Annotated in this window: 50 protein-coding genes, 21 tRNA genes and 1 riboswitch (1 of these 72 only partly in view); of the genes, 60 read left to right on the top strand and 11 right to left on the bottom strand. The window is 28.2% G+C overall.

Annotation, left to right across the window (positions count from 1 at the left end; translation table 11 throughout):
• The 4 genes from ACH36K_RS00370 to ACH36K_RS00355 form a co-directional block, all read left to right on the top strand.
• Window positions 1-2444 carry the 3' portion of a PAS domain S-box protein gene (locus ACH36K_RS00370; protein ID WP_411169095.1) on the top strand. The gene continues 1339 nt to the left of window position 1, outside the view, so 2444 of the gene's 3783 nt are visible here — the last part of the coding sequence; its start codon lies beyond the left edge, outside the window; its stop codon occupies window positions 2442-2444.
• 250 nt (window positions 2445-2694) lie between these two features.
• A riboswitch (Lysine riboswitch) is annotated at window positions 2695-2878 on the top strand.
• A 145-nt stretch (window positions 2879-3023) separates the two neighbouring features.
• Window positions 3024-3854, top strand: a complete 831-nt coding sequence (locus ACH36K_RS00365) for a transporter substrate-binding domain-containing protein (protein WP_411169094.1) — start codon at window positions 3024-3026, stop codon at window positions 3852-3854.
• Window positions 3855-3921: 67 nt separating this feature from the next.
• Complete coding sequence (locus ACH36K_RS00360; RefSeq protein ID WP_411169093.1) at window positions 3922-4689, top strand: amino acid ABC transporter permease; 768 nt, start codon at window positions 3922-3924, stop codon at window positions 4687-4689.
• A gap of 26 nt (window positions 4690-4715) precedes the next feature.
• The gene (locus ACH36K_RS00355; RefSeq protein ID WP_411169092.1) at window positions 4716-5456 is read left to right on the top strand and encodes an amino acid ABC transporter ATP-binding protein; all 741 of its coding nucleotides are present in this window, start codon (window positions 4716-4718) and stop codon (window positions 5454-5456) included.
• 154 nt (window positions 5457-5610) lie between these two features.
• Here ACH36K_RS00355 and ACH36K_RS00350 read toward each other — a convergent pair whose 3' ends face one another.
• Window positions 5611-6960: a PLP-dependent aminotransferase family protein gene (locus ACH36K_RS00350; protein WP_411169091.1), complete on the bottom strand. Its 1350-nt coding sequence runs from the start codon at window positions 6958-6960 to the stop codon at window positions 5611-5613.
• Between the two features lie 147 nt (window positions 6961-7107).
• Here ACH36K_RS00350 and ACH36K_RS00345 point away from each other — a divergent pair, with 147 nt between their 5' ends.
• From ACH36K_RS00345 to ACH36K_RS00330, 4 genes are all read left to right on the top strand, one after another.
• Window positions 7108-8043, top strand: coding sequence for a DMT family transporter (locus ACH36K_RS00345; protein WP_411169090.1), 936 nt, complete (start codon window positions 7108-7110; stop codon window positions 8041-8043).
• Window positions 8044-8470: 427 nt separating this feature from the next.
• On the top strand, window positions 8471-9124 hold the full coding sequence (locus ACH36K_RS00340) for a lysoplasmalogenase (protein WP_411169089.1): 654 nt from the start codon (window positions 8471-8473) through the stop codon (window positions 9122-9124).
• Between the two features lie 293 nt (window positions 9125-9417).
• A complete protein-coding gene (locus tag ACH36K_RS00335; RefSeq protein ID WP_411169088.1) occupies window positions 9418-10101 on the top strand; it encodes a hypothetical protein in 684 nt (227 codons plus the stop codon).
• A gap of 121 nt (window positions 10102-10222) precedes the next feature.
• Entirely contained in the window at window positions 10223-11269 is a 1047-nt protein-coding gene (locus tag ACH36K_RS00330) for a hypothetical protein (protein ID WP_411169087.1), read from the top strand.
• Window positions 11270-11397: 128 nt separating this feature from the next.
• Here the strand turns inward: ACH36K_RS00330 and ACH36K_RS00325 are convergent, their stop codons facing one another.
• Window positions 11398-12822: a spore germination protein gene (locus ACH36K_RS00325; RefSeq protein ID WP_411169086.1), complete on the bottom strand. Its 1425-nt coding sequence runs from the start codon at window positions 12820-12822 to the stop codon at window positions 11398-11400.
• A 460-nt stretch (window positions 12823-13282) separates the two neighbouring features.
• Here ACH36K_RS00325 and dhaS point away from each other — a divergent pair, with 460 nt between their 5' ends.
• The 8 genes from dhaS to ACH36K_RS00285 all read left to right on the top strand — a co-directional run bounded on the left by dhaS (window position 13283) and on the right by ACH36K_RS00285 (window position 23401).
• A complete protein-coding gene (gene dhaS, locus ACH36K_RS00320) occupies window positions 13283-13843 on the top strand; it encodes a dihydroxyacetone kinase transcriptional activator DhaS (protein ID WP_411169085.1) in 561 nt (186 codons plus the stop codon).
• 614 nt (window positions 13844-14457) lie between these two features.
• Window positions 14458-16470: a methyl-accepting chemotaxis protein gene (locus ACH36K_RS00315; protein ID WP_411169084.1), complete on the top strand. Its 2013-nt coding sequence runs from the start codon at window positions 14458-14460 to the stop codon at window positions 16468-16470.
• 220 nt (window positions 16471-16690) lie between these two features.
• On the top strand, window positions 16691-17059 hold the full coding sequence (locus ACH36K_RS00310; protein WP_411169083.1) for a hypothetical protein: 369 nt from the start codon (window positions 16691-16693) through the stop codon (window positions 17057-17059).
• A 507-nt stretch (window positions 17060-17566) separates the two neighbouring features.
• The gene (locus ACH36K_RS00305; protein WP_411169082.1) at window positions 17567-18355 is read left to right on the top strand and encodes an electron transfer flavoprotein subunit beta/FixA family protein; all 789 of its coding nucleotides are present in this window, start codon (window positions 17567-17569) and stop codon (window positions 18353-18355) included.
• 11 nt (window positions 18356-18366) lie between these two features.
• Window positions 18367-19569, top strand: a complete 1203-nt coding sequence (locus ACH36K_RS00300) for an FAD-binding protein (protein WP_411169081.1) — start codon at window positions 18367-18369, stop codon at window positions 19567-19569.
• Window positions 19559-20959, top strand: a complete 1401-nt coding sequence (locus ACH36K_RS00295) for an FAD-binding oxidoreductase (protein ID WP_411169080.1) — start codon at window positions 19559-19561, stop codon at window positions 20957-20959. Before ACH36K_RS00300 ends, ACH36K_RS00295 begins: the two co-directional genes overlap by 11 nt.
• Before the next feature lie 125 nt (window positions 20960-21084).
• Window positions 21085-22527 (top strand): FAD-dependent oxidoreductase, encoded by a 1443-nt coding sequence (locus ACH36K_RS00290; RefSeq protein ID WP_411169079.1) that lies wholly within the window; start codon window positions 21085-21087, stop codon window positions 22525-22527.
• Window positions 22517-23401, top strand: a complete 885-nt coding sequence (locus tag ACH36K_RS00285; RefSeq protein ID WP_411169078.1) for a tocopherol cyclase family protein — start codon at window positions 22517-22519, stop codon at window positions 23399-23401. Before ACH36K_RS00290 ends, ACH36K_RS00285 begins: the two co-directional genes overlap by 11 nt.
• Before the next feature lie 31 nt (window positions 23402-23432).
• On the opposite strand, the gene pflB is transcribed toward ACH36K_RS00285, so the two are convergent.
• Window positions 23433-25661 (bottom strand): formate C-acetyltransferase, encoded by a 2229-nt coding sequence (gene pflB / locus ACH36K_RS00280; protein ID WP_411169077.1) that lies wholly within the window; start codon window positions 25659-25661, stop codon window positions 23433-23435.
• A 265-nt stretch (window positions 25662-25926) separates the two neighbouring features.
• Between pflB and ACH36K_RS00275 the strand changes: the two genes are divergently transcribed.
• From ACH36K_RS00275 to ACH36K_RS00245, 7 genes are all read left to right on the top strand, one after another.
• The gene (locus ACH36K_RS00275) at window positions 25927-26247 is read left to right on the top strand and encodes a (2Fe-2S)-binding protein (protein WP_411169076.1); all 321 of its coding nucleotides are present in this window, start codon (window positions 25927-25929) and stop codon (window positions 26245-26247) included.
• A gap of 229 nt (window positions 26248-26476) precedes the next feature.
• Window positions 26477-27229, top strand: coding sequence for a DeoR/GlpR family DNA-binding transcription regulator (locus tag ACH36K_RS00270; RefSeq protein WP_411169075.1), 753 nt, complete (start codon window positions 26477-26479; stop codon window positions 27227-27229).
• A complete protein-coding gene (gene pfkB, locus ACH36K_RS00265; protein WP_411169074.1) occupies window positions 27226-28131 on the top strand; it encodes a 1-phosphofructokinase in 906 nt (301 codons plus the stop codon). The genes ACH36K_RS00270 and pfkB overlap by 4 nt, the downstream gene beginning before the upstream one ends.
• Window positions 28132-28328: 197 nt before the next feature.
• Window positions 28329-28916, top strand: a complete 588-nt coding sequence (gene rbr, locus ACH36K_RS00260) for a rubrerythrin (RefSeq protein WP_322412721.1) — start codon at window positions 28329-28331, stop codon at window positions 28914-28916.
• A 199-nt stretch (window positions 28917-29115) separates the two neighbouring features.
• On the top strand, window positions 29116-30948 hold the full coding sequence (locus ACH36K_RS00255) for an ATP-binding protein (protein WP_411169073.1): 1833 nt from the start codon (window positions 29116-29118) through the stop codon (window positions 30946-30948).
• Between the two features lie 19 nt (window positions 30949-30967).
• The gene (locus tag ACH36K_RS00250) at window positions 30968-31549 is read left to right on the top strand and encodes a response regulator (protein WP_411169072.1); all 582 of its coding nucleotides are present in this window, start codon (window positions 30968-30970) and stop codon (window positions 31547-31549) included.
• Window positions 31550-31609: 60 nt separating this feature from the next.
• Window positions 31610-31900: a DUF3892 domain-containing protein gene (locus ACH36K_RS00245; protein WP_322413656.1), complete on the top strand. Its 291-nt coding sequence runs from the start codon at window positions 31610-31612 to the stop codon at window positions 31898-31900.
• A 93-nt stretch (window positions 31901-31993) separates the two neighbouring features.
• Here the strand turns inward: ACH36K_RS00245 and ACH36K_RS00240 are convergent, their stop codons facing one another.
• Complete coding sequence (locus ACH36K_RS00240; RefSeq protein WP_411169071.1) at window positions 31994-32977, bottom strand: DUF4097 family beta strand repeat-containing protein; 984 nt, start codon at window positions 32975-32977, stop codon at window positions 31994-31996.
• Entirely contained in the window at window positions 32977-33678 is a 702-nt protein-coding gene (locus ACH36K_RS00235) for a DUF1700 domain-containing protein (RefSeq protein WP_411169070.1), read from the bottom strand. The genes ACH36K_RS00240 and ACH36K_RS00235 overlap by 1 nt, the downstream gene beginning before the upstream one ends.
• 566 nt (window positions 33679-34244) lie before the next feature.
• On the opposite strand from ACH36K_RS00235, the gene sfsA reads away from it, so the two are divergent.
• Window positions 34245-34943 carry a DNA/RNA nuclease SfsA gene (sfsA, locus tag ACH36K_RS00230; RefSeq protein WP_411169069.1) on the top strand — a complete coding sequence of 233 codons (699 nt, stop codon included), beginning with the start codon at window positions 34245-34247 and terminating at the stop codon, window positions 34941-34943.
• Window positions 34944-35001: 58 nt separating this feature from the next.
• Window positions 35002-35505, top strand: coding sequence for an NAD(+) diphosphatase (locus tag ACH36K_RS00225; protein WP_411169068.1), 504 nt, complete (start codon window positions 35002-35004; stop codon window positions 35503-35505).
• Between the two features lie 18 nt (window positions 35506-35523).
• On the opposite strand, the gene ACH36K_RS00220 is transcribed toward ACH36K_RS00225, so the two are convergent.
• A complete protein-coding gene (locus tag ACH36K_RS00220; RefSeq protein ID WP_411169067.1) occupies window positions 35524-35868 on the bottom strand; it encodes a hypothetical protein in 345 nt (114 codons plus the stop codon).
• A gap of 3 nt (window positions 35869-35871) precedes the next feature.
• Window positions 35872-37068, bottom strand: a complete 1197-nt coding sequence (locus tag ACH36K_RS00215; protein WP_411169066.1) for a DUF1576 domain-containing protein — start codon at window positions 37066-37068, stop codon at window positions 35872-35874.
• 246 nt (window positions 37069-37314) lie between these two features.
• Between ACH36K_RS00215 and ACH36K_RS00210 the strand changes: the two genes are divergently transcribed.
• The 7 genes from ACH36K_RS00210 to ACH36K_RS00180 all read left to right on the top strand — a co-directional run bounded on the left by ACH36K_RS00210 (window position 37315) and on the right by ACH36K_RS00180 (window position 44930).
• Window positions 37315-37992 carry a hydrolase gene (locus ACH36K_RS00210; protein ID WP_411169065.1) on the top strand — a complete coding sequence of 226 codons (678 nt, stop codon included), beginning with the start codon at window positions 37315-37317 and terminating at the stop codon, window positions 37990-37992.
• 175 nt (window positions 37993-38167) lie between these two features.
• The gene (locus ACH36K_RS00205; protein WP_411169064.1) at window positions 38168-38392 is read left to right on the top strand and encodes a DUF3006 domain-containing protein; all 225 of its coding nucleotides are present in this window, start codon (window positions 38168-38170) and stop codon (window positions 38390-38392) included.
• On the top strand, window positions 38389-38943 hold the full coding sequence (gene lepB, locus ACH36K_RS00200; RefSeq protein ID WP_411170635.1) for a signal peptidase I: 555 nt from the start codon (window positions 38389-38391) through the stop codon (window positions 38941-38943). Before ACH36K_RS00205 ends, lepB begins: the two co-directional genes overlap by 4 nt.
• A 25-nt stretch (window positions 38944-38968) precedes the next feature.
• The gene (gene ftsH / locus ACH36K_RS00195) at window positions 38969-40861 is read left to right on the top strand and encodes an ATP-dependent zinc metalloprotease FtsH (RefSeq protein WP_411169063.1); all 1893 of its coding nucleotides are present in this window, start codon (window positions 38969-38971) and stop codon (window positions 40859-40861) included.
• 98 nt (window positions 40862-40959) lie between these two features.
• Entirely contained in the window at window positions 40960-43059 is a 2100-nt protein-coding gene (locus ACH36K_RS00190) for a HelD family protein (protein WP_411169062.1), read from the top strand.
• Between the two features lie 260 nt (window positions 43060-43319).
• Entirely contained in the window at window positions 43320-43796 is a 477-nt protein-coding gene (locus ACH36K_RS00185) for a hypothetical protein (RefSeq protein ID WP_411169061.1), read from the top strand.
• A 24-nt stretch (window positions 43797-43820) separates the two neighbouring features.
• Window positions 43821-44930 carry an ABC transporter ATP-binding protein gene (locus ACH36K_RS00180; RefSeq protein WP_411169060.1) on the top strand — a complete coding sequence of 370 codons (1110 nt, stop codon included), beginning with the start codon at window positions 43821-43823 and terminating at the stop codon, window positions 44928-44930.
• A 145-nt stretch (window positions 44931-45075) separates the two neighbouring features.
• Here the strand turns inward: ACH36K_RS00180 and ACH36K_RS00175 are convergent, their stop codons facing one another.
• On the bottom strand, window positions 45076-45783 hold the full coding sequence (locus tag ACH36K_RS00175; protein WP_411169059.1) for a superoxide dismutase: 708 nt from the start codon (window positions 45781-45783) through the stop codon (window positions 45076-45078).
• Between the two features lie 109 nt (window positions 45784-45892).
• On the opposite strand from ACH36K_RS00175, the gene ACH36K_RS00170 reads away from it, so the two are divergent.
• The 3 genes from ACH36K_RS00170 to ACH36K_RS00160 all read left to right on the top strand — a co-directional run bounded on the left by ACH36K_RS00170 (window position 45893) and on the right by ACH36K_RS00160 (window position 48739).
• A complete protein-coding gene (locus tag ACH36K_RS00170) occupies window positions 45893-46192 on the top strand; it encodes a thioredoxin family protein (protein WP_411169058.1) in 300 nt (99 codons plus the stop codon).
• 275 nt (window positions 46193-46467) lie between these two features.
• Entirely contained in the window at window positions 46468-47166 is a 699-nt protein-coding gene (locus ACH36K_RS00165; RefSeq protein WP_411169057.1) for a response regulator transcription factor, read from the top strand.
• 28 nt (window positions 47167-47194) lie between these two features.
• Entirely contained in the window at window positions 47195-48739 is a 1545-nt protein-coding gene (locus ACH36K_RS00160) for a sensor histidine kinase (RefSeq protein WP_411169056.1), read from the top strand.
• 159 nt (window positions 48740-48898) lie between these two features.
• Here ACH36K_RS00160 and ACH36K_RS00155 read toward each other — a convergent pair whose 3' ends face one another.
• Complete coding sequence (locus ACH36K_RS00155; RefSeq protein ID WP_322379388.1) at window positions 48899-49159, bottom strand: hypothetical protein; 261 nt, start codon at window positions 49157-49159, stop codon at window positions 48899-48901.
• A 161-nt stretch (window positions 49160-49320) separates the two neighbouring features.
• Between ACH36K_RS00155 and ACH36K_RS00150 the strand changes: the two genes are divergently transcribed.
• On the top strand, window positions 49321-50823 hold the full coding sequence (locus ACH36K_RS00150; protein ID WP_411169055.1) for an ABC transporter substrate-binding protein: 1503 nt from the start codon (window positions 49321-49323) through the stop codon (window positions 50821-50823).
• 62 nt (window positions 50824-50885) lie between these two features.
• Here the strand turns inward: ACH36K_RS00150 and ACH36K_RS00145 are convergent, their stop codons facing one another.
• Window positions 50886-52403 carry a hypothetical protein gene (locus ACH36K_RS00145; protein WP_411169054.1) on the bottom strand — a complete coding sequence of 506 codons (1518 nt, stop codon included), beginning with the start codon at window positions 52401-52403 and terminating at the stop codon, window positions 50886-50888.
• Between the two features lie 123 nt (window positions 52404-52526).
• Between ACH36K_RS00145 and rph the strand changes: the two genes are divergently transcribed.
• From rph to ACH36K_RS00025, 24 genes are all read left to right on the top strand, one after another.
• Complete coding sequence (gene rph, locus ACH36K_RS00140) at window positions 52527-53273, top strand: ribonuclease PH (RefSeq protein ID WP_411169053.1); 747 nt, start codon at window positions 52527-52529, stop codon at window positions 53271-53273.
• Between the two features lie 5 nt (window positions 53274-53278).
• Window positions 53279-53890 (top strand): XTP/dITP diphosphatase, encoded by a 612-nt coding sequence (locus ACH36K_RS00135; protein ID WP_411169052.1) that lies wholly within the window; start codon window positions 53279-53281, stop codon window positions 53888-53890.
• 10 nt (window positions 53891-53900) lie between these two features.
• Complete coding sequence (locus ACH36K_RS00130; RefSeq protein WP_411169051.1) at window positions 53901-54380, top strand: YfcE family phosphodiesterase; 480 nt, start codon at window positions 53901-53903, stop codon at window positions 54378-54380.
• A gap of 156 nt (window positions 54381-54536) precedes the next feature.
• A tRNA-Pro gene (locus tag ACH36K_RS00125) sits at window positions 54537-54612 on the top strand.
• Window positions 54613-54627: 15 nt separating this feature from the next.
• Window positions 54628-54701, top strand: a tRNA-Gly gene (locus ACH36K_RS00120).
• A gap of 81 nt (window positions 54702-54782) precedes the next feature.
• Window positions 54783-54859, top strand: a tRNA-Arg gene (locus tag ACH36K_RS00115).
• A gap of 4 nt (window positions 54860-54863) precedes the next feature.
• A tRNA-Pro gene (locus ACH36K_RS00110) sits at window positions 54864-54939 on the top strand.
• A gap of 15 nt (window positions 54940-54954) precedes the next feature.
• A tRNA-Gly gene (locus ACH36K_RS00105) sits at window positions 54955-55028 on the top strand.
• 27 nt (window positions 55029-55055) lie between these two features.
• Window positions 55056-55132: transfer RNA gene (locus ACH36K_RS00100), tRNA-Arg, on the top strand.
• Window positions 55133-55137: 5 nt separating this feature from the next.
• Window positions 55138-55213: transfer RNA gene (locus ACH36K_RS00095), tRNA-Lys, on the top strand.
• 5 nt (window positions 55214-55218) lie between these two features.
• Window positions 55219-55294: transfer RNA gene (locus tag ACH36K_RS00090), tRNA-His, on the top strand.
• 5 nt (window positions 55295-55299) lie between these two features.
• A tRNA-Gln gene (locus ACH36K_RS00085) sits at window positions 55300-55374 on the top strand.
• 4 nt (window positions 55375-55378) lie between these two features.
• Window positions 55379-55454: transfer RNA gene (locus ACH36K_RS00080), tRNA-Lys, on the top strand.
• Window positions 55455-55462: 8 nt separating this feature from the next.
• Window positions 55463-55546: transfer RNA gene (locus tag ACH36K_RS00075), tRNA-Leu, on the top strand.
• Window positions 55547-55572: 26 nt separating this feature from the next.
• Window positions 55573-55647, top strand: a tRNA-Gly gene (locus ACH36K_RS00070).
• Window positions 55648-55651: 4 nt separating this feature from the next.
• Window positions 55652-55725, top strand: a tRNA-Gly gene (locus ACH36K_RS00065).
• Between the two features lie 4 nt (window positions 55726-55729).
• Window positions 55730-55806, top strand: a tRNA-Arg gene (locus tag ACH36K_RS00060).
• Between the two features lie 5 nt (window positions 55807-55811).
• Window positions 55812-55887, top strand: a tRNA-His gene (locus ACH36K_RS00055).
• A 5-nt stretch (window positions 55888-55892) separates the two neighbouring features.
• Window positions 55893-55967 (top strand) — tRNA-Gln (locus ACH36K_RS00050).
• 4 nt (window positions 55968-55971) lie between these two features.
• Window positions 55972-56047, top strand: a tRNA-Lys gene (locus ACH36K_RS00045).
• A gap of 8 nt (window positions 56048-56055) precedes the next feature.
• A tRNA-Leu gene (locus ACH36K_RS00040) sits at window positions 56056-56139 on the top strand.
• 27 nt (window positions 56140-56166) lie between these two features.
• Window positions 56167-56241, top strand: a tRNA-Gly gene (locus tag ACH36K_RS00035).
• Between the two features lie 4 nt (window positions 56242-56245).
• Window positions 56246-56319 (top strand) — tRNA-Gly (locus ACH36K_RS00030).
• Window positions 56320-56465: 146 nt separating this feature from the next.
• The gene (locus tag ACH36K_RS00025) at window positions 56466-57074 is read left to right on the top strand and encodes a copper homeostasis protein CutC (RefSeq protein ID WP_322382032.1); all 609 of its coding nucleotides are present in this window, start codon (window positions 56466-56468) and stop codon (window positions 57072-57074) included.
• Between the two features lie 207 nt (window positions 57075-57281).
• Here the strand turns inward: ACH36K_RS00025 and ACH36K_RS00020 are convergent.
• A tRNA-Arg gene (locus ACH36K_RS00020) sits at window positions 57282-57358 on the bottom strand.
• Between the last annotated feature and the right edge of the window lie 313 nt (window positions 57359-57671).

Raw genomic sequence — 57671 nt, 5'->3', positions numbered from 1 at the left:
CTGAAAAAATAAAAGATAAGATAGTTACACGGTTTACTTCGTTAAAGGAATTTGCAGGTGATTTTATTTCTAAACCTCTACTTGATCTATTAGTAAATACATTTGATATTGGAGAAATTATTGTAATTAAAATTCTAAAAAATAATACTATTCTCGGAGATTTTACCTTTATTATGCCTAACGAGAAAAGCTTTAATAATGAAATTATAGCAGAAATGTACACTAGACAATTAGGTATGGTTATTACACAAAAGAGAACAGAGAATTTATTAAGGATAGAAAGAGAAAGATTAGAAAATATTCTAAAAGGTACTAATGTAGGTACTTGGGAATGGGATATTGAAAAAGGAGAAATAGTATTTAATGAGCGATGGGCAGAGATAATTGGTTATAAGTTTAATGAACTATCAATAATTAATTCTAAAGATTTAAAAAGATTTTTTCATGCTGAAGATTTAAGAAAATGTAGAATTCAATTAAAGAAAATATTTTCAAAAGAAATAGATTATTATGATATGGAACTTCGTATGAAGCACAAAGATGGTAGTTGGATCTGGGTACAAGATAGGGGGAAAATAACTTCATGGAATTCTAATGGTAAGCCTTTATTAATGAGTGGGACTCGTAGTAATATCAATCATCGAAAGCAAGTTGAAAATGAACTGATGAAAAGTGAAGAAAAATATCGTTTGATTTTTGAATATTCTCCACTTGGTGTTTACCATTTTGACAGTAGGGGAGTTATTACTGATTGTAATGACAATTTTGTAAAAATAATTGGATCATCTCGTGAGGCACTGATAGGGTTGAATACTCTTAAGCTATCAGATGAAAAGTTAGTAGAAGAAATAAAAAGAGCGCTTCATGGATATGAGACAACTTATGAGGGCAATTACAAGTCATTTACAGGAAACAAGATAACATCAGTAAGAGTGATGTTTGCCACAATACTTTCAGATGATAAGAGCATTGAAGGGGGAATAGGTATTGTGGAGGATATTACAGAACGTAAGAGAATGGAAGAAATAATATTTGATGAAAAAGAACGTTTAAAAACAACCCTTCTTTCTATTGGTGATGGCGTTATTTCTACTGATAGTCATGGGAATATATTGCTATTAAACAGAATAGCTGAGAAGTTAACGGGATGGACACAAGAAGAGGCTGTTGGTAAACCATTAGAAGAAGTATTTAATCTTATTGATGAATTTACAAGAGAAAAGTGTAATAATCCTGTATATAATGTTCTAAGAACAGGTAATATAGTTGAACTTTGTAATAATTCCATTTTAATATCTAAAGATGGAGAAGAAAGATTTATTGAAGATAATGCAGCTCCAATTAAAGGTGAAAATGATGTTATTAATGGAGTAGCGTTAGCATTTAGAGATGTTAGTGAGAAGAAAGAAAGGCAAGAAAAAATTGAATATTTAAGCTTTTATGACCAACTAACTGGATTATATAATAGAAGATTTTTTGAAGAAGAATTAAAGAGGTTAGATACTAAAAGTAATCTTCCAATAACTCTTGTTATAATTGATGTCAATGGATTAAAACTAACTAATGATGCTTTTGGTCATTTAGAGGGAGATAAACTTTTACAAAAAGTTGCTAAGGTGATAAAAAAAGAATGTAGAAATGAGGATATTATTTCTAGAATAGGTGGAGATGAATTTACAATTATATTGCCTAAAACTAGTTCTGAGGAAACAGAAAAGATTTTAAATCGAATAAATAGTGCTATTGATAAGGAAAAATTTAATTCGATTAATGTATCAATTTCTTATGGGTGGAAAACTAAAATAGAAGAGAATGAGGAAATGCTAGCAGTATTTAAGAAAGCTGAAGACTATATGTATAGGCGGAAGTTATCTGAAAGTACCAGTATGAGGTATAAGACTATAGAGGTAATAATAAAAACTTTATACGAAAAAAATGAAAGAGAAGAGAAGCATTCCATACGAGTCGGAGAACTATGTGCTTTAATAGCATCTACTTTAAATTTAAGTGATGCAAATATAAGAGAGCTTAGAACGGCAGGACTGATGCATGATATAGGAAAAATAGCCATTGATGGAAAAATTCTGAATAAACCTAGTTCGCTTAGTGATTCTGAGTGGCTAGAAATCAAGAGGCATCCTGAAATTGGATATAGGATATTAAGCTCTTTAAATGAATATGCACCAATTGCAGAGTATGCTTTAGCACATCATGAAAGGTGGGATGGAAAGGGATATCCTAAAGGACTAAAAGGAGAAGAGATACCTTGGCAAGCTAGGGTTATAGCAGTGGCTGATGCTTATGATGCTATGACTAGAGATAGACCTTATAGGAAAAACTTAAGCAAATCTGATGCAATTGAAATAATAAGAAAAAATGCTGGAACTCAGTTTGACCCAGAAATAGTTAAATTATTCATTGAAAAGGCGCTAAATGAGGAATAAAAAAGAAGCTTAATAATTTCATTCAAAGATTTAAAATATAAAATTTAATAATAAATTTTATATAAATTAGAATGTATAACATATAGTTTAGGAATCCTAAGGAAATTTAGGGTTCTTAAATTTTTTAATTATAATATATTGTTCTAAATTTTCAAATTAATAAAATATTGAAAAAATTCTTTTTTAGGTATTGACAATAATGAAATAAGATTGTACACTATATATAATTTAATAAATACCTCACTTTTATATGTGAGGTAGAGGCGCAAAATTTAACAGTTTTTAGTGGAGCTTGAGAAGGCGATGATGCTAATGAGAAGGGAATTTTGCCGAAGTTTGTAATATTTCTCAGTATTACTTGCTGGGTCTGTAGTTAAGAGCTACAGGACTGTCTTAATAAATGTCCCGGTTTATTAAGTTGTGCTATCTCAAATGGGAAAGATGAGGATTAGGTTAATTATATAAGTAGACCTGAGCTTTGCTCAGTTATTTTTTTATAGTTAATTATCCGAATATTTAAGATAGCACCAACCTAAGTAAAGGTTGGTTTTTTTATTATAAAAAAGGAGAGGATTTACTATGAAGAAAAAACTATCATTATTAATTTCATTATCATTGACAGCAATGTTAACACTAACAGGGTGTGGCTCAGGAAAATCATCAGGAAATAAAGGTGAAGATGTCTTTAGGGTGGGACTTGAAGCAGGATATGCACCATTTAACTGGACACAAATGAATGATTCAAATGGTGCAGTAAAAATTGATGGAAGTGCAGAATACGCAGGAGGCTATGATGTAGAAATTGCAAAAAAAATAGCTGATGGCTTAGGAAAAAAATTAGTTATTGTTAAAACAGAGTGGGATGGATTAGTTCCAGCATTAACATCAGGTAAGATAGATGCAATAATAGCTGGAATGTCTCCAACAGAAAAGCGTAAAGAAACAATTGATTTTTCAGATAACTATTATACATCAGATTTGGTTATGCTTGTTAAAAATGGAGGAGCTTATGAAAATGCTAATTCATTAAAAGATTTTTCAGGAGCTAAAATAACAGCTCAATTAAATACATTCCATTATTCAGTAATAGATCAAATTCCAGGTGTAAATATACAACCAGCTATGGATAATTTTCCAGCTATGAGGGTTGCTCTTGAGTCAGGAGTAATTGATGGATATGTAACAGAAAGACCAGAAGCTATAAGTGCTCAAATGGCTAATTCAAACTTTAAAATGATTGAATTCAAAGATGGATTTGTAACATCACCAGAAGATACAGCAATAGCAGTAGGGCTTGCAAAAAATAGCGAGTTAACTAAAAAAATAAATGAAATTTTAGCTGGTGTATCACAAGAAGAACAAAAAACAATAATGGACAATGCTATTAAAAATCAACCAGCAGCACAATAATATTAGAGTTAGAATTGGTTAAATTCAACCAATTCCCTCTTATTATATTTAATAAGGAGAATAAAAGATGAGTATAGAATGGATAATAAGAATTGTTGAAAATAACTGGCCAATGTTTTTACGTGGGGCAGGAATGACATTATTAATTTCTATAGTTGGTACTTTAGTAGGTTCATTAATTGGTTTATTAGTAGGTGTTGTACGTACTATTCCAGTACCAGATAGAGGAATTAAAAGAGGAATTTTAAAATTTATTAATGCTATTCTTTCAATTTATATAGAGTTTTTCCGTGGAACACCTATGATTGTGCAAGCTATGGTAATTTATTATGGATCAGCACAATTCTTAGGGATAGATATAAATAAAATAGTAGCAGCTTTATTTATAGTATCTATTAATACAGGTGCATATATGTCAGAAATAGTTAGAGGCGGTATTGTTTCAGTAGATAAGGGGCAATTCGAAGCGGCTCAAGCCATTGGAATGACGCATTCTCAAACAATGATTAATGTAGTATTACCACAAGTGATTCGTAATATTTTACCAGCAACAGGCAATGAATTTGTAATAAATATAAAAGATACATCTGTACTAAATGTAATTTCGGTATCAGAGTTATTTTTCCAAACTAAATCAATTGCAGGAAATAATTTTAGATATTTTGAGTCATTCTTTGTATCATGCATAATTTACTTTGTAATGACATTTACAATTACAAGAATTTTAAGAGCTATAGAAAGAAAAATAGATGGTCCAGACAATTACATTATGGCAGGTAATCAAATGCAAGTAGAAACACCTGAAAATATACTACGTAAAAAGAAAGTACTGTAGTAGTATAGTTTAATGGAGGAGAGAATATGGAAAAAGTAATAGATATAAAGCATTTAAATAAATCCTTTGGAACACATGAAGTATTAAAAGATATTAACTTTTCAGTAAATAAAGGAGAAGTTGTTTGTATAATAGGTTCATCTGGGTCAGGAAAATCAACTCTTCTACGTTGTATAAATCTTTTAGAAAAACCAAGTGGTGGAGAGATAATTTACAATGAAGAAAATATTTTGGATGATAACCATAATATATATAAATATCGTACTAAACTAGGTATGGTATTTCAACAATTTAATTTATTTAATAACCATAATGTATTAAAGAATTGTGTTGTAGGACAAATGAAGGTATTAAAGCGTTCAAGAGAAGAATCTGAAAAAGTGGCAATGAAATATTTAGAAGTTGTTGGCATGGGTAACTATATTAATGCTAAACCGAAACAGTTATCTGGAGGACAAAAGCAACGTGTAGCTATTGCAAGGGCATTATCAATGGAACCAGATGTTATTCTTTTTGATGAGCCAACATCAGCTCTTGATCCAGAAATGGTAGGAGAAGTTTTAAAGGTTATGAAAGAACTTGCTGAGAGCGGTCTTACAATGCTAGTAGTAACACATGAAATGGGATTTGCAAAAGAAGTATCTGATCGTGTAGTATTTATGAATAATGGAGTTATTGAGGAAGAAGGCACTCCAGAAAAAATATTCAATAATCCAACTAAAGAGCGTACTCGTGAATTTTTAAAACGTACATTAAATAATATATAAAAATCGCTACTGTCAAAATAATTTTGATAGTAGCGATTTTTTATAAGAAAAACATTTCATTAAACTATAATAAATTTAATTTATTATAGTTTTTAATATGTCTATATATTAACTTGTTTTAATTATAGAATAATGTATATTTATTTATGATAACTTAAATTTTCATATTTTTTATTTCTTGAATTATATCTATAACAGCATTTTCAATAAGATCTTCTCTTACGTTTGTCACATTTAATTTCAAAATCTTTTCTTTCTGAAAAGTATCTAAATAATGACCTTGCTCAGTAGCAACTATGATAGATTTCTTTTTTAGATTACTTAAAAGGTGCTCCCTATTTACTTTATCGTTAAAAGTTATATAGGTATGAATACATTGATTTTCATTAGAATGATACTTAAAAATATCACTGTAATATTTATATTGATGCTCTAGCGTTGAATTTAAGCAAGTACTTCTTAAAGAATAAGAGGTTTTAATTTTTTGTTTATGACGCTCAAACATACCACTTTTTATATAGATTTCTAATGCAGCTTGAGAGAGCATAGGACTATCTACATCTATAAGCTTTTTATATTTACCAAAATCATTTTTAATAGCATCAGGAATGATAGCAACTCCTATTCTTAATCCAGGAAATATAATTTTTGAATAGCTTTTTAAGTAAATAACATGAGAAAAATTATCATAAGCATATAATGGATCAGCTTTTGAATTTTTTTCTAAGTCAGCTAAATAGTCATCTTCTACAATAAATACATCATATTTTTTTGCTAATTTTACTATTGTCTTTTTTTCTTCTTGAGAATATGAGGTTCCTAATGGATTATGAAATCGTGGCATGGTATAAAAAAATTTAATGCTTTTTGTTCTAAATAATTTTTCAAGTTGATTTAAATCAATTCCTGAACTAGTTCTTCTAATGCCTAATACTGGTATATTATGAGTTTCTAAATAATCTATAAATAAATGATATCCAGGTTGCTCTATTAAAATAGTTTCTTTTTTATTTGGAAAAGGTAATTTAGCTAGTATGGCTAATGCTTGTTGAACTCCAGAAGTAATAAATATATTTTCTTTATTTGCAAAAACCTGATAGTTAGCTAAATGCTTTTGAATAACGTTAATTAATGATGGCAGTCCTTTAGAAGTTCCATATATAAATAACTCATTTTTATATATGTTAATTGCTTCGTTAATACAATGCTGAAAATCTAAATATGGAAAAATTTGAGGGTCTGGAGATGCAGATGAAAAATCCAATATAGAGCTTTTAGAATTATCAAAATTAACTTTTCTTTTTACAAGATAATACCCACTTTTGGGTATAGAATAAACTATATGTTTTCTTTCTAATTCATTGAAAGCCCTTATTATAGTACTTTTATTGCAACAATACATATCAGAAAAAGCACGAATAGAAGGTAACTTATTTCCTTCTTTAAATTCTCCTTTCTGAATTAAATTCTCAATCTTATTTAATATTTCTAAATATTTATACATGGTTTTTACCTCTGAATTAAATTCTGTATCGGTACAGATAGCTTTTATTAATATTGTATCATATATATTAATTTACTAATATATAAACATACCTTATTAAGTTTAAATTTAAAGCCTATAAATATATAATTTTAGGAGGAATACATAATGAAATTTTCACATAAAAAAAAGGCGTATATAGCTGCCATATTATATTCCCTTATAACAGGGTTATCATTTTTATTTTCAAAATTAACATTAACTTTAGCTAATCCTCTAGATACATTAGCCCATAGGTTTACCGTATCATTTATTTTTGCTTCCATACCTGTTTTGTTAGGGTGGATAAAGTTAGATGTAAATAAGAAAGATATAATTCGTATTTTACCTCTTTCATTATTTTATCCAATTATGTTTTTTGGATTTCAAATTTTTGGACTAGTATACATTTCTTCTTCAGAAGCAGGAATTATTCAAGCTACTATCCCTATTTTTACAATGATATTGTCAATAATATTTTTAAAAGAGAACCCTAGTACATTACAAAAGATATCGATGTTGATATCTGTATTAGGAGTAGCTTATATATTTTTTATGAAGGGTATAAATTTAAAAAGTAATATTTTTATAGGCATATTGCTTATTCTTTTATCAGCTATTTCATCTGCAGGAAATAACGTACTATCAAAAAGAATGTCAGTAAGATATAGTCCGATTTCTTTAACTTATATAGTAAATTCTATGGGATTTATATTTTTTAATAGCATATCTATTATTAACCATATTTTCAAAGGAACAATTAATATTTATTTTAAACCATTTTCAAATCCGGTGTTTGTAGGATCAATAGTGTACTTAGGAATACTATCTTCTCTAATGACATCATTACTAGTAAACTATGCTCTATCTAAGATAGAAGCATCTAAGATGAGCGTATTTAGCAACTTTTCAACATTAATAACTATGATTGTAGGAGTAATTTTCTTAGGAGAAGAATTAAAATACTTTCATATAATTGGAGCAATTATGATTATACTAGGAATAATTGGAACTAACTTTTTGGATAATACATCTAGAGATTTAACAGAGGAGTGTAAAAGTTAAGCATAAGCGAATAATATTAAAAATTAATAAATAAAGTTTGAGAAGAGTAATTATTATAGGTGTTATTTCATTATAATAATTTATTTATAGTCTTGAATTGAGAAATTTAATATTCTTTAATTCAAGCTTTTTAACATATTAAATAAAAAAGCTTTTCTAAATTCACTGAGACTTATACCATAAACTAGTTCAAAGCATCTGTAAATATACTATTTAACATAAATGACATTAGGCTTTTCTTATAGCATTTATTTTATAATTATAAGATTTATTGATGTTATAACAAAGAGATTAAAGGTAGTTAATAATTAAAGTAACATATACTTTTTATATTCTAATAACAGATTTAATTATTTTAGATGTACATACATATATATAATAATATGGTAAAATATACATAAATTACTATAGGGTTTAAGGAGGGTTTATGGTGACGAAATTGATAATTGGGGGATTATTTTTTGTAATATTTGTCATGCATATGATTTTTACTAAAAATGAATATATTAAGGGGCGGTACTACACTAAGCCATTTTTAATGATATTACTAGCAATTTATTATATATTAAGTGTACCTGAAATTAATAAATTCATTGTATTAGCATTAGGATTTGCTTTTATTGGTGATGTATTTTTAATGTGGTCTGAAAGAAAAAGTTATTTTATTATAGGATTAGTAGCTTTTTTAATGGGTCATATTTGTTATGTTTTACTTTTTTTACAGGACATTTCTTTCACAAAAGATATACCAATATGGTTTTATCTTTCTATTATAATATATGTTATTGTAGCTATAGCTGTAATGAAAAAATTAAAGAATTATTTAGGTAACATGAAAATACCTACCTATGTATATGTGACAATTATTTCATCAATGAGTTTTGCTAGCTTAGCACGTATTTCAGTTATGGGGATTAGTACATCATCTTTACTTCCTTTTATTGGATCATTGTTATTTTTATGTTCAGATTCTATATTAGGATTTTATACTTTTAAAGGTAAATTTAAAAATGGAAATGTATATATTATGCTAACTTATGTTTTAGCTCAAGTTTTAATTGTTGGCGGATATTTATTTTAATATATAAAAATCGCTACTGTCAAAAGGGTTTTTGATAGTAGCGATTTTTTAGGGAAATTTTGAGTAATGGTCAAATTATTCAAAGAGAAATTCATATATTACAGGTAGTAATTTCTATGAAGTTTCAAGGGTTTTTGCAGATAATATTGTTTGAAAGATTCTCAAGGTTATAAATATACAGAATATTATGAAAATAATCTATATAATTTGTAAAAAAGCCTAAATATTATCAAGAATATTACGAAAATATATATAAGAAACAAATTTAGAAATTTATAGGAGGATAACTTGCTATGGAAGTAATTTTTGAATACGAAGAAAATATTTATCTACCAATTGAAACTATATCTGTAATTGGAAAGTTTAATAATTATGATCCTATCAAGGGAAAGATGGTTAAAGACAATAATAAATGGATATTTAAATGTAATTTAAAATCAGGAGAGCACCCATATAAATTTCTTATTAATGGGGAACTAAAGCTTAATGATTCAGCTGCTAACATATATTTACCAGATGATAATGAGGAACTTTGGTCTATAGTCATGATTAATGAAAATGACCAAAGAATGTATAACAATACTCAATATACAACCCATATAGAAAAGTATAATATAAGTTCTGCAATAAGCGAAAGAGAGAATATTGCAAATAAAAAGAATTTTAACTTGTTGTTAGATAAGAAAATAGTAACAAGATTTCAATTTACAAATGTAACTGGACTACATACTGTAACGGCTGCATGGTATACACCTAAAGGTGAGTTATTCCAAATAAATGAGAATAATCTATTTGCCCCACCAGATGAGAAAAAGCCAATAATGTTATGGTTTTGGATGGACTTAACAGATAATACTCGTGAATATTCTATTGGAAGTTGGAAGATGAAGCTTTTTATAGATGGTGAATTTATATTAGAAGATGAATTTCATTTGCTAAAAAATGCAACATATTCAGCACAAGGAAAGTACTTTTAATACTTTATATTAAAAATAGTTTATATTATGTATCAAATCAAAAGATTAACTTATTTAACTATAGATATAAGCACCTAAAGGTGAGTATATAAATTATAAAAAGTAAAGGATGTGAAAAGTTATGAAAATAACTAGTGATGTTAGTTTAAATGTGAATGTCTTATCTAAAAAAGATGACAGTAAATTTAATAATAATACAAAAAGTATTAATTGTAATACAGATAAGCAAGCATCTAGCATAAAATCAGCTGCAGCTAACTATAAGGATTCAATTGTTAGTATATCAGAAAATTCTCCAAAAGTTGTAGCTGAAAAAAAAGATACAACTAAAAGTTCTATAGGGAAATTTTTCAAGTCAGTATCTGATAAATTTTCATTTGTAGCTAGTGAATCAAAAAAATTCATTAAAACAGCAGTTTCTGTAGGTGAAAGTGTTATTAATACAGTAAGTTCAGTATCAAAAACTATTTTTAATACTGGAAAATCTATATCAAAAACCACAAGAGATGCTTTACAATCAGTAGGTAATAAAATATCAGATAGTGCATCAAGAATATCTAATACCGTTAAACAAGTAACAACAGCCTCTGTGGAGCTAAAAAAAGCGGCAGAGGATATTAAAAATTCATCTATATCTTTAATTGAAACAGGAGCAAAGACAACTGTTTCAGTAGGAGCAGATGTTATGGAAGTAGTAGGAAAAGTTGGAGCATCAGTAGTTCAGATTAAAGAAACTTGGAATAGTCCAAACAGTGGTGTTATAGGTAAAATAGTTCAAACTGGTGGAATTGCCAAGGATGGAATAAACTCTATAAAGGATCCTATAAAAAGAATACCTAATACACTTTCAACAGGATATAATGAAATTAAAAAGGATTATAATAATATAAAAAATTCTATTAAAAGTTCAATGTCTCATATACAAGAGGTTAAAAAGATGATTATATCAGTTAGTAGAGATGTAATTGATACAGCAAAATCAGTTGTAAATGAAGTTAAAGAAACAAGTAAAATTGTGGCTAATAGTATAAATGATGCTGTAACTAATATAAAAGATACAGTTTCCAAGGGATATAAAGACATAAGCAATGCTATTGAAAATGGATATGAAAAGAAGAATGACAGTAGTTTAGAAGGTAACATAGGTATATTGCCTAATTTAGCTTAATTGAAAATGGTGTTGTATTAAAATAACTTTTGATAATGGCACATGGAAAGAGAGGGTTCGTAAATTGAATCCTCTTTTTCTTGTGTATCAATCATGGGCAAAAACTTGAAAGTGCAAGTTAGTTATAGTTAAGATTTTTTATTATTTCTAATTTCGGGTATAGGTCTTCTCAAAAACATATTGAAAAATGCTTTTTTATCAAAAGGTATTAGTGGCCATAGGTATGACTGGTTTCCAAAAGCCTTTGTTGTGCCTATTATTACTAAAACAATTATTAGGCCTATAGAGAAGCCTATTGTTTTGAATAAACCAGTTAATATTATTAAAAACAATCTAAAAATACGAATTGCCATACCAAATTCAATACTTGGTGATGCAAATGTACCTATTGCAGCAATAGCCATATATAATATAGTTTCCGGAACGAACCAACCAACATTTACGGCCAATTCACTTAATATTAAACCTCCTATAATACCAAGGGATGTTGAGAGTGCATCAGGAGTATGAATAGATGCTGTTCTTAAAAAATCCAGACCAAATTCTAAAATAATAAGTTGAATAAAAAGAGGAATATATCCTGTTTCTTTAGGTCCTATAAAGGCAAGATAAGAAGGTAAAAATTCCTGATTATATACCAATAATAGCCATAATGGTGAAATAATAAATGCTAAGAACATAGCAAAAAATCTTATCCATCTTAAATATGTACCAACTAAAGGATTTTGATAGTAGTCTTCAGCATGTTGCGTAAAATGAAATATTGTTACAGGTAGAAGAATTACACTTGGAGAAGTATCAACTATTATTGCAATATGTCCTTCAAGAAGATGGGCAGCCACAACGTCTGGTCTTTCTGTAAATCTAACTTGAGGAAGTGGATTGTACCATTTCTTTTTAATTAAAAGCTCCTCAAGGGTCTTTTCTGCCATTACAAGTGCGTTCACATCTATTTCATCTAGTTTATTCTTAAGTTCACCTAATAGTTTATGATCTACTACATTATCAATATAACCAATAGCTACATCTGTTCTTGATTGACTTCCTACATTTTTCAATTCAAATATTAAATTAGGATCTCTAAGCCTCCTTCTTATTAGTGTTGTATTAAAGATAATAGTTTCTACAAGACCATCTCTTGACCCTCTTGTAACTTTTTCTAAATCAGGTTCTTGAGGACTTCTTACAGGATATTCTCTTACATCTAGTATAATTCCTTCATTTTCACCATCTATTAATAAAGCGGCCCCTCCAGAGAGGACTGATGTTTTCATTGGCTCTAAGGTATTAAAGGTATCTACTTCTATATATGCAATTTCACTTTGGATAAGTTTAGCTATAAAGTCAGCAGAGATTTCTTCTTTTTTTAGATTTTGAAGTCTTTCAATAACGTAAAGTAATATTTGGTCTTTTGCAAAGCCGTCAATAAAAATTAAGTAAGAATTTATATTTCCTATATTAATATTTCTGCCAATTATATCAAAACTTTTACTTATTGCTAGTTGTTCCTTTATTAATTTTATATTTTCATTTAAATTTGAAGATAAAGCCATGTAGGCACCTCCTTTACAATATATGTCTAATCATCTTTATATAAAAGTAGTATGTGAATCCTAGAAGAGAATATACTAAACTTTTTTATATTAAAAGTATTATGGAGAACTAAAAAAGTATAATGCACATATATATAATTATTTAACCTTAGATTTAAATATAAAATATTAATTAAATTTAATAATTATAAAAGTTCATACAAAAGTTATTATGTCTGAACCATATGAAGAACAATCTTCTAGATTACAAGAAATGGCTGGAGAAGCAGAAACCTTAAAGAGCTATTCAGATATATTAAATAATCTAATTAAAAAGTTTAAGATATAGTGAAAATAAAGAGTCTTCATTGAAAGTTGAACTAGGACATAAGTGATGATATAATTTTAAAGTATAATACATTAAAAGCTTCGATTAATCTTCGAAGCTTTTTTGATATATAATAAGTTAGGGGTGATTTATATGTCCAGTTCTTTATTAACTAAAAAATCATTAGCTAGATCTTTAAAAAGTTTAATGAAGACAACACCATTACATAAAATATCTGTAAAGGATGTAGTTCAAGATTGTAGTTTAAACAGACAAACATTTTATTATCATTTTCATGACATATATGCTTTGGTAGAGTGGATATATAAAACCGAAGCCCTTGAAAGTATATCAGAATATAAGAGTTATAATACGTGGGTTGATGGATTCTATAAGATATTTTTATATATAGAAAGCAATAAAGCTTTTTGTTATAATACTTTAAACTCATTAAGTAGAACTCATCTAGATATGTATCTTTTTTCTGTAATAAATGATTTGCTTATGGGAGTTATTAATGAAATATCTAGTAACATGAACGTTAAAGCAGAAGATAAAAAGTTTATTGCTAATTTTTATACACATGCTTTTGCAGGATTAGTAATTCAATGGATGAAAGATGGAATGAGAGAGGATCCAAAGATTTTAATAGAAAAGCTTAGAGAGTTAATAGAAGGAAATTTTATAAGAGCATTAAGAAGATATGAAGTTTAAACATATCTTTATCAATATATAGTTTAACTGTTTCGATGTTTTTATCTGTAACTGATGAAATACTAAATATGATGAATTAGTAAATACAGGATCACCATTTGAAAGTAAAACATTAATAATTTTAGGTATAATGATGCTATTCTTAGGTGTATTTGGATATAGAAGAGAGATAATAAAATAAATTTTATTGAAATTCAGATAATCTATAAATAAAAAATATATTTTTTTAATTTTCATAAAAATAATCAGTTATAAAACAACCTACTCTTTAAAGAGTAGGTTGTTTTATTTATATAATTTTATACAAGAGAAAATGTACTAGAACATTAAGTAAAATATTAAATAAATTATACCTTATTCAGAGGAGCAATTTACAACAATGAGAGAAGTAATTAATATATATTATGAATTTCTAAGAGAAAAATGGTTTTATTTAGCAAATACAAACATTTACATAAAAATATGAGAAAAAATAAACGGATATTGTTGAATTTTAGGTTTTTTTAACTAAATTAACTTTAAAAAAATTCGAAATTAGAAATATAGATTAAAATATATGAAAGTAAAAAAAATTGTATAAACAAGAATAAAATATATTATAAAGGGAGATGAAAATGAAAATGAAAAAGATAAGAGAAAAAACAATAAAACAAGAAATATTTCAACTTTTAATTATGACCTCAATAATACCTATATTAGTGATGGGAGTGGTTAATTTTTACTCACTTAGTAAGAATATTAATAAGTCTGTTGATATTACAATTAAGGGTAGTGTTGATATTATAAAAGAGGCATTAGTAAATAGTAATGCAAATAGTTATAGAGATATAGATTATTTATCAATGGATCCAAATGCTAAAGGGATAAAGGAAAATAAAAATAATGAGGCATTATGGTTCGGAAAAACTTTACAAAGTTATTTCGAAAAAAAAACTGATATAATGAATTTGTCTATTGCCAGTGAAGATGGGAAGTATATATTAGTTCCACATGAAGATGTGGGAAGCGATTTTAATCCCAAAAATAGACCTTGGTATAAGGAAGCAATTAATAACCCATCAGAAATTATTATGTCTGAACCATATGAAGATGCAGTAAATAAAAAAATAGTGGTTACCTATTCTAAAGCAGTTAAAAGTGATAATGGTGAAATACAAGGTGTAGTATCATTAGATAAGAATCTAGATAGACTTTCAGATATAGTAAGAAATATAAATTTTGGGAATAATTCATTTGCAACTGTTTTAAGTGAAAATGGAACTATTGTTGCACATGGAGATAATAGCTTAATAGGAAAAAATGCAAAAGAGGTTCCTTGGATAGAAGAAGTACAAAATATTGAAAATAATACGAGCAAGAATATAGATATAGATGGAGTAGAGTACTTAAGTTATAAAACAATAGAAAATGGAACTGGTTTATCTGTAGTTGTATTTGTTCCAACGCAAGAATTATTTATGGCAGCGCTAAAAGAAATGTTATTACCTTTAGGAGTTTTTATAGCAATTATAATACTAATTGTAATAGTTTCAAAAATATTTACAGGTAAATTAACAAATCCTATAAGAGAAGTAGTAGAAAGTTTAAATAAAATCAAAGATGGAGATTTTACTAAGAAAGTAGAAAATAAATTCTATTATAATAAGGAAATTAATTCAATGATTAATGGGTTAAATATATTAATTGATGATATGATAATCTTATTAGGTGGTGTAAAGGAAGCTTCAGATAAAGTAAATGAAGGATCGGAGATATTATTTGGAATTATAAAAGAATCTAGCAATGTAGGTGAAGAAGTTGCAAAATCAGTGCAACAAATAGCAGAAGGAACTACAGATCAAGCAGCTGAATTAGATGCTGGGGTTCGTATAGTAGGGTTATTAGAAGAAGAAGTTAATAAGTCTATAGAAAGCTCCAATATGATGCTAGAAACTTCGAAGGATGTTAAAACATCTTCAACAGAAGGAACAGTCGCTTTAAGAAACCTAAGTACAACATACGAAAAAAACAAAGAAGCTAGCGATAATATAGCTGTAAAAGTAGATATACTAGCAGCTAAGTCAGAAGAGATTGGAATTATCGTTGATGCAATTAAGTCAATTACAGGACAAACTAATCTTTTAGCTCTAAATGCAAGTATAGAAGCTGCAAGAGCTGGAGAAGTAGGTAGAGGATTTGCTGTTGTTGCAGAAGAGGTAAGAAAACTAGCAGAAGAATCAGCTAAGTCAGCAACAGAAATTAATAATGTTATAGAGGAAGTAAAAGGAAGCATAAAAGAACTTTATGAGGATACCTTAACTACTAAAAAGTTAAATGATGAAACAGAAAAAAGTTTAGTAGTAACAAAAGATAAATTTAATATAATAGACAATATGATTAGCGAGCTAGAAGAAAATATAAATGATGTTACAGCTTCTTTAGATAAAATAAGAGAAAGTAAGGACACTGTTGTTGAAAAGATATCAGAGGTTGCAGCTGTATCTCAAGAAACTGCAGCTATAACCGAAGAAGTAAGTGCTGCATCAGAAGAACAATCATCAGGTTTACAAGAAATGGCTCAACAATCAGAAACTTTAAAAGATTATTCAGATATTTTAAATAGACTAATTAAAAAATTTAAAATATAAATATAAATAAATGGCTCAATAGGAAATCTATTGAGTCATAATTTTTCAAAGAAATAACCTCATTTTATTTGAAGAAAATTTATTATAGAAGTTAAATTTAAAATGTACTTTAAATAAAGAATTAATCAAATAAGACATATAAATATGCCCCTAAGAAAAGTAAACAATGAATATAGTTTTGCATATGATAGAAAATATTATTGTATTTCTAGGGGAAATAATGTTTGTAAAGTTCGAGAATATAAATGATAGAAAGATTATAGATGTTAGAACTAAATCGGAATTTTTGATAATGAATATGACAGAATATAATATACCAGTAATAGATGAACTTCAGCATCAAAAGATAAAAAGTTTTTATCCCTTGGCTATTTTTATAATAAGCATAGGAATAATAAAAAATAGAAAGAAAATAAAAAAATTATTATTGGAAATGTCGAACAATAGAAATGATGAGGTTATAATAGCTTGTTCTAGAGGGAGGCTAAGAAGTCCAATTACTTATTTATATGCTAGAATTATAGGTGTAAAATGTAAAATACTATGGGGTGGATTAAAGAAAAAATATTATGTAAAAATGAAACAGTAGATAGATTTGTTTTAGAACAAATCAACTACTGTTTTTTCTATAGGATAAATTAAAATATCAAGTACAAAGCTAATTAAATGCAAAAAATAACCACATTGGCACTAGAAGAAATATTCAGATTCAGTTCGTATTCCTGTATATACAAAATAGTTAAAAGTACAATAAGAAGTTCTCCATAATTCAATCCAGTACATGTAATGAGGTAGGTTAAGTATTACAAATAAGTTAAAAGTATAAATAACTTTTCCTTTTTAATGAAATGAAATTTCAGAAAAAAGACAAAAATGTGTTATAAAAATAACTATTATAGACAACCTTTTATAAAAGGTTTACAATTGGTTTTAGATAACGTTTAAATAGGAATAATTTACAACCATTTTGGGGGTGGGGTGTAAAAAGTAATTAGAGTTTAATATACAAAATTGTGTATATTAAAGTAAATTTTATGAATGTTTTCTTAAATTTATATAGAAGACTTAAAAATAATAAATCAGGGGAGATGAATTCATGAATACTATAGTGTGTATCAAGCAGGTACCAGGAACATCAAAGGTTGAGGTAGATGAAAAAACAGGAGTTCTAAAAAGAGATGGAATAGATACAAAGATGAATCCATATGATCTTTATGCATTAGAAACTGCTTTTAATATTAAAGAACAAAAAGGTGGAGAGGTAAATGTAATAAGCATGGGACCACCTCAAGCCATGGAGGTAATAAGAGAAGCTTTTTCCATGGGTGCTGATAATGGAATATTAATATCAGATAGAAAATTTGCAGGTGCAGATGTTCTAGCAACTGCATATACAATATCACAAGGAATAAGAAAATCTGGGGAGTTTGATTTAATTATTTGTGGTAAACAAACAACTGATGGGGATACAGCACAAGTTGGTCCAGAAATAGCAGAATATTTGGACATTCCTCATGTGGCCAATGTTAGAAAGATCTTAGAAGTAGCAGATGATTACATAGCAGTAGAAATGGATATGGCAGATACAGTTGAAATTGTAGAAATTAAATATCCTTGTTTATTAACTGTAGAAAAAGACATATTTGAACCTAGATTACCTTCATATAGAAAAAAGATAGAATCAAAAGGTAGGGAAATTAAAGTTATATCATTAAATGACTTTGAGGATAAAGATGAAAATAAATATGGTTTAAATGGATCACCAACGCAAGTAGAGAGAATATTTCCTCCTGAATCTAATGCACACCATGAAATATGGAGTGGAGATTCAGATGAAATAAGTGAAAATATAGTTAATAAATTAAAAGAATTAAAGTTTGTTTAGGGGGATATGATATGGCTAAATTAGTAATTAATCAAGATAAAGTAATAAATATAGATGAGATTATTAAAATTTGTCCTTTTGGAGCATTAGAAAATGATAATGGAAAATTAGATATAAATTCTAATTGTAAAATGTGTAAGTTATGTGTAAAAAAAGGACCTAAGGGAGCTGTAGAGTATTTAGAAGAAGAAAGAATATTGATAGATAAAAGTAAATGGAAAGGGATAGCAGTATATGTAGATCATGTTGATGGAGATATACACCCTGTTACCTTTGAACTTATAGGAAAGGCAAGAGAATTAGCTAATAAAGTGAAGCAAGATGTATATTGTATTTTTATAGGACACAATATAACTGAAAAAGCAAAGGAATTGTTACATTATGGAGTAGATAAAGTATATATATATGATTATGAGAAGTTAAATAACTTTATTATAGAACCATATACAGCAATGTTTGAAAGTTTTATAGATGAAGTTAAACCATCTGTTATTTTAGTTGGAGCAACTAATGTAGGAAGATCATTAGCACCAAGAGTAGCAGCAAGATATAGAACAGGTTTAACGGCTGATTGTACCGTTTTAGATATAAAAGAAAATACAGATTTAATACAGATAAGGCCAGCCTTTGGCGGAAATATAATGGCTCAGATAATTACTCCGAATTCAAGACCTCAGTTAGCTACAGTTAGGTACAAGGTTATGTCTGCCCCAGAAAGAAGTAGGGAAGCACATGGAGAGTTGGTAATTTGTAATATAAATAAAGACAAGCTGAATTCTAATATTACTGTTAGAAGTGTAGTAAATAAAGAGAAAGAGCATAGCATATCAGAAGCTGATGTTTTAGTTGTTGCTGGAAGAGGAGTAAAAAGCGAGAAAGATATGAATATGATTAGAGAATTAGCCAATCTTTTAGGAGGAGAAGTTGCAGTTACTAGACCTTTAATTGAATCAGGATGGGAAGATGCTAGCAAACAGGTTGGTTTAAGCGGAAGAACAACTAGGGCTAAGCTTATAATAACATGTGGAGTATCTGGTGCAGTTCAATTTACAGCTGGTATGAATAACTCAGATTATATATTCGCTATAAATAAGGATGATAAAGCACCAATATTTAAGGTTGCTCATTATGGAATCGTAGGAGATATATATGAAATAATTCCTAAATTGATTCAAAAGATTAAGGAAAATGGAGGGGAATCATATGCAATATAACAAAGTACTAAATCAAAATATAGAGGATATAAAAGCATTAATTAATGATGAAGATAGAATTTTTTATGGAGAAAATATAAATGAGGACTATAGTCATGATGAATTAGGTTTTGTTAGAAAACTACCAGATGTAGTTGTTAAAGTAGTTACAACTGAAGAAGTATCTAAAATTATGAAGTATGCTTACGAAAATAATATACCAGTAACAGCAAGAGGTTCTGGAACAGGATTAGTTGGAGCGTGTGTACCATTAGAAGGTGGAATAGTTATAGATTTAAGCGGAATGAATAATATATTGGAATTAGATGAAGAAAATCTAACCCTAACAGTAGAACCAGGAGTTTTACTTATGGAAATAGGAAAGTTTGTTCAAGAGCACGACCTTTTTTATCCACCAGATCCAGGTGAAAAGACAGCTACAATAGGTGGAAATATAAGTACTAATGCAGGTGGAATGAGAGCTGTAAAGTATGGTGTAACAAGAGATTATGTAAGGGGCTTAGAAGTTGTAACTCCAAAAGGGGATATTATAAATATAGGAGGAAAGGTTGTAAAAAATAGTTCAGGATATAGTATTAAGGATTTAATAATAGGTTCAGAAGGAACTTTAGGAATAATAACTAAAGCAATATTGAAGTTACTTCCATTACCTAAAAAAGCAATAAGTTTATTAGTACCTTTTAAAGAATTAGAAACAGCTATTGAAACTGTACCAAAAATAATTAAATCAAAAGCAGTTCCAACAGCTATTGAATTTATGCAAGGTGAAGTAATACTTGCAGCAGAAGAGTATTTAGGTAAAAAGTTCCCAGATCATAGTTCAGATGCTTATTTATTATTAACCTTTGATGGAAATTCAAAAGAGGAGATAGAAAATAATTATCAAAGAGTTGCTGATATATGTTTAAATGAAGGTGCTATAGATGTATTTATATCAGACACAGAAGAAAGACAAGAAGCTATATGGTCTGCAAGAGGAGCTTTCTTAGAAGCTATAAAATCTTCTACAACTGAAATGGATGAGGTAGACGTAGTAGTTCCAAGAAATAAGGTTGCTAGCTTTGTAAAGTTTACTCATAAGCTTCAAGAAGAGCATAAAATAAGAATAAAAAGTTTTGGACATGCTGGAGATGGAAATTTACACATTTATATTTTAAAAGATGATTTAAATGAAGATGAATGGCAAACAAAACTTAATGATGTAATGAAATGTATGTATGATAAAGCTAAAGAACTTAGAGGACAAGTTTCGGGAGAACATGGAATAGGATATGCTAAAAAGGGATATCTAAGCGAATCATTAAGTGATGAAAATATAGAGTTAATGAGGGGAATAAAATCAGTTTTTGATCCTAAGAATATATTAAATCCAGGAAAAGTATGTTATTAGAATGAACTATAAAAAGCCTAGTGAATAGAGATGTCACTAGGTTTTTTATTAAATAATTATTTAAATAACCATATTGGTTTAATTAATCAAATTAATGGAATAATAACCAATGAGGTGATATTTTTATGAAGTCAGTTTGGAGTGAAAGTTATACTGTTAAAGAAAGAAAATCATTAAATGGTGATATTGAAGTAGAAGCAGTAGTGGTAGGTGCTGGAATTGCAGGGCTATTAACAGCTTATATGCTTAAAAAAAGGGGAGTAGATGTTGTTGTTATTGAAAGAGATAGAATATTAAATGGAAACACTTTAAATACTACAGCTAAGATAACTATGCAGCATGATATAATTTATAGTAAATTAATTAAAGAATTTGGGCAAAAAAATGCAAGGGATTATGCAGTTGCAAATCAATTAGCAATAAAAACCTATAAAGATATAATAAATGAAAATAAAATAGACTGTAATTTTGAAGAAAAGGATGCGTATATATACACTTTAAATAATCCTAAAGGAATAATTGATGAATATGAAGCTGCTAAAAAATTAGGAATAGATGCAGAACTAGTTGATGAAATTGAATTGCCATTTAAGATAGAGAAGGCTTTGAAATTTAAAAAGCAAGCTCAGTTTAATCCAATTAAGTTTTTAAATTACATAGCAGAAGATTTAAATATTTATGAAAACACAAAGGTTACAGATATAAAGGAAAAAATAGTAATAACTGAAAAAGGGAATGTTAAAGCTAAAAATATAGTAGTTGCAACACATTTTCCGATTATAAATTTTCCAGGCTATTATTTCTTAAGAATGCATCAAGAAAGAGCTTATGTAATAGCATTGGAGAATGCTCAAAAGTTAAATGGGATGTATGTTGATGAAAACAAAACTGGATATTCCTTCAGAAGCTATGAAGACTTAGTAATATTAACTGGAGCAGATAGAAGAACTGGTAGTAATGAAGAGGGCGGAAGATATGATGAGCTAAGAAAACTTGCAAAAGAATTATATCCAGATGCAATTGAAAAATATAATTGGTCAGCACAAGATTGTATGACTTCTGATGGAATTCCATATATAGGATTGTACTCTAAAGAAATGCCAAATGTTTATGTTGCAACTGGATTTAATAAATGGGGAATGACATCCTCAATGGTTTCAGCAATAATTTTATCAGATAAGATAGCTGGTGTAATGAATGACTTTTACGATATATTTTCACCAAGCAGATTTGATATGACTGCATCGATAAAAAATATGCTTATAGATGGAGCACAAACAACTTATAATTTTATAGCTCAAAAAATTCATATTCCAATGGACACTATAGAATATATAGAAAATGGAACTGGTGGAATAGTTATTTATAATGGTGAGAAGGTTGGTGTGTATAAAGACGATGAAGGAAAAGTGTACGCAGTTTCAACAAAATGCCCACATTTAGGTTGTGAATTAGGTTGGAATAGTGATGATTTATCCTGGGAGTGCCCATGTCATGGATCAAGGTTTGATTACAAGGGTAATTTACTAGATTCACCATCTATTAAGAATTTAAAATATGAAGAATAATAGCACATATAATAAGAAAAAAAGTTTTTTTGAAGGATGGTATTTTAAAAACCAATATAATGGTGGTAGCATTGCATTTATTCCAGGAATAAATATAGATAAATGCGGTCTTAAATATGCTTTTATTCAAATTATAACAAACACAAACTCATATAATATAAAGTATAAATTTGAAGATTTTTCAGTTAGCTATGATAAACTAACAGTTAAAATAAAAGATAATATATTTTCTAGAAAAGGTATAATATTAAATATAAAAAGTAACGAAATTAAAGTAAATGGAAAGCTAAGTTATGATAGCATTACACCTATTAAATACGATATAATGGGACCTTTTTCATTAGTTCCATTTATGGAGTGCAATCATGGAGTAATAAGTTTACATCATAAAATTAATGGGAAATTAAATATAGATAACAAAGAAATTGTAATAGAAAATGGAGTTGGCTATATTGAAAAAGATTTGGGGACATCATTTCCTAAATCATATTTATGGATTCAAAGTAATAATTTTAAAGAAGAAAAAACGAGCATTATGGTTTCCATAGCAGATATACCTTTTTTAGGATTTGAATTTAAGGGCTGCATAGCAGTAGTTTTATATAAAGGTAAGGAATATAGATTAGCAACTTATAATGGAGTTAAAATAATTAAATATGATGAAAAAGGATTAATTATAAGAAGAGGAAAATATAAATTAGAAGTACTAATAAATGAAAATTATCCACAAAAATTGTTAGCTCCTGATGGTGGTGAGATGGTTAGAACTATTTATGAAAACATAGAGTGTACAGCAAAATTTAAATTTTACATAAATCAAGAAAAGATATTTGAATTAGAAAGTAAGAATACTAGTTTTGAGTATGTAAAGTAAAAGGACTTAGAAAACCTAAGTCCTTTATATATTACATTGATTTATGGAATGTTCTGTTTATAACATCTAATTGTTGTTCTCTTGTTAACTTAATAAAGTTTACAGCATAACCAGAAACTCTAATAGTTAATTGAGGATATAATTCTGGATGTTCCATAGCATCTAATAAAGTTTCTCTATCAAATACATTAACATTTAAGTGATGAGCATTTTGACCAAAATATCCATCCATTAATGAACCTAAGTTCTTAATTCTGTCTTCAGAAGTTTTTCCTAAAGCATCTGGAATTATTGAGAAAGTATTTGATATACCATCTTGAGAATGTTCATATGGTAACTTAGCAACTGAATTTAATGATGCTAATGAACCACTGTTATCTCTTCCGTGCATTGGGTTTGCTCCTGGAGCAAATGGTTCTCCAGCTTTTCTTCCATCTGGAGTAGTACCAGTTTTCTTACCATAAACAACATTTGAAGTTATAGTTAATACTGATTGAGTGTGGTAAGCATTTCTGTAAGTCTTGTTTTGTCTGATTTTGTTCATCATGTTTTCAACTAGATATACAGCTATATCATCAACTCTATCATCATCGTTTCCGTATTTAGGGAAATCTCCTTCAATTTCAAAATCGATAGCTACGCCTTCTTCATTTCTTATTGGTTTTACTTTAGCATATTTAATAGCTGAAAGTGAGTCAGCACAAACTGAAAGACCAGCTATACCACAAGCCATTGTTCTAAACACATCTCTATCATGTAAAGCCATTTGTAATTTTTCATAAGAGTATTTATCGTGCATGTAGTGAATAACATTTAAAGTATTAACGTAAAGGTTAGCTAACCAATCTGTCATTAGCTCAAACTTTTCCATTACTTCATCATAATTTAAGTATTCACTAGTTATTGGAGCTAATTTTGGTCCAACTTGCATTCCATATTTTTCATCTTTACCACCATTTATAGCGTAAAGTAAAGTCTTAGCTAAGTTAACTCTAGCACCAAAGAATTGCATTTGCTTACCAACCTTCATAGCAGATACGCAACAAGCTATAGCATAATCATCGCCCCAGTAAGGAGCCATTAAATCATCATTTTCATATTGAACAGAGCTTGTATCAATAGAAACCTTAGAACAGAAATCCTTAAAGCCTTGAGGTAATCTTGTTGACCATAAAACAGTAAGGTTTGGTTCTGGTGATGGTCCTAAAGTGTATAAAGTGTTAAGAATTCTGAAAGAGTTCTTAGTAACTAAAGTTCTTCCATCTAATCCCATACCACCGATTGACTCAGTAACCCAAGTTGGATCTCCTGAGAATAAATCATTGTATTCTGGAGTTCTTAAGAATTTAACAAGTCTTAGTTTCATAACAAAATGGTCAACTAATTCTTGAGCTTCTTCTTCAGTAATTAATCCAGCTTTTAAATCTCTTTCAATATATATATCTAAGAAAGTTGAAGTTCTTCCAAGAGACATAGCAGCACCATTTTGGTCCTTTATAGCTCCTAAGAATCCAAAGTATAACCATTGAATAGCTTCTTTAGCATTAGTAGCAGGTCCTGAAATATTTAAACCATAAGTTTCAGCTAAACCTTTTAATTCTTTTAATGCAACGATTTGATCTGAAATTTCTTCTCTTAATCTAATAACATCTTCATCTATACATCTAACTTCTAAGCTCTTCTTTTGATCAATTTTATCTTGTATTAATCTATCAACTCCATAAAGAGCAACTCTTCTGTAGTCACCTATGATTCTTCCTCTACCATAAGCATCAGGAAGACCAGTTATAACACCTGATTTTCTTGCTAATCTCATGTCATCAGTATAAGCATCAAATACTCCTTGGTTGTGGCTCTTTCTATATTTAGTAAATATTTCAGAAATTTTAGGGTTTATTTCATATCCATAAGACTTAGCTGCATTTTCAGCCATTCTTACTCCACCAAAAGGCATAACTGCTCTTTTTAATGGGGCATCAGTTTGAACACCAACTATTTTTTCAAAAGCTTTGTCTATATAACCAGCGTTATATTCATTGATTCCAGAAATAGTTTCGGTATCAACATCTAAAACACCATTTTCTCTTTCTTTTTTAAATAATTCACTTACTTCTTCCCATAACTTAGTTGTTGCTTCTGTAGCACCGACTAAAAAGTTATCATTTCCTTCGTATGCAGTATAATTTAGTTGTATAAAGTTTCTTACATCAATAGATCTAGTCCATTGACCTTCTTTAAAATTGATCCATTCTTGCTTCATATAGTGCACCCCTTTTTCTAACATTTAATAAACATTAACTTTATTGGAAATAATTATCAATGAATAATGTTTATCAAGTAAATTTTAACATTAAAGCTGATTTATTGCAATGAGTTAGTGAATAAATTGAGCAATAAAAATGAAATAAGTAAATCGATATACTAAAAATATGGATAAAATAAATTAATTAATAAAAAATATTGAATAATATATTTTATCGATATATAATTATAAAGAAATAACAGATATGTTTTAGGAGGAAGTTATGGCTGGAGATAGAAAAATTTGTAGATGCAGAAATGTAAGCTACGTCGATATAAGAAAAGAAATGATAAATGGAGCAAGAACGTTAGAAGAAATAATGGAAAAGACAGGAGCAGCTACTTGTTGTGGAGGATGTACTAGTGAAGTTAAATCAATTTTAGAATCTGTATGTAGTTGTAAAGGTGTATCATTAGAAGCAGTAGTAAATGCAGTTAATAATGGTGCTGATACAGTAGAAAAGGTTGGAGAAGTTACAAAAGCTGGTACTGGATGTGGTAGATGTAAATCTCTGATAGAAAATGTTATAGAATTAAAGAGATAGAGTATATTTTGCTATTAATTACACGAAAATAAACCTTAAGGATAAAATACCTTAAGGTTTATTTTTCTAGAATCAACTTATTAATTAAAGTGAATAAAAATGACTGGAACTTTAAAAATATTTAATTATACATATGAATAAACATTAATGAGTGAAAATGAATTAAAATGAATGAAATTGGTTGAAATTGATTTTTAAAAGTTGTATTATTTAGTTGGGAGTGATTTTAATGTTAACTGAAGAAAGACATAAGCGTATCCTGGAAGAACTTAAAAATAATTCTGTAATACACGTAAATGAACTTGTGAAAATATTAGACACATCAGAGTCAACAATAAGAAGAGACTTAAATTTCTTAAATAAGGAAGGAAAATTAAAAAAGGTTCATGGAGGTGCTACTCTATTAGAAAAAGAGTTTCATACTAAAGATGATTTGGTATCAATAAGAGCAACATTAAATATAAATGAAAAATCAATGATTGCAAAGTATGCGGCAAGCCTTATAAAAAAAGATGATTTTGTATATATAGACTCTGGAACAACAACTAATTTGATGATTGATTTTATAAAAGAAAGAAATGCTGTATATGTTACTAATGGAATAAATCAAGCTAAGAAGTTAATAAGCAATGGATTTAAAACTTATATACTTGGAGGAGAAATAAAGGCATCTACAGAAGCTGTAGTTGGTGTTGAGGCCATAAATAGTTTTAAAAAATATAACTTTACAAAGGGGTTTTTTGGAACAAATGGTATATCAGATTGTAGAGGATATACTACGCCAGATATTAAAGAAGCACTAGTAAAAGAAGAAGCATTAAAAAGAACAAGAAGTCCGTATATCTTAGCAGATCAAACTAAATTTGATGAAATAAGTTGTGTAACTTTCGGAGAAATAGATGGAGCAGTAATAATAACAACAATATTAAATAAGAGTAATTACAATAATAGAGCAAAAATAGTGGAGGTTTTAAAACTATGATTTACACTATAACTTTTAATCCAGCACTAGATTATATAGTAAGGGTTGAAGATTTTAAATTAGGACAAGTAAATAGGACATCTTATGAAGAAGTTTATGCTGGGGGTAAGGGTATAAATGTTTCTATAGTATTAAATAATTTAAATGTGGAAAATGTAGCACTTGGATATATAGCTGGATTTACTGGCGATGAGATAGAGAGAAGGGTTAAATCTTTTGGCTGTAGTACAGATTTTATAAAGCTTAAAGATGGTGTGTCTAGAATAAATGTTAAATTAAAGGCTAATGAGGAATCGGAAATAAATGGGCAAGGACCAAATATTACAAGTAATGATTTAGAAGAGTTATATAAAAAACTAGATTTATTAAAAGAAGGCGATATTTTAGTCTTAGCTGGAAGTGTTCCCAAAACTCTTCCTAAAAATATATACGAAATAATAATGGAGAAGTTATCTAATAAAGGTATTAAATTTGTTGTTGATACAACAGGAGAGCTTTTATTGAATGTATTAAAATATAATCCATTTCTAATAAAACCTAATAATCATGAATTAGCAGAATTGTTTAATACTACCATAGATATTGAAGAAGAAATAATAATTTATGCAAAAAAGCTTAGAGAAATGGGAGCTAGAAATGTTCTAGTTTCTATGGCTGGCGATGGAGCTATATTTATAACAGAGAATGATGAGATAATTAAGTCAGAGGTTCCAAAGGGAAAGCTTATTAATTCAGTTGGGGCTGGTGATTCAATGGTAGGTGGTTTCATAGCTGGATATTTAAGAAATAAAAGCATAGAAGAAGCCTTTAAGATTGGTGTTGCAACTGGAAGTGCTAGTGCATTTTCAGAGGGGTTAGCAACGAAAGAAAAAATTTATGAATTATTGAATGAAATACTATAGTTTAGAGGGGAATTATAATATTTTTGTATATATAATAGATTAAATAAGTATATTTACAAAGGAAACCATGTGAATGAATTTAGAATAATTAATAAGAATATTAATTATTTATTCAATTTGCTAATTAATTATATATGTAATATAATACAAGTATGGGGAAATGATGAAAATAAATCTATAATATGGAGGGTGATGAGATGAAAAGCTTAAAAGGTACTAAAACAGCAGAAAATTTAATGAAGTCTTTTGCGGGAGAATCACAAGCTAGAACAAGATATACTTATTATGCTAGTGTAGCTAAAAAGCAAGGCTATGTTCAAATAGCTAATATATTCCTAGAAACTGCAGAACAAGAAAAGGAACATGCAAAGAGATTTTATAAGTTTTTAAAGGATGATTTTGCAGGAGAGGCTGTAGAAATAAATGCTGCGTATCCGGTAGATTTATATGATGATACTGCTAAAAACCTAATGGCAGCAGCTAAGGGGGAGCATGAAGAATGGTCACATGATTATCCTGAATTTGCTAGGATTGCGAGGGAAGAGGGATTCCCTACAATTGCAGCAGCTTATGAGAGAATATCAGAAGTAGAAAATAGACATGAAAGAAGATATAATAAGTTATTAAAGAATATAGAAGAAGGAAAAGTGTTTAAAAAGGATAATGTAGTTTTATGGAAGTGTAACAATTGTGGGTATATTTTTGAGGGTGAAGAAGCCCCTGAAGTATGTCCGGCATGTTTACATCCACAAGGATATTTTGAAGTATTTACAGAAAATTATTAATAGTAATTAATGGCTTAAGAGTACATACTCTTAGGCTATTTTTTTAATCTATATAAAATAGTTAATAATAATATTTCGTATTTATAAGTTTCTGAGATATTTATATTATAAAAGTAAAATAAATGTGGAATATAGCTTTGTTTATTATGTATAATTAATAAAGTAAATAGCCAAAATTTTGAATTGAGAGGTTAAAGTTATGACTAACTCTTTAAAAAAGAAATTTACCGCCATATATATTACTTTAGTTATTATTATTATAGCAGTGGGCATGGTTTCTACATTTAATATATATACTCTTAGAAAATCTATAAATGGATTGATTACTAATAATTATAAAAGTATTGATACAAGCAATAATATGATTAAATGCATAGATAATCAAGATAAAGCTATATTAATATATTTACAAGAAAACAAAGAAGAGGCATTAAACCTATTTCATACAAGTGATGATGAATTTTACAAGTGGTTTTATATTGAAAAGAGTAATATAACAGAAACTGGTGAAGAAGAACTAGTAAATGAGATAGGCTTACAGTATATAGAGTTTAGCAAGTTATTCTCATCCTTACAAGATCATAATAATGGTGCAAATCATAATGAATTAGTAGAAATATATAAAGAAAGAATAGCACCTCAAATAATATTGCTTAAAGAAAAACTTAATGCTTTATCAGATTTAAATGAAGAAGTTATGTTTAATAAAAAAAGTAATTTAAAAAATAGTGCAGAGTCATCAACATATTTAATTATATTGGTATCAGTTGTAGGAGCAATATTTGGAGGATCTATAGCTATGTTTTTTACCAATAGATATTTTAATCCAATACACCTTTTGTTAAATGCTATAAAATCAGTAAAAGAAGGTAATTTAAATAAGCAAGCTCCAGTAATATATAATGATGAAATAGGGTTATTAGCTAAAGAATTTAACAACATGACAAATAGATTATACGAATTTGAAAAAAGTACTAAGGGAGACTTAATGTCTGAAAAGAACAGATCTATAAGTATAATCAAAAGCATATCAGATCCTATAATAGTCTTAGACGATAAATTTAAAATTAAGTTCATAAACAATGAAGGAGAAAACTTTTTTAATATAGAAGAAAAAGATATTGTTGATAAAAATTTTCTAGAAGTAATAAATATATCAGAAATATATGATTATGTTATAGAAGTTATAAATAATGATGACGAAAATATAGAAAAGTTAATAGAGATAACGAAAAACAATAAAAAATATTTCTTCAATATAACAGCCACTATTATTAAAGGATCAGAGAAAAAAATTAATGAAGTAGTTGTATTATTTAAGAATATTACTGGACTAAAAGAGCTCGAGATGGTAAAAGTAAATTTTATAGGAACAATATCCCATGAGCTTAAAACTCCATTAACCTCAATAATGATGGGAGTTGGACTTATAAGTAATAGCAATATAGGCAGATTAAATAAAAAACAAGAAGATATATTAGAAGCTATAAAGGAAGATGTACAGAGATTAAATGATTTAGTATCAAATTTACTAAAGATATCACAAATTCAATCAAACAGAGCATCATTTAATATAAAATCTAATGATATTAATGAATTAGTATATGAATGTGTAGAAAATTTTTTAACTCAAGCAAATGAGAAGGGAATAGATTTAAGTTTAGAGTTAGAAGAAAGGCTGCCGTATGTTATGATAGATGAAGAAAAAATAAAGTGGGTATTAAATAATTTAATATCTAATGCAATAAGATACACAAAAAATGGAACAGTAAAATTATCAGGATACATTAAAGAAAACTATATAGTTATATCTGTAAAAGATACAGGAAGGGGAATACCAAAAGATTATTTAGAGAAGGTATTTGAGAAATTTGTTAGAGTAGAAGGATTTGAAATCCCAGAAGAAAGTACAGGTTTGGGGTTATCCATAGCAAAAGAGATTGTAGAGATACACGAAGGTAAAATTTGGTGCGAAAGTAGAGTTGGATTTGGAAGTAAGTTTACATTTACTATCCCAATAGCACAAAAGTAATTAATTAGGAGCTGATTATATGAAGAGGGTTTTAGTGATTGATGATACAAAAAATATAAGAATATTATTAAGTACTTGCTTAGAGTTGAGAGGATATGAGGTTATTACGGCAGACAATGGTATTGAAGCATTAAATATAATAAACAATGTAAATGAAAATATAGATTTAATATTTTTAGATATAAGAATGCCAGGAATAAGTGGAACAGAAGTTTTAAAAAATATTAAGTTTAATTGTCATGTTGTTATAATGACAGCTTTTGCAACTGTGAAAAATGCAATAGAATGTACTAAATTAGGAGCAGTAGCATATTTACAGAAACCTTTTTCACCAGACAGAATAAATCTTGTATTGGATGAAATTGAAAATAAAGATTTAGATAATAAGAATGATAATGAAAACATAAAGGATAATCTAGATAAAGTAAGAGAGTTGTTAAATTCAAATAATATAGAAGCCGCTCATGATCTTTTAAAAGCTTCAATAGGAATAGATCCATATAATAAGGAAATATATTTATTAATAAGTGAAGTTAATGAATTAGCTGGCAATATAGAAGAAGCAAATAGATTTAAAGAGATATATAAGTTATTTAACTGATTTGAATTAAAAAACTCTTAATGGATAAAATAACACTATACTTAACAGGAGGTGTTATTTATGAAAGAAAAAAATGAAGCAATTGATAGATTACCAGAAAATAAAGAGGTGCAAACACCACATAGTAATGCACAATCAATAAGAGCTGTAGTTAAAAAGTCTGGTGAAATAATTGGGTATGAACTTTCAACTGGAGAAAGGATATCAAAAGAAGAAGGAGTTCAAATGGCTAAGAGTGGTGAAATAGCTGGTGTTTCAGTTTCTATATCTAGGAAAGGTGAGGAATATTTAAGAAGTCTTCCAGACCAAGACGAGAACAATAATTTAAGTTCTTTACCAACAGTAAAATAGAATACAAAATAATTTAAGTTATGATATGAATTTATTTTAAATAAAAAGGCTAAGGAAAAACTAATATATGTTCCTTAGCCTTAATTTATATAGTTAATATGATAGATTTAAGTTTCCACTAACTGTTTTTATATTGGCTTTAGTTGAGCCATCTCCAAGGGTTAATGAAACATTTTCTTTATTAAGTTGTTTGTTATTATCTTTATTTTTATAAAAATCTCCATTTACTGTTGAGTAGTTAATGGATAAATTACTATCATTAGGTGTAGATAAATAAACCTCTCCAGAAGTTGTATTAATATCGATATTAGTTAGGGATGGTGAAATTAAGGCTGAAACATTTCCATTAACAGTTGAAAGCATTACCTTACTAGAAAGCTCTGTTGATGATATATTACCATTTATAGTATTTAGATATAAATCTTTAGTTCTAAAAGTGTTAGTGGTTATATTTCCATTAGTGTTAGAAATATTTGAAGCTTCACAGGTTATATTACTAAGAGATATATCAGAGCTAATTGACTTCAAATTAAGAGATTTTAGCGTTAAATTATCTAATTTTATACTGCCAGAGAATAAATTTGCACTTAAATTATTAGAATATGAGTAAGGTATCTTTATTAAAAAGTCAATATTCTTTTTATTATTTACAACAGAAGATAAATTACTAGATGGTAATAAATTTAATGTCTTATTGTCTACATTACTTGATATAAAATCATTATTATTTTGTATTTGCATTCCTTCATTAGAGTATGCATATAAGCTTAAAGTATCACCAGGATAACTTTTAAGAAAAACAGTATATCCATTAAAATCTATATTTATATTATCAATTTCATTTAAATTAAATGTTTTTGAAAAAATTTCATCTCCGTTTATAGTATTAGTTCTATTAACTGAGTGCTTATTAAAAAGATCTTCAAGTATAGACTCATTTGCATTAAAATAATTGCTAAGCTTAAAATTACTATAATATAATTGAAAAAATGCGGTACTGAAGCATATTATAGATGAAACTAGGAGAAAAGACATAAAGAATTTCATTTTAGTGCTAATTATTTTTTTGTTCGTCATTACTTTTCCTCCTTTATTTTTGAAGAGATCCAATTTACTAATCTTTTAATTAATATAACACATAGTTTTATTACATAATATAAACTTAATATTAAAAATATAAACAATAGCGAGCTTCCAGCGACAGTAAAAGCTATAACTGAATTTGGAAAATCCAATATAAATGAAGGAAAAATAAAAATTCCTATTGTATTAGTAGCAACTTTTCCAAGGAGAATACCTATACCTACAACACTAATAGAAAGAGTAGTAACTATTAAAGAGATTATAATAGCAAATATAGTTCCTGCTATCCCAAGAGTTATTGGTCCAAATAGGATTAAACTAAGAATTATTATTATTAATGTTATAATAAAATTATTAGAAGATCTTTTTTGGCTTTCATGTGCATATTGATCATGATAATTTAAATCACTATGATTTTGTTTTGAATTATAAGCATTTTTATACTTTAAATCTTCTTCATTATTTATATTTTCTTCATTTAAAGGAGCTTGATATTTTTTTAAGTATCCATTTCTATATTTATCAACTATGTCATATGGATTTCCAAGTTCATTAATTATTTCATCATCACTTTTTCCAGATGCAAAGCCAATATCAAAATGCTCTTTGTAATCATATAAAATATCACTTAACTTTCCTTCTGGAAAGTCATTTAAACCTTGTTTAAGAATATCTAAAAATGTATCTTTAGTCATTATAATTATACCCCCTATAATAACATTACTAATAGAATTTATAAATTTCTTTTAGCGAGGTTATTAAAAACATTTATTTAATATTAGTATATGAAATAGTATTATATATCACAAGGTGATAGATAACCTTTAAGAAAATTTTAAGATGTAGATAAGTAAATATTAAGAAGTGGAAAAATGTTAAAAGTGTGGAAAGTTATCCACAAAATGTGGACAACTTGTAAAAACTGTTGAAAACTTTTAAAAAAGGTATTGACACAATATATATGCGAAGAATATATGTTTGTAACAATATGATGATTTTTGGCAAAGAACGTTAATATATGTACTAGAGTGTAGTGGTTAAAATCCTTTAGTTTCATATGTTAAAATAAAGTTATGCACAGTTTGTACAAAATGTGGATAAAAACTGTGGATAATGTTACACTAATACTATAAATATAGAGAAATTAAGGATTATTTAGATTTAGCCTGTGGACAACTTATATATTAATAAGGAATGTGGATAAAATATATGCTAAAGTTTGTTGAAATTTAGAAAGATAATCTAACTTAAGGAGAGAAAAATGAAATATAATAAAAATATATATGAAGCAGTATTTAAAAAAAGACCAAATAGATTTAATGCTATAGTTATATTGAAGGATGAAGAGATAGTTGTACATGTTCCTAACACAGGAAGATGTAAAGAAATATTAAAAGATGGAACAAAGGTATTTTTAAGAGAAGAGTTAAATCCAACAAGAAAAACAAAGTATGATTTAATTGCAGCTATTAAGGGAGATACTTTAATTAGTATAGACTCTCAAATACCTAATAAAGTAGTTAATGAGGCATTAGTTAATAAAAAAATTAATATTTTGAATAAGTACACTAAAATTAGCAGAGAAAAGACTTTTGGAAAAAGTAGATTTGATTTTAAGTTATCCACAGAAGATGAAAAGGAAATATATTATTTAGAGGTTAAGGGAGTAACATTAGAGGAAAATGGACATTGTATGTTTCCAGATGCTCCAACAGAAAGAGGGGTAAAACATATAATGGAGCTTATAGAAGCGAAGAAAAAAGGTTTTGGAGCAGGAATTTTATTTTTAATTCAACTAGATAATGTTAAGACCTTTTCTCCTAATGATATAACTGATGTTGAATTTGGTAATGCATTAAGATTGGCAAAAGAAAACCATGTAGATATAATGGCGTACAGCTGCATAGTTGATAGAGAAGGAATTGAAATAAATAATATTGTTGATATAATATTTAAATAGTAGATTAAAATGATTATAAGCTTATATTAATATTATTTGCTGAATTAAGAGGTGTATTATGAAGTACAAGTTTTGTCCTTTATGTGGTAAAGGATTAGAAGAAAAATATAGTTGGGATGAGGGTGGTGTACCTTATTGCGCACATGATGATGTTATGTTTTTTGACACACCAAAGCCATGTATAATGGTCGCTATAGCTAAAGAAGATGAGATATTATTGCTAAAGCAAAGTTATATATTTGAAAATTCTAAGGTTTTATTATCAGGATATGTTGGAAACAACGAAACGGCAGAGCAAGCAGTTTATAGAGAAGTAAAAGAAGAAGCTGGAATTGATATAAATAATATTACATATCTAGGATCTGACTATGTAAAAGATAAAGAAATCTTAATGATAACATTTATGGCAGACTATGTTTCAGGAACTATAAAAAAATCTACTGAAGTTGAAGGTATGGGATGGAGCAAGCTTTCAAGTGCTTTAGATGAAATGAAGGAAGATATAATAGGAACAAAAGTAGTAAAAAAGGTTTTAGAGATAAAAGAAATAAGAGAAGAATAAACTTCTCTTATTTTTTTACTAGTAATCATTTCTATATATTTTTAAAGTTAGTATATTATCATTAAAAGTTATATCAGCTTTATCTATCATCATTCCAACTAATGAAAGTTCCCCATCTAGTTCATATTCTCCACCTAAACTCCAATAGTACTCTTCAACTTCATGTTGGCGTTTAGTATTTAATATATTTCTTAAATTAGATAATTCTATGTCATCAATTTCTCTAACTTTTCCCCATATGAGGAATTGAGAAGAGTTTTCCTCCGTGTGCATTGTAACATGAATATCATGAGCCCCTAACTTATAAAGATAGGTGATTAATTCATTTATTATTCTAAGGTTTTTTTCAAATTTAAATTTCATTTTTTAGATAAGCTCCTTTTTAAATATGTTGATTACTGGAATTAGAAGCATTGCAACAAAGCCAGCAGCTAACCCGTTATTATATAAATTAAGACCACCATGAAGATATCCTATATTTGTAACCATATTTACATGCAAGAAACCAGCTAATATTCCTATTTTCCATCCAAATTTACCTGCAATTGGAGCAAGCGCAGTAGAAAATAAAATAGAAAGTATTAAAGATGGTGAATTTATAGGGTTTATATTTATAATAGCTCCTAATAATGCACCAATTATTATAGGAGTAACATTTCTTATATGTTTACCAAAAGCTCCAAATCCAATTATAGTAAATATTCCGGAAATGGTTGGTCCATTTAAATCTCCGTTTAAAATAATTACAAGAAAAGTGGCTAGAAATCCAAGGATACCCATATTAATATAACATGTTTCTCCAAAGAGTAAATAAAAATCACTAACTAATCTACCAGGCTGTTTAATTATATACATTAATTTTTCTTTGGGGTCAGAATTATGAAATAAACCAATTAATATTAAATATGATGAAATTATAATTAGTAGAATGGAAAATATGTGATTAGATCCAGTATTCCATATCATTCTAGTCTCAAATTCTATTCCTACAGCTCTAAGTATAGACATTAATAAAGTAGCAAATAAACCAGCAGCAAAGCCTATATTATATAAGTTATAACCATTATGAGCTTTTATACAATGCGAAGCTATAGGTGCTAAAATAAAACCTGTACAAATACCTATTGTATAGCCTAAAGTTATTCCTGATAAAGTTGAAAAATATGGTGTAAAACTTAGTTGACTTACAGTAGGTGCTAAAGTTGTTGATAGTAAAGCAACTAATGTGTAATTAAGAAAAGGTTCTTTTTGATACTTGGAGTAAAGATAAACTCCTATAATTATTGGCCAAATATTTAATAAATTTTTACCGAAGAATGCAAATCCAGTCATTAGCCATAAAGACATAATTGTAGATCCATTAGGCTTAACTCCAGTTAATACTAACATTAATATAGAGAGAATACTTGTTAAAGCAGAATTAACAAGTGATGCGCCAATTCCTCCTATTTCAACATAATCTGTTATTAAAATATCCGGACTTAAAATTATTTTCTTTAAACCGAAATAGATTTCACTTGGTGTATCTAATATAAATGCAACAACAATAAAAAATATATACATTAACAATAAAACAACATAAGGGGGGTATAACTTTCTTTTTCTTATAAAAATCACCTCTCAAGATTTTAAAATAAATTTCTGCACAATAATTTCAAATTATTAACAAATACTATTGATTAAATTAAATTAATTTTATAAAATTAGATGGTTATATATATTTAAATATATGATATATGGTTAACGGAGTATAATATAATTATAACTGAAAAAAAACTATAGTTAAATATAAAATAGGGGGAGTTTGGTATGGAGGTTAAGAAGCAAAAACAAGTACCAGAGATAAAAGGTATATTAAGAAGCCATGTAATAGAGGTTCCTTCTTGTATAAGAGAATGTACTGGAATAAAGATATTTGGAAAAAGAATAAAATCGTTACTCTTTACTACGGATGTTGCTATTATAAGAAATACTAATGCAGATGCTATTATAGCGGTTTATCCTTTTACTCCTCAACCACTTATAACTCAAGCTTTAGTTATGGCAGCGGATGTACCGGTATTTTGTGGAGTAGGAGGAGGAATAACTCAAGGTAAAAGAGTAGTGAATCTAGCTTTAGATGCAGAGTTCAAAGGTGCAATGGGCGTAGTAGTTAATGCACCTACAGCAAATGATATTATAAGAAAAATACGAGAAACTATAGACATACCAGTAATTGTTACTGTAGTTTCAGAGTGTGAAAATGCTGCTGAAAGAATAGAAGCAGGAGCAACTATATTAAATGTTTCAGGGGGTAAAAATACTCCTAATATTGTAAGAAAGATAAGAGAACAATTTCCTTCCTTTCCAATAATAGCAACAGGTGGTCCTACAGAAGAAACTATAATGAGAACCATAGAAGCAGGTGCAAATGCTATAACATACACTCCACCTCCATCAGGAGATGTAATGGGAAGTTTAATGGATAAATATAGAGATCAAAATTAAAATTATAAAAATATATTTAGTTTCAATTAAGAAATTCTACCACTATGAAAAACCATAGTGGTTTTATTTATTTTATTCTTAATAAGATTTAATCTATTTATTTAAATTTATAATAAATATGATATACTAAAATATAAGATTTAAAAGTGAAGAGGTGAATAATAGTAAATATATTATGGATAAAACTGAATATATAGTTGATAGAATTGAGAATGATTATGTTATATTAGAAACAAAAGTAAATAGTTTAATTAATATTAAAAAAAGTGATATAATAGGAACAGTAAAAGAAGGAGATATTTTAATTAAAAAAGATGGTCTTTACTTTATAGACGAAGAAGCTACAAAGTTGAGGCGTGAAAAAATTAATACAATAATGAAAGGGTTATGGGAAGAATGATTGAAAAAGATAAAGTAAATGAAGTAGAAGAAAATAATAAAAATTCTATGAAAAACTTCATGAATGAGTGGGGAATTCCAATAATCTCAGCAATAATATTAGCTGTTCTTATAAATAAGTTTATACTATTTAAGGTTTTAATACCATCAGAATCTATGGTTCCTACATTAAATGTTGGAGATAGACTTTTTGTTACAAGAGTCTATAATCCAGAGAAGCTTAAAAGAGGAGATATTATAGTATTTTACTCAGAAGAACTTCAAGAGTCTTTAATAAAAAGACTTATAGGATTACCAGGAGATAAAATAAAAATAGAAAATGGTAAAGTATTTGTAAACGGAGAAATGCTTGAAGAAAATTATATAGGAGCTGAGGATAAATTTAATGGTGAATACCAAGTTCCAGAAGGAAAATACTTTTTTCTAGGAGATAATAGACTTTGGTCAAAAGATTCAAGATACTGGATTAACCCATATATAGATGGAAAGGATATAAATGGAAAAGCACAAATTAAGGTTTATCCTTTTAATCAAATTGGAAAAATAGAGTAAAATAAGTATATGGAAAGGAAGAATTATGGATAATAAAAATACAGAAGAAAATAATAATAAGAAAAAGCAGTATTCAATATTTTATGCGATTATGGCAATTCTATTTTTATACGCTTTTACATCAACAAAAAATTTTATGACTACTCAAGAAATACCTTATAATGAGTTTTTAAGTATGGTAGAAAATAAGGAAGTTGAAAGTGTTACAATTTCATCAAGTGAAATAAAAATATTACCTAAGGAAGATAGTAGTAATAAAATAAGCGGTAAAATATTGTACACAGGAAATGTTGATGATCCTAATTTAATAAGCATTTTAAATGAAGCAGGTGTAGAGTTTAGAGCAGAAGCAATTCAAAATAATTATATAATAGAATTTATTATTACATGGATAATAACTCCTATAATATTCTTCTTTATTTTTAGGTTTATTGCTGGGAAAATCGGAAGAAAAATGGGAACACCTCCTATGATGGGAATGGGTAAAAGCAATGCTAAGATTTACAAAGAAAATGATATAAAGATAACCTTTGATGATGTAGCTGGGCAAGATGAAGCTAAGGAGTCTTTAAAGGAAATAATAGACTATTTAAATAATGCTGAAAAATACACTGATATAGGAGCTAAGCTTCCTAAAGGTGCTCTTTTAGTCGGACCTCCAGGAACAGGAAAGACGTTGCTTGCTAAGGCTGTAGCTGGAGAAGCTAATGTACCATTTTTATCAATTTCAGGATCAAACTTTGTTGAAATGTTTGCTGGTATGGGAGCTGCTAAAGTTAGGGATCTTTTCCAAGAAGCAGAAAAGAATGCTCCATGTATAATATTTATAGATGAAATAGATTCTATAGGTAAAAGCAGAGATTCTCAGCTTCAAGCAAATGATGAAAGAGAACAAACATTAAATCAGCTTCTAACTCAAATGGATGGTTTTGATTCATCAAAAGCTATAGTTATTTTAGCAGCTACAAATAGGCCAGAAATATTAGATAAAGCACTATTAAGACCTGGTAGATTTGATAGAAGAGTAATAGTAGATAGACCTGATTTAAAAGGAAGAATAGATATATTAAAAGTACACTCTAAAGGGGTAAAGCTTGGAGATGATGTAAATCTAGAAGAAATTGCAAAGAGTACTCCAGGGGCTGTTGGAGCAGACCTTGCAAATATAGTAAATGAAGCAGCTTTAAGAGCAGTTAAACATGGAAGAGAATTTGTAATGCAAGAAGATTTAAGAGAAGCTGTTGAAGTTATAATTGCAGGAAAAGAAAAGAAGGACAGAATACTTTCTCCTATGGAAAAAAGGGTAGTAGCGTTTCATGAGGTAGGTCACGCACTTGTTGCAGCTTTATTAGACAAAACTGACCCTGTTCATAAAATAACTATAGTTCCAAGAACTATGGGAGCCTTAGGATATACCATGCAATTACCAGAAGAAGAAAAATACTTAGTATCAAAAGAAGAATTAACAAGTCAAATAATGGTTATATTAGGTGGTAGATCTGCTGAAGAAGAGGTATTTAATCTCGTTTCAACGGGGGCATCTAATGATATTGAGAGAGCAACTCAAACAGCAAGAAGTATGGTTACTATTTATGGTATGACTGATAAGTTTGATATGATGGCTTTAGAATCAGTTCAAAATAGATATTTAGATGGAAGAGCGGTAAGAGAATGTAGTGATGATACTTCAACTCTTGTAGATGAAGAAATATTAAATATAATAAGAACTTGTCACAAAAATACTAGAAAACTATTAAATGAAAATAGAGATTTGCTTGATAAAATATCAGAATATCTATTAGAGAAAGAAACTATATTTGGAGATGAGTTTATGGAGTTTGTTTATGAAAAATATCCAGAACTAAAAGATAAGAAAGATAAGAAAAATAAGAAATTTGATGAAGTAAAAGAAATTTAAAAAAGATCAATGAAATAGTTAACGAAAGGGTGTACATAATTTTTTGTTACACTCTTTCTTAATCATACAAATATATAAAATCAAAGGGGGAATAACTCTTGGATAAAATAGAACTATTAAGAGAAGAAGAAAATCTAAAAAATACATTAAATATACTTAATGAAGAAACACTTAAATATATAGAAAAAAGAAAAAGCATATCAGAATATATACTTGACTATAGAAAAAAATATATTGAGGAATATAGAGATGATGAAGATAAACTTATAGAGTATTTCGATCATGAGAGATATATAAAGGAGGAATCCTACAAAACAATAGATAAAAGATTATCTGAATTTGTTAAACTTAAAGAATCACCATACTTTGGTAAAATAGGATTTATAGATGATGGGTATTCAGAAGAACTTTATATAGGTAGATATGGGTTAACACCAGAAGGAACTTATGATCCAGTTATTGTAGATTGGAGAGCTCCTGTTTCCTCATTATTTTATAAAGGAGTACTTGGGAAAACTAGTTATAAAAGCCCACAAGGAGAAATTCCAGTAAATATATTATCAAGAAGACAATTAATTATAAAAAAGGCTAAGTTAGAGGGATATTTTGATTCTGATATAAATATACAAGATGAAATACTACAAATGGTCCTTTCATCTAATTCTGGAGAAAAACTTAAAGATATAGTAAATACAATACAAAAAGAACAAGATGAAATAATAAGAGCTGATAGAAATAAGGTTATTGTAGTTAATGGTGTTGCAGGTTCAGGAAAAACTACTATAGCACTTCATAGAATTGCATATCTTTTATACAATTTTAGAGATCAATTAACTGATAAAGTACTAATTTTGGGTCCAAATGATATATTTATGGATTATATTTCAGAAGTTTTACCTAATTTAGGAGAAACAGCAGTAATAAATGAAACATTTTTATCTTTTGCATATAAGGAAATAGGCTTGCAAGAAACCGTAAAAGATATAACTTATTACTTAGAAGAAGTTTTAAATGGAAATGAAAGTATACTAAATGAAATAAAATATAAGTCATCAAATGATTTTATAGAAAAATTAGATAGAGAAGTAGAAAATATAGAGGAAAACTATTTTAATATTAATCCAGTTAAATTTTTAGGTGAAGAAATAGTTTCTATAAATGAAATAGATGAGTTATTCAATAAGCATTATAAATATATGCCGATATTTAGAAGAAGTAATAAAATAAAGATGATACTTATTTCTAAAATAAAAGACAAAAGAGATGAAAAGGTAAGAGAAATTAATATAAAGGCAAAAGAAGAAAAAGCAAGATTATCTGCAGAAGAATTAGTCATTGAAGAAAATAATATAGAGTTTAGAAGAAAGCTTGAAATAAGAGATGTAATTAGAGAAGTAATGAAAGCTAAAGATGAAATAGATAATTGGATAGAAAATGAAAGTGTTGTAAAAATATATAAAGACTTTATAAATACTGAAGAATTATCTTATTTAGATTTACCAGCAATTCTTTATCTAATGATAAAATTAGAAGGCAAAAAATCTAAAACTGAAATAAAGCATATAGTTATAGATGAAGCTCAAGATTATAATATGTTACAGTTTATAGTTTTAAAAGAATTAACAGGCTGCAGAAGCTATACTATAGTAGGAGATTCTAACCAAAGACTTATTAAAGCAGAAGAAACATCAGCTATGCTAAAATTGAAAGATATATTTGGAGGGTTCTTTAAATTATTTGAACTAAACAAAAGTTATAGATCAACTTATCAAATAATGGAATATGCAAGCAAGCTTTTAGATGAAAATGCAGTTGTTCCTTTTGTTAGAAAAGGAGAGTTTGATGTTTTAGAGACAGTTGTTCCTAAAAATGATAAGGAAGATTTAATAGATGTTATATTGAATTTATTAGAAGATTACCAAGAAGAGAAGTATGAGAACATTGCTATTATAACAAAGGGAAAAGATGAACTTAATATTATTGCTCCAGAACTTAAGAAGTATACTAATATGCTAGCATTTAATAATGTAGATGTAGTATATAAAGGAGGAAGAGTTCTTATTCCATCATATTATGCAAAGGGATTAGAATTTGATGCTGTAATTGTTGTTGATTTTGATGAAAATACTGATAATTTAATTAAATATATTATGTGTACTAGGGCATTGCATAGACTATCAGTTATAAAAGTTAGATAAAATTATACTTATATTAAGATAGAGGTTTAAATAAATATTATTACTAAAAATAATATCCAGAGAGTAATATCCCTGGATATTATTTTATAAATAATAATAAAATAATTATTGTTTTGTAACATTTCACAATATATTTAAATTTTTATTAGTCATAATTTAAGAAAAATTGATAATGGTATTAATAAGATTGAATTTAAAATAAAAGCTATTATAATAAAAACATAAGCTTCTTGTAAACGATATTAAAGGGGGGTTGAAGAGTGGAGTGTTTTTATGAACAATTCCAAACTAAAGATTATAGCAGTTTAGAGCGAATATTGAATATTCTATCTAAAGTATCATTAGTTATTGCACTATTGTTTTTAGTAATGTTTAACTTTATAATTGCAGCAGTCTTTGCTTTAATATATTTAATTATTTTTATTTTATCTAGAAAGCTTATAGTTGAATATGAATATGAGCTTACAGGAAACGAACTAGTAATATTCAAAATAATGAATAAGAGTAAGAGAAAAGAAATAGGGAGCTTCAATATAAGAGATATATCAAGTGTAAAGAACTCGGAAAATATTGGTGAAACAAATAATAAAATTGTAAAAGCTTATTTAGAGGATACTGGGTTAAAAGATAAAATTTATATGGCAAAAACATCTCAAGGAATGGTAGGATTTCAATTAGCTATGGATGAAAATTTAACAAATTTAATTAAAAGAGTTAATCCATTAGCATTTTATTAATATATAAAATTGGAGGAGAAAATTATGGCAGGCGTAACTTTAAAAAGTATTCAAAAAGTATATGAAAATGGATTTAAGGCAGTTCAAGATTTTAATTTAGACATTAAAGACAGAGAGTTTATAGTTTTTGTTGGACCATCAGGATGTGGTAAATCAACAACATTAAGAATGATAGCAGGATTAGAAGAAATATCTGGTGGAGAATTATATATTGATGATAAATTAGTAAATGACGTAGCACCAAAGGATAGAGATATAGCAATGGTTTTCCAAAACTATGCATTGTATCCTCATATGACAGTTTATGAAAATATGGCATTCGGATTAAAGCTTAGAAAGCTACCAAAGCAAGAAATAGATGAGAAAGTTAGAGAAGCAGCAAAGATATTAGATATAGAACATCTTTTAGATAGAAAACCAAAGGCTTTATCAGGTGGACAAAGACAAAGAGTTGCTATGGGAAGAGCTATAGTTAGAAGTCCTAAAGTATTCTTAATGGACGAGCCTTTATCAAACCTTGATGCTAAGCTAAGAGTTCAAATGAGAATAGAAATTTCTAAGTTATATAATAAGTTAAATACAACATTTATATATGTAACACATGACCAAACAGAAGCAATGACTTTAGGAACAAGAATAGTTGTTATGAAAGATGGAGTTATTCAACAAGTTGATTCACCAACTGAAATCTATAATCACCCAGCAAACTTTTTTGTTGCAGGATTTATAGGAAGTCCTCAAATGAATATGACATATGGACAAAACTTAGTTAAAGATGGTAAAAACTATGTTAAGGTATTTGATAAATTAATTGAAATTCCAGAAGACAAAGTTAATATTGTAAAAGAAAAGAATGCTGAAAATATAGAAGTTATAGTTGGTGTAAGACCAGAAAATATCTATCATTTAAAAGAAGAGTTGGCTAATCCAGGAGTTGTTACTTTTAAAGGAGAGGTTGATTTAAAAGAAAATTTAGGTGCAGAAACATATATCCATGTTAAGAAGGATGGAGCAAACTTTATAATTAAATCAAGAACTGGTGCTGATTATAAAATTGGAGATTCAATAGAATTTGGATTTGATGCTAATAAAATTCATATCTTTGATAAAGAAGAACAAAACACAATATTCTAATAAATTTAAGAATCTGAAAAGGGGTGCGCGAAACGCGTACCCCTTTATGTAATTAACAAAGGTAAACTAGAGAAATTTAGTAAGCATAATATAGACCTCTTTATTAAATATGCATTAGCTATTAAAAAAATAAATATTTTTCAAATTATTTTTTATAATTTTTTTCAGCTTGCTCCCAATTAACTACATTCCACCAATTATCTATGTATTCAGCACGTCTATTTTGATATTTAAGGTAATAGGCATGTTCCCAAACATCTATTCCTATAATAGGAGTTAAACCTATAGATATAGGAGAGTCTTGATTTGCTGTAGAAATTATAGACAATTTACCATCCTTATCGAAAACTAACCAAGCCCAACCAGATCCAAATCTACCTAATGCAGCTTCTTTGAATTTAACCTTAAAATTATCATAAGATTCAAAATCTCTATTTATTGCATTTAATAAATCTCCTTTAGGACTTTGATTTTTCTTTGGGCTCATTATACTCCAGAAGAAGTCATGATTATATACACCACCTGCGTTGTTTATAACAGTTTGCTTTATATCAGATGGGATTGAATCTAAATCCTTTAAGATTCCTTCTATGCCCTTAGAATATAATTCAGGATGTTTAGCAATAGCTTTATTTAAATTATCTAAATAAGCCTGTTCATGTTTATCATGATGAAGCATCATAGTTTCTTTATCAATATATGGTTCTAATGCATCATAAGCGTATGGGAGTGGCTTAAGTTGAAATTGTGCATCTCCTAAGCTTTTACCTGTAGCTAAAGATGATGGTATTAAAGTTATAAAAGTAACAAGTGATAAAGCTATTAATGATAAAAAGTTAAGTTTCTTTTTCATTTTATTTCACCTCCTAAACTAGTATTTGTTTTAAAATATTATTTTATAAATAAATAGTGAAAGTGATATAATAGCTATATTGATAATTTAAGGAAAAGATGGTGATAGTATGGAGGAATTAATAAAGAATAATTCAATAAGTATAATATATTTTAGTGGATCAGATTGTGGAGCTTGTGATGTTATCAAAGAAAAAGTTCAATTTTTAATAAAAGAATATAAAGAAATAAAATTTTTAGAAATTAATGCAATAAAAAATAAAGAGTTAGCAGCACAACATGATATATTTTCACTACCTATTTTATTATTATTTATTAATGGAAAAGAAGCATTGAGATTAGGAAGATATTTTGATGTTTTAGAATTTAAAAATTCAATAGATAGATATTATAGTTTAATTTATAGGTAAAGGTTTGAAAATGTAATTATATAATGCTTTTAGTAATTCAATGTGAAAAATTAGCCTTACCTTAAGTTTGTAAGTGGACATATGTAAGTTTGCGTTAGCTTGGAGCGGAGTGACGGAATAAGTAAACTTACATATGTCCACTTTTTTATTAAGAAACTTTTAATAAATATGATAGCAGTTTCTTAATTTTCTCAAATTAAACTTATTAATAAGAGCAAGGTTACTTAATATCTATATTATGGTAAAATATTAATAAAAAGATATTGGGAGGACTTATGAGTAAGTTAAGCATTTTAGTAGTAGATGACGATAAGGAAATTACAGAAGCAATAGAGATTTATCTTATAAATGAAGGATATAATGTATTTATTGCTTATGATGGAATACAAGCTTTAAAAATAGCTAAAGAAGAAAGTATACATTTAATAATAATGGATATAATGATGCCTAATCTTAATGGTACTAGAGCCACAATTGAACTTAGAAAGGAAAAAGAAATACCAATAATAATGCTATCTGCTAAATCGGAGGATTCAGATAAAATTTTAGCATTAAACCTAGGAGCAGATGATTACATAACTAAGCCGTTTAATCCGTTAGAACTTATAGCAAGGGTAAATTCACAAATAAGAAGATATACAAGATTTTCTTCTATAAATAAAGAGGAAAATAATGAAAAAATTATAGTTGGAGGATTAGAATTAAATAATAATAATAAAGAAGTAACTGTTAATGGAAAAGAGGCCAAGCTAACACCACTAGAATTTAAAATTTTAAGTCTTCTTATGAGCAATTTAGGAAGGGTATTTTCTATAGAAGAGATATATGAAAGAGTTTGGAATGAAGTTGCATATAACGTAGATACAGTAACTGTACATATAAGAAGAATTAGGGAGAAGATAGAGGTAGATCCTAGAAATCCTCAATATCTAAAGGTAGTTTGGGGAGTTGGATACAAAATTGACAAAAAATAAGTACTTTTATAATTAAATTTAGGAGGGAGTGATTCTAATAAAATCAATGGAAAAATTATATATAAAACTACCAATGGATATAAAAATTATGATTCCTGTATTGTTAATATGCCTTATAAATGAGTTAGTGTATAATGTTATTCCTCACTACAATTTAGGACTGTATTGTAATTTTATAATACTAGCTACATTAATATTTATACTACCAACATATTTATTTATAAAAGATATAATATTAATTATAAGTAGGAAACGAAGTTCTAGTAAATTTATATTAAAAAAATATTTAGTAATTATGTATACAAGATTACCAATGGATATAAAAATTATAATTCCTATTTTGCTAATATTTCTTATAAATGAATTAAGATATAATGTTATTGTATATTATGATGGAGGGCTATATTCTAATTTTATAATACTATCTACATTAATATTTGTAATATTAACATCCTTATTCATAAAAGATATAATACTAATTATAAGAAAAAAGCAGAAGCCTATTAAATTTATGATAAAAGAATTTTTAGTTATCGTAATAAATAAAATTAAACAATGTTATATGATAAAAGCTACAGGAGTAAAAGTAAGCATATTAATATTACTAACAATATTAGCATTAGTGTGTATTAAAGTAATTATTATACATTATTACTACTGGCCATATAATATAGTATTAACAGCGCAAACATATGTCATTTTATATATGATATTATTGACTGCCTATATAATCACAATACTTGGAGAAGTGAATGTATTAAAAATCAAATCAAATCAAATTACAAATGGAGAGTATGAAAAAGAAGTTAAAGATAATCAAATGATTATTCTTAAAGATATAGAAAAGAATATTATAAATATAGAAGATGGATTAAGAGAATCTGTAAGTAAGGCTATAAAAAGCGAAAGAATGAAGAGTGAATTAATTACAAATGTATCTCATGATTTAAAGACACCTCTTACATCTATAATAAATTATGTAGGTTTATTAAAGGAAGAAAACTTATCACAAGAAAAAAGGGATAAGTATATAGATGTTTTAGATATTAAATCAAAAAGACTTAAAATTTTAATAGAAGATTTATTTGAAGCTTCAAAAGTTGCATCGGGTAGTATAGAACTTCAAAAAGAAGATTTAAATATAGTATCATTACTTAGACAAATTTTAGGTGAGTTAGAAGAAAAGATATCCTTAGCGGAATTAAATATAATAACTAAATGGCCAGATGAAAAAACTATGTTATTTTTAGATGGAAGAAAAACATTTAGGGCATTTGAAAATTTAATAAATAATATAATTAAATATTCAATGAAAAAATCTAGAGTATATATTGAAGTTATAAGTGAAGAAAAAGAAGTATCTATAATAATGAAAAATATTTCATCATATCAGTTAGATTTTACAGCTGAAGAAATTGTTGAAAGATTTAAAAGAGGAGATAAATCTAGAAGTACAGAAGGATCTGGACTTGGACTAGCTATAGCGAAAAGCATAATTGAATTACAAGGTGGTACTTTTGATATAGAAATAGATGGAGACTTATTTAAGGTAATTACAACATTTGAAAAATAAAATTTACAAAGTTTTATTTAGTATGAAATTGTATTTATTTCTAAATGAAAATAGAAAAGAGATAAAAATGTACTTTATAGAAGAGGCTTTTAAAAAAAGTTTATTCTATAAAGTACATTTTTATTTTTATTATCTTTATTCCATTGTAATTGGAAAATTTTAATTTTCATCTTCATCTATTAAATCATCAACACCAAGTAATTCCTCATCAGAATTTTCATTAAGAGAACTGCTACTTTTATATGTTATTTGATTGATAGCTTGATATATTTTTTCTAAAAGATAATTTTGTATTCTTCTAGCTTTATGCGTTTTATTAAAGATAATGAAGCTCCATATTCCTATTATAGAGAAAGTTATCATAAACAAAGTACCTATGCTATAGAATACTATTTGAAAAATTTGAACAGCTAAGTCCATATTATATTACCTCCAAATTTTTATATAAAAATATTATATCATAGAAAATAATATAATTTAGATTAAATTAAAATAAATGTATAAAATTTCATATTAATGATTAGTATTTAGCTTAAATGTCTATAATTTAAAAAAGATATTAATCAGAAGGAGAAGCATATATGAAAAAAGTAATATTATTAGTAATATCTACAGTATTATTGATTGGATTCTTGCTGGGGTTTATAGAGGTAGTAAATAAGGAAACAACTGAAAACAAAGAAGTATTTACATATTCAGTATCTTCAGTACCATCTGACTTTAAATCTGTAGGAAATTTAGATAAAAGAGTACAGGATATAGTATGTGCAACTAGTAGAGGATTAGTTGAATTAAATGCTTCTAAAGATATAGTACCTTCATTATCAGAAGGTGTCAAAGTTAGCGAAGATGGATTAGAGTATGACTTTAAAATAAAATCAGATACTTATTGGAGTGATGGAACCCAAATAACACCAAAAGATATAGTAGCCTTTTTTAGAGAAATATTGACAGAGGAAAATGAAAAAAATATAGGAGCTTTATTAAATGTATATGGAGCTAAAAACTTTAGGGATGGAGAAGGGTCATTTACTGAAAATGTTGGAATAAGAGCTGGTGAGGATAATGTTGTATTTAGATTAAATTCTAAGGATGACAAGTTTATTAAAGAGCTAACTGAACCACAATATAGACTTAGAAAAAATGTTTTGTTATGGGAAAATATAAAACAAAATTATGATAAGTTAATTTATTCAGGATGTTATGAAATTTCAGAAATGACAATAACAGAATTAACACTTAAAAGAAATAGCAATATAAATCCTAAGTTAGTTGAAACTATAAAAATTGTGGATGATGAAGGTGAAGAATTAGCTATGGCAGCTTTTGAAGTAGGGGGAAGGGATATAGTTATCAATCCACCTAAAAGCCAATTAAGTCGATTGAGTAGAGAAAATAGGCTTATAACTTTAGAATCAAATAAAGCTATGTATTTAACCTTTAACCCCAATTCCGATATTATACCATTAGAAGGCAAAAAAGATATATATAGATTATTAAATAGATCTATGGAACAGTATCAATTAGAAAATAGTATGTTTATAGAATTAGCAGAAGGAAGTTACTTTAGAGAAGATAAAGAAGATTTACTAAAGCTTCAAGCAAGAAAAGTTATGAGTAATGAAATAGTTCAATGGGATAAACCTGAAGAAGTTGTATTAGTTGCAGAAGAAAGTACTCAAAATAAGGAAATTTGCGAGTATATTGTTGAGTGGTTTAAAAATAATACTGATATATACTTAAGTTACAAGCTTATAACAAAAGAAGAAGTTGCTTCAATAAAGGATGTAAATTATTATAATATAGCTTTAATTCAAGGCGATTCAAGTGTATCATCTAATAACTCTATATATAGTGTGCTTATAAACTTTCTTCCAGAAAAGCATAGAAGTCAATTACTATTAGCTAAGACAGAAGGGGAAAAATTAAATACATTTTCTAAGCTTGAAGATGAATTATTTAATACTTATCAAATGCTTCCTTTAGTTTTTTACAATGATAATATAGCCGTAAATAGTAGAATAAAAAATATGATATTAGATGGAAATGGGAATATAGATTACAATAAAATAGAAAAATCATAAAGACTAAGGCTACACCAAGGTCTTTATGATTTGTTTTATATATTTAGTGTATATCTATCAAATTATTCATTAATTTCAGGGTTTAGAAACTCTTCTTCTTCAACAGCAGTTATATTACTTTGAGTAAGGTCATCAGCTACATCATTGATTGTAAGTTTACTAGCAGAATCTGTACTATTACTTAGTTTTTTTGGAGAGTCTGATTTAATAAGTTTTATTTCATTCATAAAGTCATCTTTAAATAGAAAAATTATTAATTGATATATATACATATTTTTAAAGCTATCAAATGAAGAACTTGATGATAAAAATGAATCTCTTTTTTTAGAGTAAGAAATACTTTTATTAAAAATAGGAGCTATTCCCAAGTTAGTTGGTGTTGATGTTGTTGGCATTCTAAAAAAGTTTTCTTCTAGCATATCAGCTGAATTTAATGTTAAACCCTTATATCTTTCAGCATCATCTAATGTAGGAGCCTCTGGCCAACAAGTTATTAAACCTGAGTTAATAAAATACTTTCTATACAATGATGATATCATATTTCTATATTCACCATATCTATTAGATTCTTTTGCATAGATAATAATAGCTAAGAAATAGAAAGTAACATCAAAACATGAGTATTTCAGTTCTTTCTTACCAGAAAGTTTAAGGAAAACTTCCTTTTCATCATCATATAAAGATACTAGTTTATTATTTATTTCCCTTGCCTTTTCGTTAAATGTAATCATTTGAGTATGTTTAAATGATAGCATCAAGTTTATGCAAAATAAGCACGTAAAATCTAAAGAATCGACATAGTAGTCTTTTTCATCAAATTTATTTATTAGAAAATCTGTTAAATCAATAATTAATATTTGAGAGTCTAAATTTTTTGAAAAGCTATAAAAAATATTAATAGATGTAAGTATTTTACAGATTTCTTCGAAAGAACATTCGTAAATTTTTTCCTTAAACTCTATAAGCATTTGTAATATTTCTAATGAAAATTTATTATAGTCTTCTGAAATTTCATCTTCTGGAAATAATGTTGAATATAGATTATATGCAACCATCATGCAGGCTTGGTCAGAAAACTTAAATTTATTACTTTTATCAGAAAGATTAAATCCTTTATGGTTATTTTCAGACAGATTTTTCTTTTCGATAAATACTCCTTCATTGTTTCTTAAGTTCATTGAATAAAAATCAAGTTGTTCTCTTGCTAGTTTCTTATATACTTGAGAATAAGAATATAATCTTTCATCAGCATCTTTAAATCTTGAGTAATAAGTAGTTAATTGTAGTATTGATGTAGTCATTAATGCATTAGTTATTGGAGATATATCCTTCTTAAAGGAATCCTCATCAAATCCATTATAGTTTTTACTATGAATATAATTAGGAGAAGATTTTCTATATATACATAGTAGTGGAGAAAAATTACCAGATGTGGTAATATCAATGGAGGACGATGTTTTTTTATAATTTTTAATTGAATCTACTAATCCACATTTTGATTCAAGGACTAATGTCCTTATGGCCTCTTTTGATAAGTGAAAAAGTTGGCCGTTAATTTCTTTTTGGGATAGTTTATTCATTCTAAAAAATGGTCCTATATATCGCAATTTATTCACCTCTTCATTAATCCTTATATTAATAATATGAGGTTAATATTAAAATAGTGCATAAATTTTAATAATATTAAGAATTGGAGGCAAATCATGAGAATAGATGGAAGAAAAAATGAGCAAGTAAGAGCTACAAAAATAACTAGAGGATATACAAAATATGCAGAGGGATCTGTATTAATAGAGGTTGGAGATACAAAGGTGATTTGTACTGCATCCATAGAAGATAAAGTTCCGCCTTTTTTAAAGGGGCAAGGAGAAGGTTGGATAACAGCAGAGTATAATATGCTTCCAAGATCAACAGGAACTAGAAAGGTTAGAGATATAGCTAGACTAAAGCTGGATGGAAGAACTATGGAGATACAAAGGTTAATAGGAAGAGCTTTAAGGTCAGTTATGGATCTAAAAGCACTTGGAGAAAAAACAATATGGATAGATTGTGATGTTATTCAAGCTGATGGTGGAACTAGAACTGCATCAATAACTGGAGCTTTTGTAGCTTTAGTAGATGCTATAAATAAGCTTCATAAGGAGAAACCTTTTGATGTTTATCCAATAAGAAGCTTTGTAAGTGCAACTAGTGTAGGAATAGTAAAGAATGAAAAAGTTATAGACTTATGTTATGAAGAAGATTCTAATGCAAAGGTTGATATGAATGTTATAGCTACAGATGAAGGTGAATTCATAGAAATACAAGGTACTGGTGAAGAATCACCATTTAGTAGAAGTGATTTAAATGAACTTTTGGATTTAGCACAAAAGGGAATAAAACAAATGGTACAAATACAAAAAGAATCCTTAAAGATGGATGCCCTTTGGATAGGTACTGGAGGTAAGTAATACTTATGAAGAAACTTATAATAGCAAGCAATAACCAAGGAAAGATAAAAGAAATAAAAAAAGTTTTAGAAAATATACCACTTAAAGTACTTTCTTTAAATGATATAGGAGTAGATATAGATGTAGAAGAAGATGGTATAACATTTGAAGAAAATGCAAAAAAGAAAAGTGAAGAGATATATAAAGAATTAATAAACAGAGGCGAAAGCGATTTTATCGTGATGTCAGATGATTCAGGTTTAGAAGTTGAATACTTAAATGGAGAACCTGGAGTTTACTCAGCAAGATATGCAGGAGAACATGGAAATGATAAGAAAAATAATGAGAAATTACTTATAAAATTAAAGGGCGTTAGTTATAAAAATAGAAAAGCTAGATTTGTATGTCAACTAGCTTTAATAGATGAAAGAAAATCATATAAATCAGTGACTGGAACGGTAGAGGGATATATATTAGAAGAGGGGAGAGGAAAAGATGGTTTTGGATATGATCCATTATTTTTGTATGAACCTCTTAATAAGACATTAGCAGAGATGACAATTAAAGAAAAAAATGAAATATCCCATAGAGGGGCTGCTTTAAAAAAAGTTGATGCAATTATAAAAGAACTTTTATAGGAGGAAGAATATGAAGATTGCTGTATTGAGTGATTCTCATTATGAGGTTTCATCTTTAATTTCTATAAAAAAGTATTTAGTAGATGTAGATATTATATTACATTGTGGAGATGGGGCATCAGATATAAAAATATTAATGGATGATTTTAAGGGAGAAATCTATGCAGTTAAAGGGAATTGTGATGTTACTATGGATTATCCCAGTGAAAGAATTATTGAAATAATGGGTTTGAAACTATTTATTACTCATGGACATATGTATAATGTAAAGAATGAATATAATACTATATTCTATAAGGGAAAAGAAGTAGGTGCTAACATAGTTCTTTTCGGACATTCTCATAAGGCCTTAATAAGTGAACATGATGGATTAACTATAATGAATCCAGGAAGTGTAACACTACCTTATGGAAGAGCTAAGAAGACTTTGGGATTTATAGAAATATTAGATAACAATAAAACTAAGATTTATTTAAAAGAAATAGAATGATAAATTTTATGCAATCCGTTATAAATAGGCATTATTTTTAAATATCTATTTAAACCTATAAAATTCTTATATATAGATTATTTTTTTAAAAATGTATTGACGGATTGCTATTCCTATTGTAGAATAAACATTGTCGCTGAAAGATATAGAGGATATCGGGGTGTGGCGCAGATGGGAGCGCGCGTGGTTTGGGACCATGAGGTCGCAGGTTCAATCCCTGTCACCCCGACCACTTAAAACATAATATGCGGGTGTAGCTCAATGGTAGAGCCCTTGCCTTCCAAGCAAGTTACGTGAGTTCGATTCTCATCACCCGCTCCAATTTTTTTAAAATGTGATTTAAAAAAATATTGACAAGTGGCAATTAATGATATAAAATAATTAATGTCATTTAACGAATATGCGTGTTTAGCTCAGCTGGATAGAGCAACGCCCTTCTAAGGCGTGGGCCAGGAGTTCGAATCTCTTAACACGCACCATTGCCGGGGTGTGGCGCAGATGGGAGCGCGCGTGGTTTGGGACCATGAGGTCGCAGGTTCAATCCCTGTCACCCCGACCACTTAAAACATAATATGCGGGTGTAGCTCAATGGTAGAGCCCTTGCCTTCCAAGCAAGTTACGTGAGTTCGATTCTCATCACCCGCTCCATTAAACATAATATATTAATGGTAATACGCGTGTTTAGCTCAGCTGGATAGAGCAACGCCCTTCTAAGGCGTGGGCCAGGAGTTCGAATCTCTTAACACGCACCAGATATGCGTCATTAGCTCAGTTGGTAGAGCACCTGACTCTTAATCAGGGTGTCCCGGGTTCGATCCCCTGATGACGCACCATTATGGTGAACGTAGTTCAGTTGGTAGAGCGCCAGTTTGTGGCACTGGTTGTCGTGGGTTCGAGTCCCATCGTTCACCCCATACGCTGGGATATCGCCAAGCGGTAAGGCACCGCACTTTGACTGCGGTATTCGTAGGTTCAAATCCTGCTATCCCAGCCAACTTGGTTTACTAGCTCAATCGGTAGAGCACTTGACTTTTAATCAAGGTGTACCGGGTTCGATTCCCGGGTAAGCCACCAATATATATGCAGATGTGGCGGAATTGGCAGACGCACTAGACTTAGGATCTAGCGCCATTGGCGTGGGGGTTCGACTCCCTTCATCTGCACCATATATATTAAAATAATATTAGCATAAGCGGAAGTGGCTCAATGGTAGAGCGTCACCTTGCCAAGGTGAATGTTGCGGGTTCGAGTCCCGTCTTTCGCTCCAATATGCGGGTGTAGCTCAATGGTAGAGCCCTTGCCTTCCAAGCAAGTTACGTGAGTTCGATTCTCATCACCCGCTCCAATACGCGTGTTTAGCTCAGCTGGATAGAGCAACGCCCTTCTAAGGCGTGGGCCAGGAGTTCGAATCTCTTAACACGCACCATTATGGTGAACGTAGTTCAGTTGGTAGAGCGCCAGTTTGTGGCACTGGTTGTCGTGGGTTCGAGTCCCATCGTTCACCCCATACGCTGGGATATCGCCAAGCGGTAAGGCACCGCACTTTGACTGCGGTATTCGTAGGTTCAAATCCTGCTATCCCAGCCAACTTGGTTTACTAGCTCATTCGGTAGAGCACTTGACTTTTAATCAAGGTGTACCGGGTTCGATTCCCGGGTAAGCCACCAATATATATGCAGATGTGGCGGAATTGGCAGACGCACTAGACTTAGGATCTAGCGCCATTGGCGTGGGGGTTCGACTCCCTTCATCTGCACCATATATATTAAAAATAATATTAGCATAAGCGGAAGTGGCTCAATGGTAGAGCGTCACCTTGCCAAGGTGAATGTTGCGGGTTCGAGTCCCGTCTTTCGCTCCAATATGCGGGTGTAGCTCAATGGTAGAGCCCTTGCCTTCCAAGCAAGTTACGTGAGTTCGATTCTCATCACCCGCTCCAAAAGAAAAGACAACTAGGATTTAGTTGTCTTTATTTTTTTATTCTCACAAAACACTAGGAGGCTGTTGAAAAAAATTATGTTGTGGATAAATAATGAGAATAATTATATGTAGTTAGAGTTCTTAGAAAAAAATTAGGAGGAAAGTATGGTATTTGAAGCATGTACTGGTTGTTATGAGGAATCTGTCTTAGCAAGAGATAATGGTGCAAATAGAATAGAATTGTGTGATAACTTAAATGAGGGTGGTACTACTCCTAGTTATGGCACTATAAAGAAAACTATAGAAAATATGAACCTACCTATAAATGTAATAATTAGGCCAAGAGGTGGTAATTTTGTATATAGTGAAATAGAAAAGGAAATAATGTGTCTTGATATAGAAATGTGTAGAAATTTGGGGGCAAATGCTATTGTAATCGGAGCATTAACAAACGAAAATAAAATAGATAAAAGCTTTATACAAAAGGTAAAAGAAATAAGTGGACATTTAGAAATAACTTTTCATATGGCATTTGATGAAATTGAAGATAAGAAAGCAGCAATAGATGAATTAGTTGCCTTAAAGATAGATAGAATATTAACTAAAGGTGGAAAAATCTCTGCATTGAATAATCTAGAAAAGATAAAAGAATTAATTATATATGCTGAAGACAGAATAGTTATAATGCCGGGAGCAGGGATAACTAATGAAAATAGAGATTTAGTTATAGAAAAAACAAATGCAAAGGAATTACATGGAACAAAAATTGTATAGATAATTATTTAATAGTTAAGTAATATAGTTGTAAATTAGGATATATTGCTTAGCTATTTTTTTGAGAAAGAAATTATTTATCAGTTTGTAATGAAAGATGTGAAAAATTTTAAACTTATTCTATTGGAGAAAAGTTTGGATAAAAAGTAAATATCAACATTTTGAATATGCTAAATATATAAAAATGTTGATATTTTAAGTTTTATATGGTGCACCTAGAGGGGCTCGAACCCCCGACCACTGGATTCGAAGTCCAACGCTCTATCCAACTGAGCTATAGATGCTTATTATAATATATTTTACAGATATAAAATATATTATAATACTAATAAAATAAAATTTCTACAATTTAGTGATTTCTAAAATTTTAACTCATTATTTTGTTTTTAATACAATTGCTCAATATAGTAATATAGCTAGTTATTATATGTACGTATTTGTTACGTATATTAATAGACAAGTAATGGAATTAAAGTGTTAATATGCATAATAATGTGATTTAATAATATTAAACACACCCAGGTGTATCAATATGTAGAAAATAGAGAAATAATAATAAAATGCTATAAAAATAATGAATAATTTTAAATAAATAGA

Source organism: Clostridium sp. MB05 (genome assembly GCF_046581255.1).
Taxonomy (GTDB): Bacteria; Bacillota; Clostridia; order Clostridiales; family Clostridiaceae; genus Clostridium.
The sequence above is the reverse complement of the archived record's forward strand: the minus strand, read 5'-3'. Positions and strand labels throughout refer to the sequence as shown.

Coding starts and splice junctions, on each gene's coding strand:
- ACH36K_RS00365 (WP_411169094.1), top strand. CDS start 3,024: ATGAAGAAAAAACTATCATTATTAATTTCATTATCATTGACAGCAATG.
- ACH36K_RS00360 (WP_411169093.1), top strand. CDS start 3,922: ATGAGTATAGAATGGATAATAAGAATTGTTGAAAATAACTGGCCAATG.
- ACH36K_RS00355 (WP_411169092.1), top strand. CDS start 4,716: ATGGAAAAAGTAATAGATATAAAGCATTTAAATAAATCCTTTGGAACA.
- ACH36K_RS00350 (WP_411169091.1), bottom strand. CDS start 6,960: ATGTATAAATATTTAGAAATATTAAATAAGATTGAGAATTTAATTCAG.
- ACH36K_RS00345 (WP_411169090.1), top strand. CDS start 7,108: ATGAAATTTTCACATAAAAAAAAGGCGTATATAGCTGCCATATTATAT.
- ACH36K_RS00340 (WP_411169089.1), top strand. CDS start 8,471: ATGGTGACGAAATTGATAATTGGGGGATTATTTTTTGTAATATTTGTC.
- ACH36K_RS00335 (WP_411169088.1), top strand. CDS start 9,418: ATGGAAGTAATTTTTGAATACGAAGAAAATATTTATCTACCAATTGAA.
- ACH36K_RS00330 (WP_411169087.1), top strand. CDS start 10,223: ATGAAAATAACTAGTGATGTTAGTTTAAATGTGAATGTCTTATCTAAA.
- ACH36K_RS00325 (WP_411169086.1), bottom strand. CDS start 12,822: ATGGCTTTATCTTCAAATTTAAATGAAAATATAAAATTAATAAAGGAA.
- dhaS (WP_411169085.1), top strand. CDS start 13,283: ATGTCCAGTTCTTTATTAACTAAAAAATCATTAGCTAGATCTTTAAAA.
- ACH36K_RS00315 (WP_411169084.1), top strand. CDS start 14,458: ATGAAAATGAAAAAGATAAGAGAAAAAACAATAAAACAAGAAATATTT.
- ACH36K_RS00310 (WP_411169083.1), top strand. CDS start 16,691: ATGTTTGTAAAGTTCGAGAATATAAATGATAGAAAGATTATAGATGTT.
- ACH36K_RS00305 (WP_411169082.1), top strand. CDS start 17,567: ATGAATACTATAGTGTGTATCAAGCAGGTACCAGGAACATCAAAGGTT.
- ACH36K_RS00300 (WP_411169081.1), top strand. CDS start 18,367: ATGGCTAAATTAGTAATTAATCAAGATAAAGTAATAAATATAGATGAG.
- ACH36K_RS00295 (WP_411169080.1), top strand. CDS start 19,559: ATGCAATATAACAAAGTACTAAATCAAAATATAGAGGATATAAAAGCA.
- ACH36K_RS00290 (WP_411169079.1), top strand. CDS start 21,085: ATGAAGTCAGTTTGGAGTGAAAGTTATACTGTTAAAGAAAGAAAATCA.
- ACH36K_RS00285 (WP_411169078.1), top strand. CDS start 22,517: ATGAAGAATAATAGCACATATAATAAGAAAAAAAGTTTTTTTGAAGGA.
- pflB (WP_411169077.1), bottom strand. CDS start 25,661: ATGAAGCAAGAATGGATCAATTTTAAAGAAGGTCAATGGACTAGATCT.
- ACH36K_RS00275 (WP_411169076.1), top strand. CDS start 25,927: ATGGCTGGAGATAGAAAAATTTGTAGATGCAGAAATGTAAGCTACGTC.
- ACH36K_RS00270 (WP_411169075.1), top strand. CDS start 26,477: ATGTTAACTGAAGAAAGACATAAGCGTATCCTGGAAGAACTTAAAAAT.
- pfkB (WP_411169074.1), top strand. CDS start 27,226: ATGATTTACACTATAACTTTTAATCCAGCACTAGATTATATAGTAAGG.
- rbr (WP_322412721.1), top strand. CDS start 28,329: ATGAAAAGCTTAAAAGGTACTAAAACAGCAGAAAATTTAATGAAGTCT.
- ACH36K_RS00255 (WP_411169073.1), top strand. CDS start 29,116: ATGACTAACTCTTTAAAAAAGAAATTTACCGCCATATATATTACTTTA.
- ACH36K_RS00250 (WP_411169072.1), top strand. CDS start 30,968: ATGAAGAGGGTTTTAGTGATTGATGATACAAAAAATATAAGAATATTA.
- ACH36K_RS00245 (WP_322413656.1), top strand. CDS start 31,610: ATGAAAGAAAAAAATGAAGCAATTGATAGATTACCAGAAAATAAAGAG.
- ACH36K_RS00240 (WP_411169071.1), bottom strand. CDS start 32,977: ATGACGAACAAAAAAATAATTAGCACTAAAATGAAATTCTTTATGTCT.
- ACH36K_RS00235 (WP_411169070.1), bottom strand. CDS start 33,678: ATGACTAAAGATACATTTTTAGATATTCTTAAACAAGGTTTAAATGAC.
- sfsA (WP_411169069.1), top strand. CDS start 34,245: ATGAAATATAATAAAAATATATATGAAGCAGTATTTAAAAAAAGACCA.
- ACH36K_RS00225 (WP_411169068.1), top strand. CDS start 35,002: ATGAAGTACAAGTTTTGTCCTTTATGTGGTAAAGGATTAGAAGAAAAA.
- ACH36K_RS00220 (WP_411169067.1), bottom strand. CDS start 35,868: ATGAAATTTAAATTTGAAAAAAACCTTAGAATAATAAATGAATTAATC.
- ACH36K_RS00215 (WP_411169066.1), bottom strand. CDS start 37,068: ATGTATATATTTTTTATTGTTGTTGCATTTATATTAGATACACCAAGT.
- ACH36K_RS00210 (WP_411169065.1), top strand. CDS start 37,315: ATGGAGGTTAAGAAGCAAAAACAAGTACCAGAGATAAAAGGTATATTA.
- ACH36K_RS00205 (WP_411169064.1), top strand. CDS start 38,168: ATGGATAAAACTGAATATATAGTTGATAGAATTGAGAATGATTATGTT.
- lepB (WP_411170635.1), top strand. CDS start 38,389: ATGATTGAAAAAGATAAAGTAAATGAAGTAGAAGAAAATAATAAAAAT.
- ftsH (WP_411169063.1), top strand. CDS start 38,969: ATGGATAATAAAAATACAGAAGAAAATAATAATAAGAAAAAGCAGTAT.
- ACH36K_RS00180 (WP_411169060.1), top strand. CDS start 43,821: ATGGCAGGCGTAACTTTAAAAAGTATTCAAAAAGTATATGAAAATGGA.
- ACH36K_RS00175 (WP_411169059.1), bottom strand. CDS start 45,783: ATGAAAAAGAAACTTAACTTTTTATCATTAATAGCTTTATCACTTGTT.
- ACH36K_RS00170 (WP_411169058.1), top strand. CDS start 45,893: ATGGAGGAATTAATAAAGAATAATTCAATAAGTATAATATATTTTAGT.
- ACH36K_RS00165 (WP_411169057.1), top strand. CDS start 46,468: ATGAGTAAGTTAAGCATTTTAGTAGTAGATGACGATAAGGAAATTACA.
- ACH36K_RS00155 (WP_322379388.1), bottom strand. CDS start 49,159: ATGGACTTAGCTGTTCAAATTTTTCAAATAGTATTCTATAGCATAGGT.
- ACH36K_RS00150 (WP_411169055.1), top strand. CDS start 49,321: ATGAAAAAAGTAATATTATTAGTAATATCTACAGTATTATTGATTGGA.
- ACH36K_RS00145 (WP_411169054.1), bottom strand. CDS start 52,403: ATGAATAAACTATCCCAAAAAGAAATTAACGGCCAACTTTTTCACTTA.
- rph (WP_411169053.1), top strand. CDS start 52,527: ATGAGAATAGATGGAAGAAAAAATGAGCAAGTAAGAGCTACAAAAATA.
- ACH36K_RS00135 (WP_411169052.1), top strand. CDS start 53,279: ATGAAGAAACTTATAATAGCAAGCAATAACCAAGGAAAGATAAAAGAA.
- ACH36K_RS00130 (WP_411169051.1), top strand. CDS start 53,901: ATGAAGATTGCTGTATTGAGTGATTCTCATTATGAGGTTTCATCTTTA.
- ACH36K_RS00025 (WP_322382032.1), top strand. CDS start 56,466: ATGGTATTTGAAGCATGTACTGGTTGTTATGAGGAATCTGTCTTAGCA.